Consider the following 52,529-nt stretch of genomic DNA (forward strand, 5'->3'; position numbering starts at 1 on the left):
ACGCCATCCGCCACGCGGACATCCTGATCGTCGGCGGTGGCCTCAGCGGCGCGATGCTGGCGGCGCAGTTGTTGCGCCTGCCCGGTAAACGCTCGTTGCTGGTGATCGAGCCCCGGGCAGAACTTGGACGGGGCGAGGCCTACAGCGCGGTCGAGTTGGGCCATACGCTCAACGGCAACGCGGCGCGCATGAGCGTCGACCCGGACAACGCCGACGACCTGACGCAATGGCTGACCGAGTACATCGCCAGCGGTGGCTGGCCGGAGTCCGATGAGCAGCATGTGCCGGTCAGCGAACTGTTTCCGCCCCGGGGGATTTTCGGGTTGTACGTGCAGCAACGGTTGGCCGAAGCGCAAGCGCTGGGGGCGTTGAATGGCTCGACGGTCGAGCATGTGCGGGCCGAGGTGGTGGACTTGCAGACGCTGGATGATTCGGTGCGGCTGAGCTTGAGTGACGGCCAGCGGTTGCAGGGCGCTTATGCGGTGCTGGCGACCGGGATGTTTCCGGCTGCGCGCACGCCACAGACCGAGTCCAGTGGCTTGAACGCTGCGGCGCTTGATCCCTGGGATGTTGCCGCGATGCGTGAGCTGGATCCGCAATCGACAGTGTTGATCATCGGTTCGGGCCTGACCATGGTCGATGCCGTGGTGTCGCTGGAACAGGCCGGGCATCGCGGGCCGATCGAAGTGTTTTCCCGGCATGGCTTGCTGCCGCACGTGCGTCGACAACCACCGGCGTGGGTGGATTTTCTTGCCGAGGATCACAGCATTCGTACGCCGCGACAGTTGGTGCGAGAACTGCGTCGGCATTGCCGGGATGCCATTGAGCAGGGTGTTGACTGGCAGGCGCCGCTGGATACGGTGCGGGCGCATATCGGTCGGTTGTGGAGTCAGGCGACGGATGGGCAGCGTCGGCAGTTTGTGCGGCATGTGCGGCCGTGGTGGGAAAGTCATCATCACCGGTCGCCGCCGTTGAGTGCGCAGTTGGTGGCGCGATTGCATGGGGAAGGGCGGTTGCGGATTCAGGCGGCTTCGTTCAAAGGGCTGGAGCCGGCTTCGGGTGGTGTGAGTATCCGTATTCGTCGACGTGGCGAAGGGCATACGGTTGTCGTCAGTGGCGCGGCGCTGATCAATTCCAGTGGCATCGAGTACGACTGGCGACGGGTGGCGCGACCGTTGCCACAGCAGCTGTTGGCCCATGGGTTGGTGCGGCCGGGGCCGTTGGCGCTGGGGATTGCGGCGGCGGTTGATGGCGCGGTGCTGGGTGGTGATGGGCAGGTTGCGAGGCGGCTGTTTGCCATGGGGCCGCCGTTGCGGGGGATGTGGTGGGAGAGTACGGCGGTGACTGACGTGGCTAGTCAGGCCAAGGCTTTGGCTTTGCGCTTGGTTGGGGGTTAGGTTGGGGGTATATCCGTTTTTTTTGTGATGGCTGGTATTGGTTTCGCCCTTACGGCGAGTCACTTTGGAAAAGCCCCAAAGTAACCAAAGGGCTCTTGCCCCTTTCGTTCGGTGGCTCGCTAATGCTCGCCATGCCCTCGCTCCGGTCCTGCTCCGTGGGCCCGCCGCCATCGGCCATCCCTGGCCGGGGGCGGCTAACCCGGCATCCATGCCGGGTTGCCCACTGCGCAGAACCTCCACTCAGCCTCTCGAGGGGGCGTGTACCGCAAAAGCCAGATCAAAAGCGGAAGGCGAGCTAACGCTCGGCCTGATGAGTGGTGAAAATCAAAAGCAAACGCGATTCCCTGTAGGAGCCGGCTTGCTGCGGGCGGCTCCTACAGGGGAATGCGTAAGTGTCCGAAATTAGTGAGCCACCACAAGATCAAATGCGAAAGCCAAAGCCAAAGCCAAAGCCAAAGCCAAAGCCAAAACGAGGCGGCTTGCCAACCGACCTGTCTCATTGATCGTACGCATTCCCCTGTAGGAGCCAGCTTGCTGGCGATGGACGCCAACGATAACGCGGGCAATCTGAATGAACGCGTCGCCCACACGATTTTCGCCGGCAAGCCGGCTCCTACAGGGAACCCCATACGCTTTTGATTTTCACCACTCATCAGGCCGAGCGTTAGCTCGCCTTCCGCTTTTGATCTGAGCGCCCCCTCGAGAGGCCGAGCGCAGGTTCTGCGTAGTGGGCAACCCGGCATGGATGCCGGGTTAGCCGCCCCCGGCCAGGGATGGCCGATGGCGGCGGGCCCACGGAGCAGGACCGGAGCGAGGGCATGCCGAGCCATGGCGAGGCACCGAACGAAAGGGGCAAGAGCCCTTGGTTACTTGGGGCTCTTCCAAGTGACTCGCCGTAAGGGCGAAACCAATATCAGCCATCACAAAAAAAACGGATATGCCCCCAAACAAAGAAACCCCGAAAAGATCAAATCCTCTCGGGGTTTCCTATTCAAAGCCGCACAAACCAGCCAATCAATAACGCTGATACTTGGACCCAAACTCAGGACGGTTTTCAGCGACATACAACGTACTCGCTTGGCTGTCTTTACGATCAACACCAACCGTATTCACATTCAACGTAGCCGGCTGACTGACCTTCGCCGCCGCCACCACTGGCAACGTAGCATGCGGGGCAGCGATGGCCGATGTAGCGCCAAGAACCGAAAGGACGAAACCAAGACCAATAATGCTTTTCATGATGTTGCTCCAGAACTGTGGGAAGAAGATGGGCCCACAGTAGTCCTGGAGCAACACGATGAAAAAACACCCTGACGCATAGTCTTTATCGAGAACGTTGATCCACGCCGTCAGCGTGGTGTGCGGTCTGCCAGCCAGCGCTGCTTGAGCTGTTCCAGGCGCCCGTCCTGGCGCATCGTGTTCAGCGCCTGTTGCCAGCGCGCAATCTGACGCGGGTCGGTCAACGGCGAAAAAGCGATATACGTGGCTTCCTTCATCAGCGGTATCTGGTAGTGCAACTGCTCGGGTGGCACTCCTTCTTCACGGGCCATGGTGGCGACGGAAAGGGTATCGGCCACCACGAACTCCGCGCGACCCAGGCGGGCCAGACGCATCATTTGTTCGGGGGTTTCCACGCCGTACAGATTGTTCACATCCTGCTTCTGCAAGTAGCTGTAGACCAGCCATTTTCGCGGAACGGCAATGCGGCCCTGATGACCGGCCTCCAGCAGACTGCGCACCGGCTGCCGGGTGCTTTCAGTGGAATACAGAGCGGTTTCCACCTCCATCAGCGGACCGACCCACTGATACTGGCCATCACGCTCGGCAGTGCGCAACACGGTGAACACCCCCGTGGCGGGCTCGGTGCTGGCCACGTGCAAGGCGCGCAGTAGCGGGACTTGCTGAAAGTGCACCTGGTCGCCAGCCATGTCGGCCAGTGCCTGCACCACGTCCACGCCAAACCCCACCAGCTGATTACCCTGCTGGAAATGCAGGGGCGGGTGGTTGTCAGTCAGCATGTTCAGGTCTGCCGCGACCGCAGTGAACGTCAAAAGAGACAGCAGGCAAACGGCGATGCGCTTCATGAATCGTCCTTGATCGAATGTGGCGCAAAGCTTAGTACGAGCGTGCAGTCACTGTCCCGCGCAATTGAGCGGGCTTTTGCGTCAGACCTGAGGATTTATGGGTATCACTCACCCCTGTGTGAGCGAGACCGTGATCAATACCGCTGATATTTCGAACCGAACTCTGCGCGGTTTTCCGCCACGATCACACCGCCGCGTACAGCGTTGTCCGGGCTGATCAGGGCGACACGTTCACGCAGTTCCTGCAGGCGATCGGCACCGCCTTCAGCGACACGTTCACGCAGCTCTTGCAGGCGATCGGCACCGCCTTCAGCCACACGTTCGCGCAGTTCTTGCAAACGATCGGCGCCACCTTCAGCCACGCGGTTCTGTTGCAGCCGGTCGGAGCCACCTTCCACCAGCAGTTGCTGGATCTGGCCGTGGGACACCGCGCTCACGGTGCTGGCCGACGCCAGATTTGACAGGCCGAGACCACCGACCAGTGCCAGACCGAGTGCCAGGGAAGAAACTTTCGAGAAATTGATCATGGTGATTCTCCGTGCGTTTAGTTTGAGTGGGTCGGTAGCTGCTGCTATCCGGTGATCACAGTTAAACGCCCGGGTGTATCGGTGATGTGTGCTCGAACCCGGCGAAATCGCTGTCTGCGTATCTGCAGCGGGTTCTTATACAGACGGATACAAAACCCTTCGGATGTGAAGGGCGGTCGTGTTCAGCGCCAGGCACGCTTCATGATTCTGCGCCGAGCATTTCCACCGGGTAGGAGAATACATAGCCTTCGCTGCGCACGGTCTTGATGTAGGTCGACTCGCGCGAGTCATCCATCAAGCGTTGGCGCAAACGGCTCACCAGCAAATCGATTGAACGATCGAACAGGTCGGCATCGCGTCCCTGGGTCAGGTTGAGCAACTGGTCGCGGCTGAGTACCCGTTGCGGGTGATCGAGGAATACGCGCAACAAGCGGTACTCGGCACCACTGAGGGCGACCATCGTGTTGTCTTCGTCGAGTAGATGGCGGGCAGTCGTGTCGAGGCGCCAGCGGCCGAAACCCAACAGTCGGCCACTTTCGGTGATCAGCAGGTTGGGCGGCAGCATTCGCGTACGGCGCAATACGGCGTTGATCCGCGCCAGCAACTCGCGGGCCGCGAAGGGTTTGGTCAGGTAGTCGTCGGCGCCCATTTCCAGGCCGAGGATGCGATCGGTTTCGTCGTTGCGTGCGGTGAGCATCAGGATCGGCGTCGCTTTATGTTTACCCGAGCGCAACTCGCGGCACAGCACCAGGCCGTCATCGCCGGGCATCATGATGTCCAGCACGATCAGGTCCACCTGATTGGCTTCCAGAAAGCTGCGCATCTGCCGGCCGTCGGCAACCACCGTGGTGCGCAGGCCGTTCTTCTTCAGGTAATTGCCGACCAGCTCGCGAATCTCCCGGTCGTCGTCGACGATCAGGATGTGGTTTACATGTTCCATTGCTCAACCCTCTTGTTATTCGCACGTTGCGCATTCTAGGCAGCCACGGTGCACCTGCCCACAGGCTTTGTATCACAGTGTATCCGCTGCCCTGTTTGACACCTTACGCCTTAATTCCGCGGGTTCTAAGACACATGGCAGATACCTCGGGTCGATTAAATGGGCTCCATCGAGACAACACGGTTTGCCTCGCAACCATTGCCCATTGCAACCCTGAGGAATTCATCATGAACTGGAACAAACTGATTGCCGCCAGCTTCTTCGCAGTCCTGAACGTTGCCGCATTTTCGGCCCATGCCGATGTTCAAGCCCCGGCGCAAACCACGGCGTACGGCACGCACCTGGATATCAAGAAGGTTGTTTCCATCGTCGACAACGGCGGCGGCACCTGCGGCATTGTCGATGCCCGCCTGACCTACCTCGATTCCAATGGCGCACAGAAAGTCGCCGGGTACAGCAAATTCGCAGACTGCGCGAATCAGGGCGGCTGATCTTTCCACTACGCTCATCGCTGTCGATGTCGAGCAACGCACCGTCTGCTCAGCGCCCCGCGATGGCTGATTCATGTCGTCCAAACACCCGATCAATGACTTGCAGGGATATCACCATGAAGATCAATGTGTTGAGCAGTACTTCCGCCTCGCGTCGTCGCCGTCTCCTTGGCCCCTCGGTCCTCGCGTTCGCGCTGATGCAGTTCGGTGCTCTCGGGGTTGCCAGTGCGCAAGCCGCGACTGCCGAGCCCGTGGTGGCGAGTGCTGCGACCCTCAAGGCGGACACGTTCGGCCCGCTCAAGCATGTCAATGCCGGATTGCTGAGTGTGGCGTACGCCGAAGTCGGCCCCGCCGATGGGCCGGTGGTGATTCTTCTGCACGGCTGGCCGTACGACATTCACAGCTATAGCGAAGTGGCGCCGTTGTTGGCGGCCAAGGGTTACCGGGTGTTGATCCCGTACGCACGGGGCTACGGTGACACGCATTTCCTGTCCGACAAGACTGTTCGCAACGGCCAGCCTGCGGCGTTGGCCAGTGATGTCATCGACTTCATGGATGCACTGAAGATCAAGAAAGCGGTGCTGGGTGGCTACGACTGGGGCGCGCGCTCGGCGGACATCGTTGCCGCACTTTGGCCGGAGCGGGTCGAGGCGCTGGTCGCCGTCAGCGGTTATCTGATCGGCAATCAGGCCGCAGGCAAGAACCCGCTGCCGCCCAAGGCCGAGTTGCAATGGTGGTACCAGTTCTATTTCGCAACCGAGCGCGGCCAGGCCGGCTACGAAAAAAATCGTCACGACTTCGCCAAGTTGATCTGGGAGCTGGCATCGCCAAAATGGCGCTTCGACGACGCAACGTTCGACCGCAGCGCGGCGGCCCTGGACAACCCGGATCACGTCGCTATCACGATTTTCAACTATCGCTGGCGGTTGGGCATGGTGCAGGGCGAACCCCAGTATGAAGCGCTGGAACAGCAACTGACCAAGGCCCCGGTGATTACGGTGCCGACCATCACCATGGAAGGCGATGCCAACGGCGCGCCGCATCCGGCCGCCGAGGATTACGCCAAGCGCTTTACTGGCAAATACGAATACCGCCTCATCAGCGGCGGCATCGGCCACAACTTGCCGCAGGAAGATCCGCAAGCCTTTGCCAAGGCTGTGATCGACGCGGACAACCTGTAAAACGGAACCGGCTTGATGCGCAGCGCAAGGCTTTAGGGCCCCATCGCCAGCAAGCCGGCTCCTACAGGAATTGTGGGTGTCGGTAGATTTTCATACGACACCAAACTGTAGGAGCCGGCTTGCCGGCGATGGCGGCCGGATGAACGATGCACGGTTCGAGGGCCTCATCGCCAGCAAGCTGGCTCCTACAGGAATCGTGGGTGTCGGTAGTTTTTCACACGACACCAAACTGTAGGAGCCGGCTTGCCGGCGATGGCGCCCGGATGAACGATGCACGGTTCGAGGGCCTCATCGCCAGCAAGCTGGCTCCTACAGGAGTTGTGGGTGTCGGTAGTTTTTCACACGACACCCAACTGTAGGAGCCGGCTTGCCGGCGATGGGGCCCGAATGAACGATGCAAGGTTCGAAGGCCTCATCGCCAGCAAGCTGGCTCCTACAGGAATCGTGGGTGTCGGTAGTTTTTCACACGACACCAAACTGTAGGAGCCGGCTTGCCGGCGATGGCGGCCGGATGAACGATGCACGGTTCGAGGGCCTCATCGCCAGCAAGCTGGCTCCTACAGGAATCGTGGGTGTCGGTAGTTTTTCACACGACACCAAACTGTAGGAGCCGGCTTGCCGGCGATGGCGGCCGGATGAACGATGCACGGTTCGAGGGCCTCATCGCCAGCAAGCTGGCTCCTACAGGAGTTGTGGGTGTCGGTAGTTTTTCACACGACACCCAACTGTAGGAGCCGGCTTGCCGGCGATGGGGCCCGAATGAACGATGCAAGGTTCGAAGGCCTCATCGCCAGCAAGCTGGCTCCTACAGGAATCGTGGGTGTCGGTAGTTTTTCACACGACACCAAACTGTAGGAGCCGGCTTGCCGGCGATGGCGGCCGGATGAACGATGCACGGTTCGAGGGCCTCATCGCCAGCAAGCTGGCTCCTACAGGAATGGTGGGTGTCGGTAGTCTTTCACACGACGCGGAACTGTAGGAGCCGGCTTGCCGGCGATGGCGCCCGGATGAGCGATGCACGGCTCGAGGGCCTGATCGCCAGCAAGCTGGCTCCTACAGGGTTTGGTTATGCCACCACGCGATAACACGGCACGTACGCCGCGCCGCCCGGCAGTTTCATCCGGTGCTGGGCCACGAAAGCCTTGAGCAACTGATCCAGCGGCTGCATCACCGCCGCATCGCCACGGATCTGGTACGGCCCGTGTTCTTCGATCAGGCGGATACCCTTGTCCTTGACGTTGCCGGCGACGATGCCGGAGAACGCGCGACGCAGGTTGGCGGCCAGTTCGTGGGCCGGCAGGCTGCGGCTCAGTTTCAGGTTGGCCATGTTTTCGTGGGTCGGGTCGAACGGGCGCTGGAAGCCCTCGTCGATCTTCAGCAGCCAGTTGAAATGGAACGCGTCGTTGCGCTCGCGGCGGAACTGTTTCACCGCTTTGAGGCCAGCAGTCATCTGCCGCGCGACTTCAGCCGGGTCGTCGATGATGATCTCGTAATGCTGCTTCGCCGCGTCACCCAGGGTGGCGCCGACGAACGCGTCCAGTTGTTCCAGATACGGCGCCGCGTGTTTCGGCCCGGTGAGGATGACCGGGAAGGGCAGGCCCTTGTTGTCCGGGTGCATCAGGATGCCGAGCAGGTACAGGAACTCTTCAGCCGTGCCCGCGCCGCCGGGGAAAATGATGATGCCATGGCCGACACGCACGAACGCTTCCAGGCGTTTCTCGATGTCCGGCAGAATCACCAGCTCATTGACGATCGGGTTCGGCGCTTCGGCAGCGATGATGCCGGGCTCGGTCAAGCCGAGGTAACGGCCACCGTGAATGCGTTGTTTGGCATGGGCGATGGTCGCGCCTTTCATCGGGCCTTTCATCACGCCGGGGCCGCAACCGGTGCAGATGTCGAGGCTGCGCAGGCCCAGTTCGTGGCCGACTTTCTTGGTGTATTTGTATTCTTCGGTGTTGATCGAGTGGCCACCCCAGCACACTACGATCTTCGGCTCGACGCCGGGGCGCAGGGTGCGGGCGTTGCGCAGCAGATGGAACACGTAGTCGCTGATGCCCTGGGAATTACTCAGGTCGATGCGCTGGCTGTCGAGTTCGTTTTCGGTGTAGACGATGTCGCGCAGGGCGCTGAACAGCATTTCCCGGGTACTGGCGATCATTTCGCCATCGACGAATGCGTCGGCCGGGGCGTTCAACAGTTCAAGGCGTACACCGCGGTCTTGTTGGTGAATGCGGATTTCGAAGTCCTTGTAGGCTTCGAGGATGGTCTTGGCGTTATCGACATGGGCGCCGGTATTCAGAATGGCCAGGGCGCACTGGCGGAAGAGGGTATAGGTGCTGCCGGATCCGGCTTCGCTCAGTTGCTGTACTTCACGTTGAGAGAGGGTTTCCAGGCTGCCTTTGGGGCTGACCGAAGCGTTGATTACTTGTCGTTGGGACATTCAATGATCCTTAAAACGATGTCACCCGCCGAGGACGCATGACATCCGAATAGTATGTATCCACGAAAGAAGATGGCACGAACTGCGCAGTATCGCCATGTTCCCCTTTGACGATGAAAAGATGAAAAGGAGCCCCAGCATAGCTAAATCCCTCGCAGAGGCGATAATGCCCCGCAGTCTTTTTGCTCACGCCGCCTGAGGAATCCCGTCGCGATGTTTGAAATCCAGCCGCAGAACCCAGAAATCTATCGAAGCCAGACGCGCCGCAGCACGATCATCATCGCCCTGGTTTTCCTCGCCCTGGCGATGGTTTTGTCCACCGCGGCGGTGGCGATGTTCGGCGAACCGGGGGGCGACAATCTACGCTTCAACGTGGGCGGCGTGTTTGTCGCGGTGCTGTTGATGGCGGCGCTGATGCGCGGCAAATTCTGGACTCAGGAGTGGATGGCGCCGGCGGTCTACGGCTGGCAGCTCAAACGCAGCCTGATGAGCATCACCAACGTCATGCACCAGGTGACGGCGGCGGTGGACGCGGGTGATCCGAGTGCCATGAAGCTGCTGCGTTTTTATCACCTGGGGCTGAGCCAGATGCACCAACTGGACGGTAACTCCAGTGATCACAGCCAATTGATACGTGAAATGGACCTGCACAAGGCACGAATGGAAGCGCTGGGCATCGAAACCGAACAGACGCAATTGAACCCGGCGTGGCTTGAGGCCGTGAAACAGACGCCACGCTAACCGGTACAGGATCAAGGCACATAGATAATAAAAAGGCGAACGGGATCAGTCGCCATTCATCAGGATTCAGGGAGCGTCATGGGTAACCCGTCTGTCAAAGACCGAATTGAACAATTGCGCCACAGCGTGCCTTTGGTCACCGAACAGGCCGGTGCCAGGATCAAGGTACGCTCCGCGGTGGTACTGCTTGTTGCAGTGTGCCTGTCCATGATTGTCATCGTGATCTGGGAAGCGTGGAGTTCGCGCCAGTATCATCTGCATGACAAGGAAGTGGCGATGTCCAACCTTGCGCAGACCCTGGCCTCGCAAGCGCAGGCGACGATCAAGCAGGCCGATACGCTGCTGTTTACGTTGGTGGAACGCCTCGAAAGCGACGGCTTCGACCCGGCCGGGCTGCCACATCTGGAGCGCTTGCTCAGCGCCCAGCGCAGTGAGTTGAGTCAGTTGCATGGCCTGTTCGTCTATGACGAAACGGGGCGCTGGATTGCCAATTCCAACGGAGCCGCCCTGACCGATGCCAACAATGCCGATCGTGAATATTTCATCTTCCATCGCAATCATCCCGACCGTGGGCCTCATATCGGCCCGTCGATCAAAAGCCGCTCCAGCGGCGAATGGATCATGACGGTGTCGCGCCGGATCAATCATGCCGATGGGAGTTTTGCCGGTGTGGCGCTGGCGACGATTTATCTCAATCATTTCCTGTTCCTGTACGACAGCATCGACATGGGCCGCAACGGCGTAATCAACCTGATCGCCGACGATGCCACCATCATCGTTCGCCGGCCGTTCAACGAAGCGGATATCGGCACCAGCCTCGCCAACAGCCCGCTGTTCAAGCAGTTGTTGCCCTCGGGGAGTTCAGGGACGGCAACATTCAAATCCATGGTGGATGGCGTTGTGCGGGTGGTGGGGTTTCGCCGGGTCGAGGGGTATCCGCTGGTTGTTTTCGCCGCGCTCGACAAGGAGGAAGTCCTGGCCGGCTGGCGTGAGGAATCCATGCTCAGTGCTGGCATCGTTACGCTTTTGCTGGGTTTTGTCGGTGTACTGGGTTTTCGCCTGATCAATCTGATGAAGCAGCAGAACCGCATTCAGAACCAACTGCTGGACGCTCAGGACAAACTGCTCGAGGTCAATCGTGGCCTGGAATTGCTGGCCCTGGAAGACGCGCTGACGGGGCTGTCCAACCGGCGTCAGTTCGACCTGTTCATCCACTCGGAAATGGGCCGCGCCCGGCGCAGCCTGAACGGCCTCGCGCTGCTGATGATCGATGTCGATCACTTCAAACTGTTCAACGACCACTACGGTCATGTGGCCGGCGACGAATGTTTGCGCAACATCAGCGCGATCATCACCGACAACATCAAGCGGCCCGGGGATCTGGCGGCGCGCTACGGCGGTGAAGAGTTTGCGGCGGTGCTGCCGGGGACTGACTATGTGGGGGCGTTTCTGGTGGCGGAAAAAATCCGTCGTGCGGTGTTGCAGGCCGGTATTCCCCACCGTGAAGGTGCAGAGGGCATGGTGACGGTCAGTATCGGCGTCGCCGCTTACGATCCTGCATCACAGGCCCAGCCGAACGACCTCGTCGGCGCTGCGGACAAGGCGCTTTACGTGGCCAAGGCCAGCGGCAGGAACATGAGCGTCATTGCCAACTGAACTCAAACAAACCCACCGCTGCCCTGAACCAGTTGGGTCGCCAGGTACGATTGCTTGAGTTTTTCCAGCCACCAACCCAGGGCGCGACCGTCATGGTCGCCACGCCAGCCGGCATACAGAATGTTCGGCTCGCGCGGGTCGGCCATCTGTTTTTCGACCAGCGTGCCGTTTTTCAGTAACGAGCCGACCCGATGTTTGGGCAGCCACCCCACGCCCAGGCCGTCGCACTGGGCGAGGATTTTGGCGCGCATGGTCGGCACGGCGAGCACGGGTTGTCCGCCGGAGACGCCATAAGTGCTGCCTTCGGTGACTCTGGAGGAGTCGGCCACGACAATCGCCCGGTGTTGCGTCACCGTTGCCCGAGAGATCGGTTCCTTGGCCTTGGCCAGCGGGTGCTTCGGTGAGACCGCAAACACCCATTCCATTTCCCCCAACTGCATCCAGCGCAAGGAAGGGATGGCCGGCGGTTCGTTGGTGGCGCCGATGATCAGGTCCGCCCGGCCTTCGCGCAGGGCTTCCCAGACACCTTTGAGCACTTCCTGGGTGATGCGCAACGGTACGCCGGATTCCAGCGCATCAAACTCGTGAATCACCGGGATCAGGGTTTCGAACTCCAGCAGTTCGTCGGTGACGATCCACAGCCGACTCTCCCAACCATTGGCCACTTGCTGCACCCGTTGGGTCAGGCGCGAGACGTCCTGCATCAGCCGCGCCGCCTCGTTCACCAGCAATTCCCCGGCCGGGGTGAGCTGCAAGCGGTAGCGGCGGCGATCGAAGAGCAAGGCGTCGAAACGCTCTTCCAGTTGCCGCGCCGCATACGACACGGTCGATGGCGCCTTGCCCAGGTGCACCGCCGCGCGCGACAGGCTACCGGTTTCCCGAATGGCCTCCAGCAACGCCAGGTCTTCAATCGACAACATGTTCTGAATCCTCGAACGAACGGCCTGGAAATGAATGTCTGGAGCAACGAAAACAAAATCGCGGCCACCTGAAATGTATAGGCCAATCCAACCCCTGTAGGAGCGAGGCTTGCCCGCGAAGAGGCCCTTGAACGCTACGTTGAATTTGAGGCCGCCATCGCCGGCAAGCCGGCTCCTACAAAATCGCGGGCTGTCTGAAATTTATCGACCAACCCACCCCCTGTAGGAGCGAGGCTTGCCCGCGAAGAGGCCCTCGAACGCTGCGTTGAATTTGAAGCCGCCATCGCCAGCAAGCCGGCTCCTACAAAATCGCGGGCTGTCTGAAATTTATCGGCCAATCCCAACCCCTGTAGGAGCTGGCTTGCCAGCGATGGGACCCTTGAACGCTACGTTGGATTTGAGGCCGCCATCGCCAGCAAGCCGGCTCCTACAAAATCGCGGGCTGTCTGAAATTTATCGGCCAATCCACCCCCTGTAGGAGCGAGGCTTGCCCGCGAAGAGGCCCTTGAACGCTACGTTGGATTTGAGGCCGCCATCGCCGGCAAGCCGGCTCCTACAAAATCGCGGACTGTCTGAAATTTATCGGCCAACCCAACCCCTGTAGGAGCTGGCTTGCCAGCGATGAGGCCCTCGAACACTACGTTGAATTTGAGGCCGCCATCGCCGGCAAGCCGGCTCCTACAGGGATCGTGTGGTATTTGAAAGGGTGGACGTCCGGCGTGACTTGCGCTGCCTGAACACTCGAACGTAGACCAACACGTTGATCACCAGCACCACGCCGCCGAGTCCCAGCTGGATACTCGGGGTCAACCCAGCCGGGTAAATCACCGGCCACACATAATGTTCGATGAAACCACCGCCATAGCCGGTCTGCCCGGCCGCGCTGCGCATGAGGTTTTCCCACTGTGTCAGCGGGCAGGTCAGGTGGAACACTTCGACCGCAATCCCCCACGTTGCAGCCGGCAGGTGCCACCAGGCCAGGTGGTGCCATTTGAGCACCAGCAGCCCGCCGAACAGCACGAACAGAATGAACAACAGGTGAAACAGCACCAGCCCATCGGCGGCGATCCGGTAAAGCATGGCGACTCCCTGACGCGTGATGCGAATCACTCCATGGTACTCGGGCGGGGCGTCGGCGCTCTATCTATTGTTTGCTGCCCAACCCAGCGAGCACGGCCTTCAGACGCAGCACCATGGCCTCACTGCTGCGTTGCATCGGCGCGCGCAGTTCGTCGTCGATCAAGCCTTCAAGGGCCAGTGCGGTTTTCACCGGGGCAGGATTGGGTTCAATGAACAGGCTTTGAATCAGCGGCAGCAACCGGAAAAAAGTCGCCCGTCCTTCCGCCAACCGCTGGTCGCGGATCTGTTGATACAGCGTCACGAACAACTCCGGATGCACATGCGCCGAGGCGGCAATCGCCCCTTTGGCACCGAGGCACAGGGCGCTGAAAATCTGGTTGTCTTCGCCGCACAACACGTCGACCTTGCCGCTGGTCAGCAGCGCCAGGGTGTTGCCCTGATTGCCGCCGCAATCCTTGATTGCGACGATTCGTTCGTGGGCGACAATGTTGAGCAACGTTGCCTGTTCGAAGGCGATGCCGGTGCGATACGGGATGTCGTACAGAATGATCGGCACAGTGGACGCATCGGCAACCGTTTTGAAAAACGCTTCAAGGCCTGCCTGGGACGGGCGAATGTAGTACGGCGGCGGCACCAGCAACCCGGCCAGTGGCCGCTTGAGGATTTCGCTCTGCAATTGCAGCAGTTCGGTCAGGTTGTTGCCGGCCAGCCCCATGACCACCTGATCCGCAGGCACCCATTCAAGCACGGCATCCAGCACCGCCAGTTGTTCATGTTTGCTCAGTGCCGCCGCTTCAGCGGTAGTGCCGCAGACCACCAGGCCATCGACGCCTTTGTCCAGCAAATGGCTGACGAGCCGGCGCAACCCGACGAAATCGATCGCACCGTGTTGAAACGGCGTAACGAGCGGAACCCAGATACCTTGAAACGATGACATGCACTTACTCCTGAAAGTTGACCGATTTCGTCACCGTCAGAAGCGTAGAAGGAAGTAAGCAGGGGGAGGGTGCCCGTCGCGCTCAATGTCCTGTCAGCTCATCTGACGGGACAGCGCGCCCCGGTCACATGAGCGACTGTTTCTTCGATTTGAGGGCGTGCGCAACGCAACCTTGCGCCTTGGCAATCAAGCCAATGGCGTCAATGTTGAGGTTGAAGGTTGCGGACATGTTTGCTTACACCCTGAATGAGGCGCTCAGTTTTAAGAGTCGGCGGGAATTTTGTCAATCACCAAAATCGGCACAAGTGCGCAAGATTGTTCAAGCCATCGGGCGCGACTGCTGGCACAGTCAGGCGTCTTTTCCTGTTTGTAGAGCGTTATGACTCACTCACTCATGCCGCGCAGCGCCTTTCTTCGCGGCGCCGCGGCGATCATGCCATTGTCCCTGGCGACCGCGCCGTGGGGATTGCTGGCCGGCTCCATGGCCATCGAAGCCAACCTCACGCCGCTGCAAGGCCAGGGGTTGTCGAGCATCGTGTTTGCCGGGGCGGCACAATTGGTGGCCATCGGCATGCTCAAGGGCGGTGCCGGAATCTTTTCAATTCTGCTGACCACGTTATTGCTGACGTCGCAGCATTTGCTCTACGGCATGAGCATGCGCTCGGTAATTTCCCCACTGCCGGGTCGCTGGCGTGCGGGGCTGGGCTTTTTGCTCACCGACGAGCTGTTCGCCCTGACCAGCCAGCATGACAAACAGCAATTCAACCGCTGGTATGCCCTGGGCGTCGGCCTGACGTTTTACATCGCCTGGAACCTCTTCACGCTGGCCGGCATCGTGCTGGGCAGCAGCATTCCCGGCCTGGAACATCTGGGCCTGGACTTCTCCATCGCCGCGACCTTCATTGCCCTGATCACCCCGGTGGTGCGCAACGTACCGACCGTGGTCTGCGTGGCGGTTTCGCTGTTTTGCTCGGTGTTGTTCAGTTACTGGCAATGGGGCTCGGCGCTGGTGCTGTCGGGGTTAGCGGGCATGACGGTGGGCTTCATCTGCAACAAATTCTACGGTGGACGCACATGATGGTCTGGGCGGTGATTGTCGGTATGGGGATTCTGGTGTTCCTCAACCGTTATGTATTTCTCGAGCCACGGCTGCCGCTGCGCCTGAGCAGCAACGCCCGGCAATTCCTCGGCTTTGCGGTACCGGGCATGTTGACCGCCATCTGCGGCCCGATTGTGTTCATGCCGGATAAACAGCTGAACCTGCAATGGGACAACCCGTACCTGATCAGTTCGCTGGTGGCGGTGGGGCTGGTGCTGTACACCCGCAACACCTTGCTCAGCATGTTGTTGAGCATGGGCTTTTTCTTTTTGCTGCGCTGGTGGCTCTGAGCCGGGAGCGCAAAACTGTTCTACGCTTAAAGTTGATGACTGATCCCTTAGGGAGAGAGGTGAGCATGGCAACTGAACAAAAGCGTCCGGATCCGGAAGATGAAGACATGGATGAACCGACGGAAGAAGAGATCGAGCGGCAGAAACGTTCGACGCCTGACTGGAAGCATCCCGACGACGGGAAGGAACTGTCAGAACCTGATCGAAAGTTTTAGCAGGCGCTCTGACCGATCTGCGCATACAACAAAGCCCCGCCAATGCGCGGGGCTTTTTTTTGCCGGTCAATCAGATCGACACGTTCCAGCGAATCTGGGTAATGCCCAATTGCTGTGCTTTGATCCGTGCCGCTTCGAGGGTGGCGTGTTCGGCGATCTTGCGGCCGGATTCAGGGTAAGCATGCGCAGACGCCGAATGAATCGCTTCGACATCGGAAAAATGCACAGCCATCTTGAAAAAGTGCTGTCGCACACCGTCGAATAAGTAATGCACGGCATAGGGAATGAGTTCACTCATCTATCTCTCGTGGAGCCAGCCAGGTCAGTGGCTTAGTCGTCGAATAAAAATTCAGAGAGATCTGCGGTGAAAGTGTGATGCAGAAATAGGACTGCTGAAAAAGGAGGAGGCTCAGTGAGCCTCTACCGTTCAGAGTACGGCGACGACGGGTTCGTTCAGTTCTTTTGCCAAACGTAGGCCTGCGCGTCGTTTCAAGCGTCGTCGAGCTGCAATTCGTCGGGATGTGAGGCCCGATAGCCCAGGGTCTTGTCGATCCATGCGTTCACTTCGTTGACCATGACCGGCGGCTTGCCGGGATAGTGTATGAGCGTTGAACGCAAGGTGCCGTCAATCCCCGGAACCGATCGCAGGTTACGGGTCTTTATGTATTGCTCTATGAAACAGTCCAGCCGATAGTGCTCTGTCGTCGAAAGATAAACGCACTCCAGACCAACGACTTGATTGATTGCAAAATCGTCGCGCATTTAATTCTCTGCAAGGCTTGTTGTAGTTGGGATTTCCTTAGTTGTTGACTCTTTGGTCAACTGGGCGATGCCAATGGAAATGCGGCGCGCATGCTATCCGTAGTTATTCTAAATGTATGTATGACGATCAAATTGTCGGACAAGCGGTTGATGCAGCAAAGCGTCCTCTATCAGTAAGTGTTACTTGGGTGAAACAGTCTGTGTAACGTTTAAGTTATTGGTCTGCATAACTAACAGTTATTGGCTGCCGTCAGGCTGTTGGTATTGATAAGTTCATGCACTCTCGTCAATCAGCGACGCGTCTTGATTCCTCACGTTGCCTACAGCCTTGCCAACCTTGTACCACTCGAAAACTTCGCTGCCTTCGCCTTGAAACAAGGCCATCTGTTCGGCGCGTTCCGGGGGCGTGGCGGGATCGAGCCATTCCCGTGCCAGTTCCGGCGACAACACCACCGGCCGCCGGTCGTGAATGTCGAGCATGCCACCGGCGCTGTCCGCGGTAATGATCACGAAACCGTTGTCGTCTCTCGGTTCCTCGCCATCTGTGGGAAACCGGCCAATCGCGGCACAGAAAATCGGATCGCGGTCCTGCCGCCGGATGAGCCATGGCTGTCTCGTTGAGTCCGGCGTATCGACCCATTCGAACCAGTTGTCGATCGGCACAATCGCGCGGTGCGGCCAGATTGCGCGGAAGAACGGGCCGTGGGCGACTTTCTCCACCCGTGCATTGATCGGCGCCGCACGATCCTTCGCCCAATGCGGCCGCCATCCCCAGCGCACCTTGTCGGCCTGGAGCCCATTGCTTTGCCGATGAAACAACGCGAGTTGATTCGTCGGCGCGGCGTTGTACCTGGCCAGCGGTTCATCGCCGACATGGTTGATCAGCGCGTCGGGAATACTCAGCACCGCCACGAAGTCATGAATGCCCCGGTATTGCGAGAGTCTTCCGCACATCGAAAGAAACCTCCGACTGGAACCTTCAGCTTAGACGCTTCACCTGTAGGAGCCCGGCTTGCCGGCGATGGCGATCTTACGGACGCCTTCGCCGGCAAGCCTGGCTCCTACGGATCGTCAGGATGTTCGGGATCGGGGATTCACACGAACCCTGTAGGAGCCGGCTTGCCGGCGATGGCGATCTTACGGACGCCTTCGCTGGCAAGCCTGGCTCCTACGGATCTGGGGATGTCCGGGATTGGGAATTCACGCGAACCCTGTAGGAGCCGGCTTGCTGGCGATGGCGATTTCACGGGCGCCTTCGCCAGCAAGCCTGGCTCCTACGGATTGGGAGATGTTCGGGATTGGGGATTCACGCGAACCCTGTAGGAGCCGGCTTGCCGGCGATTGCGATCTTACGGACGCCATCGCCAGCAAGCCGGCTCCTACGGATCACCAGGATGTTCGGGATCGGGGATTCACGCGAACCCTGTAGGAGCCGGCTTGCCGGCGATGGCGATCTTACGGACGCCTTCGCCAGCAAGCCGGGCTCCTACGGATCGGGGAACGCTGGGCGATTCAAATGACGTGCGCCCGTTGCAGTTCGGTCAACGACAGGGCCTTCAATTGCGCCAGCTGCGGGTCACGCCGATCACGCGGATGGGGCAGTTGCACCGCCAGTTCCTGGCGAATGCTGCTGGGGCGATTGTCCATGACCAGGACGCGGTCGCTGAGGTACAGCGCTTCATCGACATCGTGGGTCACCAGCAGCAGGGCGATGGCGTGGCGCTCGGCCAGTTGCAGCAACAGATCTTGCAGTTTCATCCGGGTGAAGGCGTCCACCGCGCTGAACGGTTCGTCGAGCAACAGCACATCGGGCCGTGAGTGGAGGCCGCGAGCAATGGCGACCCGCTGCGCCATGCCGCCGGAAAGCGCCTTGGGTAACGCTTGAGCGAACCCGCTGAGGCCGACTTCATCGATCAGTTGTGCGACCCAGGCCTTGTCATATCGGTTGTCGGCGCTGAAGCCGATGTTCTGCTCGACCGTCAGCCAGGGCATCAATCGAGGCTCCTGAAACACGAACGCGACCTCACCGGCGCTACGATTCAGTTCACCCTGAAAGTCCTTTTCCAGACCGGCAACGATCCGCAACAACGTGCTTTTTCCGCACCCGCTGGGGCCCAGCAGGCTGACGGTTTCCCGGGGCTGCAATTGCAGGTGGATATCCCTGAGCACCGTGGTGGTGGCGAAAGTTTTACGCTCGACGCGAATGTCCAGCAGGTAATCGGTCATGGCTCAATCCTCTGTGCTTTGGCCGTTGAACGTGTCGCGCCACGCCAGGAAGCGTTTCTCCAGGCCGGCGAGAATGCCATCGCTGAGTTTGCCCAGCAGCGCCAGCACGATGATTGCCGCGAGCACGATGTCCGGGCGGGACGTCTCGCGCCCGTCACTGAGCAGATAACCCAACCCTTTGGTCGCGGCGATCAGCTCGGCGGCCACCAGAAACATCCACGCCAGGCTCATGCCGCTGCGCAACCCGGTAAACAGGCCGGGCAGGGCGGCGGGCAGCAAAATCCGCCGGACCAGCCGTGTGCGACCGAAGCCATACATCTGCCCGACTTCCACCAGTTTGCGGTCGATGTCGCGAATCGCCGCGACGCCGTTGAGGTACACCGGGAAGAACGCGCCGATGGCAATCAGGACGATTTTCGAGGTTTCGTCGATGCCCAGCCACAGCAACAACAGGGGCACCCAGGCCAGGCTCGGAATCGAACGCAGGCCGGCGAAGGTCGGCTCAAGCCAGGCTTCGGCTTCGCGGCTCAAACCGACCCAGGCGGCAAACACCAGTGCCAGACCGGCGCCGATGGCGAAACCGAGCAACACGCGCAACAGGCTGGTGCTGATGTGTTTCCACAGCGCACCTTCGGCGAGGTCTCTCAAGGTCAGGGCGATTTCGCTGGGCGCCGGCATTTGGTAGGACGGCAACCAGCCGATGCGTACGACAAATTCCAGCACCAGGAGGATCAGCACCGGCAACGCCAGACCCTTGAGGCGCAAACGCCAGGCATAGTTCAAGGAAAGAGCGGCACGACGTGGCGTCGGCAGTTCGAGGGGCAGGTCTTTGCTTTTGCTGGTCATGAGATTCTCCGGTCACGACGAATCCGCGACTGGCGCGGATTCGTTGTGCCCCGTTGGCGGTTATTTACTGACGGGCCACGGTTTCCTTGAAGCCGGTGTCGATCAACTGATCGATGACCTGATCGACATTCACCCCACGACGCACCAGTTCTTCGGACACCAGAATCGGCGCGGCGGCCTTGGAGGCGATCACATCCCTGGCGGTCAGTTGCGGGCTGCTCAGGTCAGTGCGGGACAGTTGCAGCTTGGCCACTTCCAGCGGCAGACCGGATTCGGTAGCGAGCAGTTTCGCCAGTTCATCAGGGTTTTTTACCGCCCAGTCGCGGGCCTTTTCGTACGCCTTCAGTACGGTTTCGATGGTCTGCGGGTGCTCTTTCGCATAAGTGTCAGTAACGCTGACTACGCCATAACTGTTGAAGTTGGTGTTGCGATACAACAGGCGCGAACCGGCCTGGACCTGGCTCGCGGCCATGTGCGGATCGAGGCCGGCCCAGGCGTCGACGTCGCCTTTTTCCAGGGCCGTGCGGCCATCCGGGTGCTGCAAGTGCACCAGTTCCACATCGTCCTTGCTCAGGCCGGCCTGTTGCAGGCTGCGCAGGGTGAACAGGTACGGGTCGGTGCCTTTGGTGGCGGCGATCTTCTTGCCTTTCAGGTCGGCGACGGTCTGGTAGGGCGAATCCTTGCGCACCACCAATGCGGTCCATTCGGCGCGGCTGTAGACGTAAACCGATTTGATCGGGCTGCCATTGGCGCGGCTGAGCACGGCGGCGAGGCTGGCGGAGGAGGCGAAATCAACGCCGCCGCTGTTGAGGTACTCCAGCGAGCGGTTGCTGCCCTGACTCAGCACCCAACTGACTTTGGTCTGCGGCAGGGCTTTTTCCAGAAATCCAAAGTGTTTAAGCACAAGGCTCACTGGCGAGTAGTAGGCGTAATCCAGATGCACTTCGGCCGGCGGTGTTTCAGCGGCCTGCGCGGCGGGTTGCAGGCTCAAGGCCAGGGCGCAGGCGCTGAGCAGATACCTGACTTTGGGAAAGCGGAAGGTGGACTTCATGGGATCGGCTCCGGACAAGGCGTTGGGTTTCTTATGTCGAAAAATTCATTTTTTATAAATGCTTCCTGCGTAAAAGGAATATTGCAGGCTCTGTGCCATGTCTTGGATATCAGGCCTTTTCAAGGCGTTGAGGCGAGGAATGAAGCAGAAGGGTGTTGCAGGGAAAACAGTCTGTCGGCTCACTGTTGCCGGGTGAACAGTGTTGACTGACAGTCATGAGCTTATGCGTAAATCGAATTTAAAAAGCGTCCTGTAAGAGCGTTATGGTCTATGCCATTCACTCTCAAGGAGCCCCCGATGAACCTGTCCAGATTCGTCCGCAGTTTGCTGACCAGTGCGTTGTTTGCTGCGCCAATGGCCTACGCCTCTGAGCCCGTTGTCCTGCATGTCGGTGATCAGAATTACTACAACGTGCGCGCTTCGGTGGAGGCTTCGGGAGTGCTGGAAGGGGCGCCTTACACCGTTGACTGGAAGCATTTTCAGGCCGCTGCACCGCTGGCCGAAGCGTTGAACACCGGGGCGCTGGACGTGGGCTTTCTGGGCGATTCAGGCTTCCTGTTCCTCGCTGCAAAGCAGGCGCCGGTGAAGCTGATCGGCGTCTCGCGGCAGAACCCGGACACCATCGCCTTGCTGGTGCCCAAGGATTCGCCGGTCAAAAGCATCGCCGACCTCAAGGGCAAGAAAGTCGCCTATTGGCCCGGCGCCTGGAGCCAGCAATTGACCCTGCGCGCCTTGCAACAAGCTGACCTGCCGGAGGACTACGTCGACTTCATCAAGCTGATGCCGGTCGATGCCGCCGCCGCGCTGCCTCAGGGCAGCATTGATGCCTTCCCGGTCTGGGAACCCTACATTTCCCAACAGATTCTGTTCTCCGGCGCGCGACCGATTCTCACCGCCAAGAACCTCATGCCAGGCCTTAGCGCCATCGCCGCTTCGACGCCGTCAATCGACAGCAAGCGCGAAGCCATCGCCGACTTCCTGGTTCGCCTGAAAAAGGCACGAGCCTGGGTCGACAATCACACCGACGAATATGCCGATCTGTGGGCGAAGAAGGCCAATCTTGATCAGAACGTCTCGCGTCACTGGTTACGCCAGGCTCACATGACCGTGGGCCCGGTGGATGCACAGGCTGCGAAGGACCTGCAAAGCACGGCGGATTTTCTGTTCAAGGTCAAAGCACTGCCGACGGCCCTGGCGACCGCGCCGATTATCGACAACTCGTTCGAGCAGGCGTTTACCCAGTAATCGACAATGCCGGGCAGCACCGGAACCAAACACTGTGTACCCTGATCCAAACCGCGCCCGCACAACTGTGCGGGCTTAACGGTCCGGCTCAAGGCACAACATGAAACAGCTGTTCAAGATTCTCAGCGCACTCGCCATTGCCGTCGGGCTGGTGGGTTGCATCGCTGCTCCCATCGAAATGACACCGCAAACCGAACAGCGTCTGCACGCGCAAGCACCGATCCGGTTTCTGCTGACGTTCGACGACGGTCCCAGCGCGTCGAGTTTCTGGAACCCGACGATGACAATCCTCGACAGCCTCGCCACCAACCCGGTGCAGCCGAACCTCAAAGCGGTGTTCTTCGTGCAGACCGGCGCGCCACGGGCGGGCGACAGCGACATCGGCCGTGAGGTCATGCGCCGCGAGCATGCGGACGGGCAGATTCTCGGTTTCCACACGGCCACCCACTGGCACACCAATCACCGTTCTCTGAGCCCGGAAGAACTGGAACAGTCATTGACCAAAGGCAGTGCCGACATCGCCGCCATCACCGGTGCGCCGCCGACCCTGGTGCGGCCGCCGTTCTGGAACTACGACAAACGGGTTTTCGCCGCTTATAAAAAGCACGGCATGCACGTGTTGCTGACCGACCTGAGCGCCAACGACGGCAAGATCTGGGGTTTCAACGCCAGCCCCCGACGCCGGTCCAGCATGTTGCGGCAGATGTCAGAGGTGCGTGAGCGCATCGCAATGGGTGAGTTGCCGACGGTGGATGGGGTGATCCCGGTGGTGGTGACCTTCCACGACCTCAATCGCTACACCGCCCGACATGCCCGCGAATACCTGCAAATCCTTCTCGACAGTGCGCAGGCGACTGGCGTGAAAACGGCGCAGAAGCCGTTTTACGATGATCAGGCCGAACTGCAACGGGCGGCCATGGCGCGCACCGTTCGCGACAGTGCGCAACCGGTGAAATTGCCGGGGGTCTGGAACTGGATCTGGGGAGCGGATGCGCAGTGATCAAAACGCAAGACTCACGGGCCCTTCGCCGGCAAGCCGGCTCCTGCAGATGATCGCTGTCGTTCACATGTGCACGATTCAGTTCATAAACAACGGCAAATAACCAAGCTCTACCAGTTTGGTATCAATATCCCCAACCTGTCCGAAGTGGTCGAGGTTTTGCTCATTCATGACTTCAGGACAGCTGACGATAATGGTCCCCCTGTCGGGCACGGGAACCAGTTTGTGTGCCTGAGGGAAGTCTTCCTGTTTCAACGGTTGCGGGCAAAAGCCAATCCATCCAATTGTCTGTCGGTCCTTGAAAACACGACCTTTTCTGAAATAGTTGGCCGGTACCACGGTGACCCAGTCAATTTCTGGCCAGATATTCACGGCCAGATTGATAATTTTTGTGAATGTCTCTTCCGGGTGCGCAAGCTTCATCAACAAAGCACCAGCGTCCTCGAAGGACATGGCTGACACTGAATCGAGGTTGTGCGCGCTGTAATGAAAGGCGACTCCGCCCTCAAGCGGATCCTGGATGGCATTCCAGACCGAAAATTCGGTCAGGTCGGGAAGGTCAGGATCATGAGCGCGCTTAACTTTGTCGATCAGCGCTTGAGTGTTGTTACTGACGTTAGTTGAAAGCGAGTCTTTCAGGCTTTTCCCTTGCAAATACCAGTTGGCCAGAAGCGGACTGATTGCACCCACCTGACGCAAAAACTCGGCAGCTTTTTCGACCTGCGTTTCAAGCGTAAGTGAGGTAATGGCCTGCTTGTTGAACCTGAAGGTAAAAATGAAGCTTTTGAAATTTGTCCTGCTGACACCTTGAATGCTTTTCTCTTAACCGGCACCTAAAGTTTTCCGAATTGAGACACAAATAACATTTGTCCCAAGTATTCGCCCGAGCAGGCTTGGTAGGCCCATCTATTCTCAAAGGGTCAATCCGATCAACCGCCACCCGAGACACCCTTTATGGTTTCAGTTCCAGAACTTTGCCGCATTGTGGAGTCCGGTTTTCAACCGCTTTCCTGCGCCTGCACGGTGAATCCTGACGGGTCGCTACGGATCAAGGTTTTCGAGCGCTCCACCGGCAGGATTGATCTGCTGATCACCGGCGTGTCACCCGCGCAACTGAGCAGCGCTCGTGCTATTTCAAACCTGATTGGCGAATTTCACACCGAAATGCGCGCCGGTCGCCGCGCGTTTGCCGGCTGAGGAATAACCGCAAAAACTGTAGGAGTCCGGCTTGCCGGCGATGGCAATCTCACGGGCGCCATCGCCGGCAAGCCGGGCTCCTACAGGTTTTGCGTAACCCCTCAATCCCGAACACATCCACGATCTGTAGGAGCCGGCTTGCTGGCGAAGGCGATCTCACGGACGCCATCGCCGGCAAGCCGGGCTCCTACAGGTTTTGCATAAACCCTCAATCCCGAACACCCCACAATCTGTAGGAGCCGGCTTGCTGGCGATGGCGATTTCACGGACGCCATCGCCGGCAAGCCGGGCTCCTACAGGTTATGCGTGAATCCTCAATCCCGAACACCCCACAATCTGTAGGAGCCGGCTTGCCGGCGATGGCAATCTCACGGACGCCATCGCCAGCAAGCCGGGCTCCTACAGGTTATGCGTAAACCCTCAATCCCGAACACCTCCATGATCTGTAGGAGCTGGCTTGCCGGCGATGGCGATCTCGCGGGCGCCATCGCCAGCAAGCCGGGCTCCTACAAAGCGTTCAGCTGTTGCGGCGATAATTCATCGATTATCCGCAAACAATGATTCAACCCCGGCGACACGTCGCCCACGCGTCGGCTGAGGATGATCGGCGAGGTCGCGTTGTCTTCCAGCAGCGGCGTGAAGCCGATGTCGTCGCGGTGCAGCAATTGCACCGAGGCTGGCACCAGGGTGACGCCGATTCCTGCGCCCACCAGGCCGATGGCGGTTTGCAGTTCGTTGGTCCACTGCGCCACGTGAATGCTGACGCCATAGGACTCGAACAACCCGATCACATGGTCGGCGTAGCTGGGGCGCGGGTTGCCGGGGTACAGCACGAAAGGTTCCTTTGCCAGTTCGCGCAGGCTGATCGGCCCGGCCAGTAGCGGATGACCGGCGGGCAGGGCGGCGACCAGCCGGTCTTCGGTCAACACCGTCTGGATAATGGCCGCGTCGTCGATGCGAATGCGGCCGAAACCGATATCGATCCGACCGGCCTTGAGCGCCTGCACCTGTTGCAGCGTGGTCATTTCCGAGAGCCCCAGTTCCAGCTCCAGAGGCTCGCCGCTGCGCAAACGGCGAATCAGTTCCGGCAGCACGCCATAGAGTGTCGACGGCGCAAAACCAATCCCCAACCAGGTTTTTTCTCCCAGGCCGATGCGTCGCGTGTTGTCGCAGACCTTGCCCAGTTGCTCCAGCAGGGCAGTGCTGTGCTCATGGAAAAACCGCCCGGCGTCGGTCAGCTTCAGCGGCCGTCCACGATCCAGCAGCAACACCCCGAGTTCATCCTCCAGTTGCTGAATCTGTCGGCTCAGTGGCGGCTGGGCGATGTGCAGCAGTTCGGCCGCGCGGGTGAAGTTGAGGGTTTGAGCCAACACCTGAAAATACCGCAGGTGACGCAGTTCCATGAGGCCTCCGCAAAGCAGTTTGCATACCTTAAAGGTATCAAGTCAGACCAATTCTATATTGGCTTCCCGAAAAAAGCCGTACCAGAATCGGTTCCAGAACTTTAAGAACCTGACGGGTATCGACATGCTTGCAACTGCCATTGAATCGATCGAGACGATCATCGTCGATCTGCCGACCATCCGCCCGCACAAGCTGGCGATGCACACCATGCAGAACCAGACGCTGGTGATCATTCGCGTGCGCTGCGCCGATGGCATTGAAGGCATTGGCGAATCCACCACCATCGGTGGCCTGGCGTATGGCAATGAAAGCCCGGACAGCATCAAGACCAACATCGACCGGCACTTCGCGCCGCTGCTGCTGGGTCAGGACAGCGCCAACGTCAACGCTGCGATGTTGCGCCTGGAGCGCAGCATCCGTGGCAACACCTTCGCCAAGTCAGGTATCGAAACCGCGTTGCTCGATGCCCAGGGCAAACGCCTTGGCCTGCCGGTCAGCGAACTGCTGGGCGGCCGCGTTCGGGATGCGCTGCCAGTGGCCTGGACCCTGGCCAGCGGCGACACCGACAAGGACATCGCCGAAGCGGAAAAAATGCTCGACCTGCGCCGCCATCGCATCTTCAAACTGAAAATCGGTGCCGGCGAAGTCAATCGCGATCTGGCCCACGTCATCGCGATCAAGAAAGCCCTCGGCGATCGTGCCAGCGTGCGGGTCGACGTCAATCAGGCCTGGGATGAAGCCGTCGCGTTGCGCGCCTGCCGGATTCTCGGCAGCAACGGCATCGACCTGATCGAGCAGCCGATTTCGCGCAATAACCGCTCTGGCATGGCGCGCCTGAACGCCATCAGCCCGGCGCCAATCATGGCCGACGAATCCATCGAGTGCGTGGAAGATGCGTTCAACCTGGCCCGTGAAGGCGCGGCTTCAGTGTTCGCCCTGAAGATTGCCAAGAACGGCGGCCCACGCGCCGTGCTGCGGACCGCCGCGATTGCCGAAGCGGCGGGCATCGGCCTGTACGGCGGCACCATGCTTGAAGGTGGTCTGGGCACCATGGCTTCGGCCCATGCCTTCATCACGCTGAACAAACTGGCGTGGGACACCGAGCTGTTCGGCCCGCTGCTGTTGACCGAAGACATTCTCAGCGAGCCGCTGGTCTATCGCGATTTCGAGCTGCACGTGCCGAAAACCCCAGGGCTGGGCCTGAACCTCGATGAAGAACGCCTGGCGTTTTTCCGTCGCGACAAGACATCCACTGCCATTCATCAAGCCTGAGGAGAGCATTATGCTGTTCCACGTAAAGATGACCGTGAATTTGCCGGTCGACATGAACCCCGAACGCGCCGCGCAGCTCAAGGCTGACGAAAAAGCCCTGGCCCATCGTCTGCAGGATCAAGGCAAGTGGCGTCACCTGTGGCGCATTGCCGGGCTCTATGCCAATTACAGCGTGTTCGATGTCGACAGCGTTCAAGAGCTGCACGACTTGCTCATGCAATTGCCGCTGTACCCGTACATGGCGATCGAAGTCACCGCGATGTGCCGGCATCCTTCTTCCATCCGCGAGGATGACCGCTGAACCTGGCCTGTTCAGTTCGCCACGCTAATAATTACAAGATGAGGAACCCATAAAATGAACGTAAAAATTTCCCACACTGCCAAAGCCCAGAAGTTTCTCGAAGAGGCCAGCGGCCTGCACAACGATGCCGGCAATCCGCGCACCAAAGCGCTGATCTACCGCATCCTGCGTGATTCGGTGAACATCATCGAAGACCTCGCCGTGACCCCGGAAGAGTTCTGGAAAGCCGTCAACTACCTCAACGTGCTGGGTGCGCGCCAGGAGGCTGGGCTGGTGGTGGCCGGGTTGGGCCTGGAACACTACCTCGACCTGCTGATGGACGCCGAAGACGAACAGGCCGGCAAGGCTGGCGGCACGCCGCGCACCATCGAAGGCCCGCTGTACGTGGCCGGTGCCCCATTGTCCCAAGGTGAAGCGCGTCTCGATGATGGCGTCGATCCGGGTGTGACGCTGTTCATGCAGGGCCGTGTGTTCAACACCGCCGGCGAACCGTTGGCCGGTGCGATTGTGGATGTCTGGCACGCCAATACCGGCGGCACTTATTCGTACTTCGATACCACGCAATCTGAATTCAACCTGCGTCGCCGCATCGTCACCGACGCCGAAGGTCGCTACCGCTTCCGCAGCATCGTGCCGTCGGGTTACGGCTGCCCGCCGGACGGTCCGACTCAGCAACTGCTCGATCAACTGGGCCGTCACGGCCAGCGTCCGGCGCACGTGCACTTCTTCATCTCGGCGCCGGATCATCGTCACCTGACCACCCAGATCAACCTCGACGGCGATCAATACCTGCACGACGATTTCGCCTACGCCACCCGTGACGAGCTGATCGCGAAAATCACCTTCAGCGATGATCAACAACGCGCAGCGGCGCATGGCGTCAGCGGTCGTTTTGCCGAGATCGAATTCGATTTCACCTTGCAATCGTTCGCCCAGCCGCAAGAGCAGCAGCGTCACGAGCGGGTTCGCGCTCTGGAGGACTGATTCCAGCTTGGTGATGACTGACACACCGCTTTCGCGAGCAGGCTCGCTCCCACATTCGACCGTGTTTCTTCAGTGGGACTACGGTCAAAATGTGGGAGCGGGCTTGCTCGCGAAAGGGCCAGAATATTCCACATGTCGATCAACTGACACACCGCCGCAAGCACTGCCTTAGAATGCCCCGTCGCACCCCATAAAAACAACGAGAGTGACCCGATGATGCAAGCGCAACTGTTGAGTCAGCGCAGCTCCGTATTCGACCATGCCGACCCGTACGCGGTGTCGGGCTATGTCAATCAGCATGTCGGTAATCATTGCATCCTGATGCCGCGCGCCGGGCAACCCCTGGCCAGTCTCAATCATCGCAAGTTTGCCAGCCTCGACCTGTGCCGCATCAGCTATGGCGGCAGCGTGCGGGTCACCTCGGGCGCACTGGAAAGCATCTATCACCTGCAAGTGTTGCTGCGTGGCAACTGCCTGTGGCGCGGGCACGGTCAGGAACATTACTTCGCGCCTGGCGAGTTGCTGCTGATCAATCCCGACGATCCGGTGGACCTGACGTACTCTGACGATTGCGAAAAATTCATCCTCAAAGTTCCCACGACGTTGCTTGAGTCCGTGTGCGACGAGCAGCGCTGGCGCTATCCGGGGCAGGGCGTGCGGTTTCTGGAGAACCGTTACCAGCTCAATGAACTGGAAGGGTTTGTCGGGCTGCTGGCGATGATTTGCCAGGAGGCCGAGGCCACCGAGCAGATTCCCAAAGTGCAGGAGCATTACGCACAGATCATCGTCAGCAAGATGCTCAGCCTGATGCAGACCAACGTCAGCCGAATCAACCTCGGCTCACAGACGGCCACGTTCGAGGTGATTGCCGACTACATCGCACGCCACCTCAAGCAGGACATCGACAGTGAAGAACTGGCGCGTCAGGCGCGGATGAGCCTGCGTTCACTGTATGGCTTGTTCGAACGCAACGCCGGCACTACGCCGAAAAACTACATCCGGCAGAAACGTCTGGAGCGTATCAATGCTTGTTTGAGCGACCCGACCTGTAATGTGCGTAACGTGACGGAAGTGGCGATGGATTATGGGTTTTTGCATTTGGGGCGATTCTCCGACAACTACCGCAAACAGTTCGGCGAGTTACCGTCGGACACCCTCAAACGCCGCGAGTGATCGCAGGTACACCACGAACTGTAGGAGCCGGCTTGCTGGCGATTCAAACGACGCAGTCTATCTGACACGCCGCATCGCCTGAATCGCCAGCAAGCCGGCTCCTACAGAATGGTGGTGTGTCTGGCACACCGCGTTGCGTCGATCGCCGGCAAGCCGGCTCCTACATCGGTCTTTGCACTAAACGGATAAAGGTCTGCACCCAGCGGATAGTCCACCCCATTGCCCCGTCCTAGCATGAGCCTTGCCTGAACAATAACAATGGAGGCGGCGGCCATGACCCTGCGACCCGAATATCTTCAATCCTTGCTCGAAGACGATCCAGAACAAGGCCTCTACCGCTGCAAGCGCGAGATGTTCACCGACCCACGGCTGTTCGACCTTGAGATGGAACACATCTTTGAAGGCAACTGGCTGTACCTGGCGCACGAAAGCCAGATCCCCAACAAAAACGATTTCTACACCACCACCATGGGGCGCCAGTCGATCTTCATCGCGCGCAACAAGGACGGTGAGCTGAACGCCTTTATCAACGCCTGCAGTCACCGTGGCGCGATGCTTTGCCGACACAAGTCCGGCAACAAAAGCTCGTACACCTGCCCGTTCCATGGCTGGACCTTCAACAACTCCGGCAAACTGCTGAAGGTCAAAGACCCGGCAGCGGCCGGCTACCCGGCGAGCTTCAACTGCGAAGGCTCCCACGACCTGACCAAAGTCGCCCGTTTCGAATCCTATCGCGGCTTCCTGTTCGGCAGCCTCAAGGCTGACGTGGTGCCGCTGGTTGAGCATTTGGGCGAGTCGGCGAAGATCATCGACATGATCGTCGACCAGTCCGCCGACGGCCTGGAAGTGCTGCGCGGTTCGTCCAGCTACATCTACGAAGGCAACTGGAAACTCACCGCCGAAAACGGCGCCGACGGTTACCACGTCAGCTCGGTGCACTGGAACTATGCCGCCACCCAGAACCAGCGCAAACAGCGCGAGGCCGGCGACACCAACCCGACCATGAGCGCTGGCAGCTGGGCCAAGCAGGGCGGTGGTTTCTACTCGTTCGACAAAGGCCACATGCTGCTCTGGACCCGTTGGGCCAACCCTGAGGACCGTCCGCTGTACGAACGTCGCGATGAGCTGGCCAAGGACTTCGGCAAGGCCCGCGCCGACTGGATGATCGAAAACTCGCGCAACCTGTGCCTGTACCCGAACGTGTACCTGATGGACCAGTTCAGCTCGCAGATCCGCATCGCCCGGCCGATTTCGGTCAACCGTACGGAAATCACCATTTACTGCATCGCCCCCAAAGGCGAAAGCGATCACGCCCGTTCGAGCCGGATTCGTCAGTACGAGGATTTCTTCAACGTCAGCGGCATGGCCACCCCGGACGATCTGGAAGAGTTTCGCTCCTGCCAGACCGGTTACCAGGGCAGCGTGACCGCCTGGAACGACATGTCCCGTGGCGCCGAGCACTGGGTCGAAGGCGCCGATGAGGCGGCGAAGGAAATTGACCTGCATCCGTTGCTCAGCGGTGTGCGCACCGAGGACGAAGGCCTGTTCGTGTTGCAGCACAAGTATTGGCAGCAAACCATGCTCAAGGCTCTGGCTGCCGAGCAATCGAAGCTGATTGCCGTGGAGACCGTGTAATGACCATCACCTATGAATCCGTGCGCGACTTCCTCTACCGCGAAGCGCGCTACCTTGATGACCGGCAATGGGACGAATGGCTGGAGTTGTACGCCACGGATGCGACGTTCTGGATGCCGTCCTGGGACGACAACGACGAACTGACTGAAGACCCGCAACGGGAAATTTCGCTGATCTGGTACGGCAACCGCACGGGTCTGGAAGACCGCATCTTCCGTATCAAGACCGAGCGTTCCAGCGCCACCGTGCCGGACACCCGCACCTCGCACAACATCAGCAACATCGAGCTTCTGGAACAGGCGGACGGCCTGTGCAAGGTGCGCTTCAACTGGCACACCTTGAGCTTTCGCTACAAGACCGTCGACAGCTATTTCGGCAGCAGTTTCTACACCCTCGATATGCGCGGCGAAAACCCGCTGATCAAGGCCAAGAAAGTGATCCTGAAGAACGACTACGTTCGCCAGGTCATCGATGTTTACCACCTGTGAGGCGGCCGTCATGACTCATTCCATCGCATTTAATTTCGAAGACGGCGTCACCCGTTTTATCGACGCCAACGCCGGCGAAACCGTGGCCGACGCCGCGTACCGTCAAGGCATCAACATTCCGCTGGATTGCCGCGACGGCGCCTGTGGCACGTGCAAGTGTTTCGCCGAAGCCGGCAGTTACGACCTGGGCGAGGAATACATCGAGGACGCGCTTACGGCGGAGGAAGCCGAACAGGGTTTTGTCCTGACCTGCCAGATGCGCGCCCAGAGCGATTGCGTGGTGCGGGTGCCGGCCTCCTCGGAAGTCTGCCGCACCCAGCAGGCCAGTTTTGAAGCGACCATCAGCGCCGTGCGCCAGTTGTCCGACAGCACCATCGCGCTGTCGATCAAGGGCGATGCGCTGAGCAAACTGGCGTTCCTGCCGGGGCAGTACGTGAACCTCGGGGTTCCCGGCAGCGAGCAGACCCGCGCTTATTCGTTCAGCTCGTTGCAGCGCGACGGCGAGGTCAGTTTCCTGATTCGCAATGTGCCTGGCGGTTTGATGAGCAGCTTCCTCACCGGCATGGCCAAGGCCGGCGACAGCATGAGCCTGGCCGGGCCGCTGGGCAGTTTTTATCTGCGCGACATCCGTCGGCCGTTGTTGCTGCTGGCCGGTGGTACGGGGCTTGCGCCATTCACCGCGATGCTGGAAAAAATCGCCGAGCAGGGCAGTGAACATCCGCTGCATCTGATCTACGGCGTGACCAACGATTTCGACCTGGTGGAAATGGATCGGCTGGAAGCCTTCGCCGCGCGAATCCCGAATTTCAGCTTCAGCGCCTGCGTGGCCAGCCCCGACAGCCTGCACCCGCTCAAGGGCTACGTGACCCAGCACATCGAGCCCAAACACCTGAACGAGGGCGACGTCGATGTCTACCTGTGCGGCCCGCCGCCGATGGTCGAGGCGGTCAGCCAGTACATTCGCGAGCAAGGCATTGCGCCGGTGAATTTCTACTACGAAAAATTCGCTGCCAGCGCGGCATAAGTCGCGACACAAAACCAATGTGGGAGCGAGCCTGCTCGCGATGGTCTCCAGGACGCCGCGTCTATTCAGAAAGCACGCGTAATCGTCAACGATCATCGCCGGCAAGCCGGTCTCGCTCCCACAGGGTAGATTCGCATCCGTCGTCACGAGGTACACATGAACAGATTTCACGAAAAAGTCGCGTTGATCACCGGTGCCGCCCAAGGCATCGGTCGGCGTGTTGCCGAGCGCATGGCGGCGGAAGGGGCGCGCTTGATTCTGGTCGACCGCTCCGAGCTGGTGTTTGAAGTGCAGCAGCAATTGGGGAAGGACAGCCAGGTGCTCGCGCTGACCGCCGATCTTGAGCAATACGGCGAATGCAACCGTGTGATGCAAACCGCCGTCGAGCGCTTCGGTCGTCTCGACATCCTCATCAACAATGTCGGCGGGACGATCTGGGCCAAACCGTTCGAACACTACGAAGCCGAGCAGATCGAGGCCGAAGTCCGCCGCTCGCTGTTCCCGACGTTATGGTGCTGCCATGCCGCGCTGCCGTTCATGCTGGAGCAGGGCAGCGGCGCCATCGTCAACGTCTCGTCCATCGCCACGCGCAGCATCAACCGTGTGCCGTACGGTGCGGCGAAGGGAGGGGTGAATGCGCTGACCGCGTGCCTGGCGTTCGAAACCGCCGGTCGTGGCGTGCGGGTCAATGCCACGGCGCCCGGTGGCACTGAAGCGCCGCCGCGAGTGATTCCGCGCAACAGCGCCGAACAGAGCGCCGAAGAAAAAGTGTGGTACCAGCAGATCGTCGACCAGACGCTCGACAGCAGTTTGATGAAGCGCTATGGCACGCTGGATGAGCAGGCAGGCGCTATTCTGTTTCTGGCCAGCGACGAAGCGTCCTATATCACCGGCATGATCATGCCGGTGGGTGGTGGCGACCAGGGCTGACAGCGTTCGCCAACAACCCCATCAAACGGAGTCAACGTGATGAGTGAAAAACCCACGATCGTGCTGGTCCATGGTTTTTGGGGCGGTGCCGCCCACTGGAACAAGGTTATCGCCGAACTGCTGAAAAAGGGCTACACCCGTATCCGCGCGGTCGAGATGCCGCTCACGTCGTTGGCCGATGATGCCGAGCGCACGCGCAAAATGGTCGCGCAAGTGGCGGGGCCGGTGCTGTTGGTGGGGCATTCCTATGGCGGTGCGGTCATCACTGAGGCCGGCGATCAAGCGAATGTCGTGGGTCTGGTGTACATCGCCGCGTTCGCGCCGGATGCAGGTGAAAGTCCCGGCGCCATCACTCAACGGCATCCGCCCGCTGCCGCCGCGAACCTGGCGCCCGACAGTGATGGTTATTTGTGGGTCAGACCGGAGCTTTACCACGAAAGCTTCTGCCAGGACCTGCCCGCAGCCGAAGGATTGGTCATGGGCATCACCCAAAAAGCCCCCTTGGCCGGCACGTTTGGCGACACGATCACTACGGTGGCGTGGAAGAACAAACCGTCGTGGTATCAGGTGTCGACCGACGACCGGATGATCGCGCCGCAAAACCAGCAGTGGATGGCGGGGCGGTTGAACGCCAAAGAGATCCTGACGTTGCACGCCAGTCACGCCTCCCTTGCCTCGATGCCGGTCGAAGTGGCGGCGTTTATCGACAAGGCGGCAACGGCAGTGGCCAAGGCCTGACCTGCCTTACAGGCGACGCTGAAACGCTCTGACGATTCGCAGCGTGGCGTCGCTGGTGTTCAGGTTCTGCACGGCGTCCAGCGGATACCACAGGCAGTCGAAAATTTCGTTTTGCGGCCGGGCCTCAGACGAGTTGAGTACCGATGCCTCGTAAACGTGGTGTCGGGTGCCGCCCGTTTCCAGTTGCATCAGGTACAGCATGTCGTCGACCCCAAGCCCGGTCTCTTCCTGAAGTTCGCGCATGGCGGCGCCTGCCGCGGTTTCTCCGGGCTCGACCTTTCCGCCGGGCAACGTCCAGCGACACCTTGGCTTGCGCACCAGGAGAACGTGCCGGTCCTGCTCACAAATGACGGTTGCGCGTACTTTCATGTGTTACCTGAGTGCTTGCTGTCATAAAACAGTAATAAAAATGCAATATTCAGGCCGCCCAAGGCTGCACGGGCCTCTTGGCTGGTTAGAGGTCTCACAGGGGCTGAAAGTGCAACCGAATGGCGGAATACTGTCGCGACGTCTGGTCGGCACCTCGGCAAAGGGCGGGTGTAAGGTAGGCAGGTCAATCCTGGACATCAGTACCGAAAATGGAGGTGACTTATGAGCGTTCCGATGCTGAATAAGATGCACATGAACGGTTATGACGTACTTAGCGTGAGCAATGGCCCATGGCGGGTGTGCACCCAAGGTGACCAACTGGGCGCTTTTGCCAGCCGGGAAGAGGCACTGGCCTTTGCCGCGGCACTTCCCGGTTACAAATCCCGGGCCAAAAGGCCGGCAAGCAACCAGACGACGGTTAAGTAAAACGCTTCGAGCCCCGGTTTTTTCCGGGGCTTTTCATTTCGGCTCAGTAACCGCCGCCACCGCCGCCGGTGCTATGGGAAGACTCCCTGGCTTTTGTTTGCAGGCGGCTCCATTCCGCACAGGTGATGAAGCTGGTGTGGTCGACCTTGCCCCGGTTATCGAAACTGACGTTGTACGCTTGTTGATGGCCGGCTTTCGTCAGCTTGTAGTCATAGCAAGTGCCAGGCACAGCCGTGCGTTCGGTGATGGTGTGAGGCGGCCCGCCGATTTGCTCGACCTGATCCTTGCTCATTCCGGTCTCGACTTTGGCGACCAACGGGAGGTCGCCATAGAGGCGTGATTCAGTGCTGCAGCCCGCCAGCGCTGCCAGTACGACAACCAGCGCGAATAAAGGCTTGTTCATGGCCGCGCTCCTGTTCAGTGAGCTTTGTTGCGACTGATGGCCTTGGCTTTCACTTCTTCGGCATAGCCTGCCAATCGCTGTTCGTCGCCCTGAAACAGGTCGCACAGCCTCAGCACCGCCTGCGCATCGACATCATTGCCAGACAGCTTTAACTGGTCTGCCAGGCGCAAAAGCTCGACCGCCGACCATCTCAGGTCCGATGCAACGCTTTGCAGGTCACGTCGAAGTTCGTTTTCAGATTCGTTGAGCCACATGACGATCTCCAGAAAACCTCTGCTACGAAATTTTAGTCCCATTTCCCTGGACAGGGCGTTTTGTTCGTCCGAACTGCCAATGCTGCCTTTGGTCGGGAAGATGCACGCGAGCGAAAAGATTTGCTGTCGTATTGAAGTGGCGAATTTCCGCCGGGGCGAGGCAATTTCAAATGACGACGACCGATGACTTCAGGGTTCACGCGCATGAGCTGATGGTCGATCTGGACGCGGCGACCACGGAGATGATGAAGCTGATTTCCGCTCATCAACTCAGCGGCCCGGAATGGGAGCGGGTCACTCAATGGCAGCACGAAGCGTATGAACGATGGATGACTTTCCTGAACGAACGGCCCGCTGCGCATCCCGGCCAGAGCACCGAAAAACGCTGAGAAAGGCTCAATGAATGGATGTCTGCAAGACGACGCGCTACATTTCCTTTTTTTTGAATAGGGGGGCGTCATGCGGACGTTGATTGCGGGAGTCGTGGTGGCGTTACTGGCGGGGTGCTCCTTGCCTGCGTCGCTGGTGCCGGGTGAGCCGAATGTCAGTAAATACAGTGAGAAGGCGCCGAAGGAGTATGCCGCCTGCGTATTGCCGGCGTGGCAGAAAGAGATTTCCAATACGACTCAAACGCCGATTTCCAATGGCTACCGGATCAAGGCGCCGAGCATCATCACGGCCGACGAAATTCTGGATATCGTGAAATCGAAAGACGGCAGCCGGGTTTCGCTGTATCAAGGGCCGCCATGGGCCAAGTCAGGCGCACTGCGTCAGGCGGTTCGTGACTGTTTGTAAGACTTGGCCGCGAGTTATAGCGGCGTTTGATAGATCGCCATCGCCGGCAAGCCGGCTCCTACAGGGGATTACGGTGCCCTTGTAGGAGCCGGCTTGCCGGCGATGGCGTCAAATGTTGGTAACCGCAATAGTCTGCTCGTCAGCGGCCGGGGCAGCGCTTTTCTTGTCCCGGCGATCACTCATCCAGTTATCAACCTGAGCACTGAACTCCGAGGGCGCCTTTCGCCCGACTTTCCTGGCGAGATCCAGGATGGTCTGCTGGGCGAGGGCATCTTCCATGCGTTTCTGCGCCGTCATCATGACCGCATGGACCGAGCAATGGCCTGACACCGCCCAATCCGGGGCGGAACCTTCGAACAGGGCGCAACGCCCGCGAATTTCCCGGCAATCGAAAATCAGCTTTTGGCCGTCGATGGCATTGACGATATCGAGCACGCTGATTTCGTCGGAGGGCCGGGCCAGCTTGAATCCGCCGCGCACGCCTTCAGTGGCGACCACCAGTTTTGCCTTGGCCAGTTTGGTGAAAATTTTCGCCAGATAGTCCAGTGGCACGCCTTGCAGTTCTGCGAGGTCACGCACGCTCGCCTCACGGGTGTCGCCGCAATTGCCCACCAGGAAAATCAGGCAATGAATGCCGTACTCAACGCCAGCGCTGTAAAGAGACATTTGGATCTCCGACTAATCTTGTCGCAAATGTTAGCAGCTGAAGGTTAGGCAGGCAACGAATCCCGTCGGCGCATCTCTCTGTGTATTACCCATTGTGCATGGGTAAAGCCTCTCTCGGTCGAGCCATCGAACCTTTCGATGGCAACCATCAGAAAAAACCGATTGCGTTAACTAACTAGGATCAATACAGTCGTAGTTGTTCGGTCGGCACTGGCAAGCGCACGACCTCTACGAATTCATTGATCGGCCTTCTCACGGAGTTAAAGATGAAACAGCACATTCTGGTAATCGGCGCAGGTTTCGGTGGCATGTGGACGGCTTTGAGCGCCACACGCCTGTTCGACATTCATGGTCACAACGACGTAGAAGTCACCGTCCTGGCCCCACAGGCCGAGCTGCGCGTGCGTCCGCGTTTCTATGAGCCGAACGCGCACCAACTGGCCGCGCCGATTGGCGAGTTGTTCGATGCGGTGGGCGTGAAGTTCATCAAGGGCGCCGCAGAAACCATCGACGTCGGGCAAAAACGCGTGGGTTATGTCGACGCCTCGGGTGCGAAACAGGTGTGCAGCTACGACAAACTCGTTCTGGCCACCGGCAGCCGTCTGGCGATTCCGGCGACCGCCGGCGTGGCTGAGCACGCGTTCGATGTCGACCAGATCGAACAAGCCGTGCACCTGGAAAACCATCTGAAATCCCTGGCCAGCCTGCCGGAAAGCAAAGCCCGCAACACCGTGGTGGTGGCCGGCGGCGGCTTCACCGGGATTGAAACGGCGACCGAGATGACCGCACGTCTGCGTGCCATTTTGGGCGATCAGGCCGACGTCGAGGTGATCATTGTCGATCGTGGCGAGAAAATTGGCGGGTCGATGGGGGCTGAAATCGCCAAGTCGATCGAAGAGGCCAGTATTGAAACCGGCGTGAAATGGCACTTGAAGGCTTCGGTACTTTCCGTCGATGCCAACGGCGTCACTCTGAGCGACGGCCAGCGTATCGAGGCCAAAACCGTGGTCTGGACCACCGGCGTGCGCGCCAGTTCGCTGACCGAGCAGATCCCTGCCGAACGCGATCACCTGGGCCGCCTGCACGTGGACAGCCACCTGAAAGTCATCGGTCAGGACGATATCTTTGCCACCGGCGATGTGGCTTACGCAGCCTCGGACGACATCGGCAACTACGCCTTGATGACCTGCCAACACGCCATCGTATTGGGGCGTCACGCTGGCAATAACGTTGCCGCGCAGATCCTTGGCGTGGACCCGACGCCGTACAGCCAACCCAAATACGTCACCTGCCTGGACCTGGGTGCCTGGGGCGCGGTGTACACCGAGGGCTGGGACCGTCAGGTCAAACTGGTGAAACAGGAAGGCAAGAACCTGAAAACGCAGATCAACACCGTGTGGATCTACCCGCCGGCAGCTGATCGTGCAACCGCATGGGCCGCAGCAGATCCGCTGATCCCGATCGCTTGAGTCGCTGAGCGGAAATCACCCGAATCCCTGTAGGAGCGAGCCTGTTCGCGATGGAGTGTCAGCCACATTGGGTTGACTGACACACCATCGCGAGCAGGCTCGCTCCTACAGGTTCTTGCGTTCGTGAAATAACGTGTGTATTTTTTCATGAAATTTAAATAATAAAATTTCATGAGGCTCGCATGTTTCAGCAATCCACCGGTCATGTCGCCAGTTACTACGCTCACACTTGCGCAGATCGCTTGGTGGAACGTGCGGCGTTGGAGGGCGAGCACGACACCGAAGTGTTGATCATCGGCGCGGGCTTCAGTGGCTTGCACACGGCATTGCGACTGGCCCTGGCGGGCAAGCGCGTGACGCTGCTGGAAGCCAGTCGAGTGGCTTGGGCGGCGTCGGGGCGTAATGGCGGCCAGGCCATTCTCGGTTGGTCGTGCGATATGCCGCCGCTGGAGGCCGCGCTGGGTTATGAGCGCGCACGGCGCTTGTGGGACGGCATGCGCTGGGCTGCGCAGGAACTGCGCGCGCTGCCCGACCGGCATGAATTCGATTGTGATTATCGGCCCGGCCACCTCTGGACATCGGTGATGCCGCGACGGGTGAGCCTGCTGACCGAGTGGCAACACGAGGCGAGCCACAAATGGGGCCACGATGGATTGCAATTCATTCCCCGTGAGCAGTTGCCGCAATGGGTCGCCAGCGAGCGCTACCAGGCGGGCCTGTTTGATCCTGAAGGCGGACACCTGAACCCGTTGAAACTGGCACTTGGCCTGGCGGCGGCCATTGAGCGCGCCGGTGGTCGTATTCATGAACAAAGCAAGGCGCTGAATTACCGCGAGGAGGGTGGCCGGTACGTGGTCACCACTGAGCGCGGACGCATCCGGGCCGATGTGCTGGTGCTGGCGTGCAACGCCTATCTGGACCGGCTCGATCCGCAGCTATCAAGTTGTGTGTTGCCGGTCGGCACCTATCAGGTGGCCACCGCGCCGCTCTCGCAAGCACAGGCGACCGCGCTCCTGCCAAGCAATGTCTGCGTCACTGACAATCAGTTCGTTCTCGATTATTTCCGTCGTACACCGGATAACCGCTTGCTGTTCGGCGGCGGTTGCACCTACCTGGGCGGCATGCCGAAGGACATCGCTGCCGCGACCCGGCCGTTCCTGCAACGGGTATTTCCTCAGCTCCAGGGCGTCGAACTGGAATTCGCCTGGGGCGGCCATATCGACCTCACGCTCAAACGCACACCTGACATTGGCCGACGCGGCGATCTCTATTGGCTGCAGGGTTATTCGGGCCACGGTGTGCTGCCGACCCTGGCCGGCGCCCGCGCCGTGTCCGACGCGATACTTGGTCAGGCGGATGAGCTGGGCTTGTATCAGGGCCTGGTCAACGGCAGCTTCCCCGGCGGCAAATACATGGCTGCGCCCCTGGAGGCCATCGGCAAGGCCTGGTATCGGTTGCGCGACAGCCTTTGAAACGCACATTTTCTGGAAGCTTTCAGATGGACATGCAAGAAGAGATTTCGGCGCTGGCGATCCTGATTCAGGACCTGCGCAAACACAAGAAATACACGCTCAAGGAACTGGCGGACAAGATCGGTCGCTCCGTCGGTTTTCTTTCGCAAGTCGAGCGTGGATTGTCACGTCCGACCGTGGCGGACTTGACCGCGATCAGCGAAACCCTCGGCGTGCCGACCACCTATTTCTACAGCCTGCCCAAACCCATGGCCTTGCCGTGGGTGACCCGTCCGGACGAGCGCCGCACGCTGTATTACGCCGACGGCATCACCGACATTCTGGTCTCGCCGAAAATGCGCGCCTCGTTCTCGATGCTCGAAAGCCGTCTTGAACCCGGCGCCAGCAGTGGTGACCGGCACATGGATGACAGCTCGGAGCAGGGCGGTTACGTGCTCGAAGGGCAACTGACACTTTGGCTGGATGACAATCAACCGGTCACTCTGGGGGCCGGGGACAGCTTTCAACTCGCCAGCCATACCCATTGCCGCTACGGCAATCTCACCGATCAGCTCACCCGGGTGCTCTGGGTTTACACCTGATAAAAACAACAAGGAACAACATGATGGATGCTGTCTGCTCTGATCTGGTTGCTGAAGTGCGCGCATTTCGGCAGCGCTTTCCGGATGTGCGCTACGTCGACCTGATTTCCCTGGACATCCCGGGGCATTTCTACGGCAAGCGCTATCCGATCGAGATGCTCGAAAAGGTCGCCGCCGGCAGCGCGCTCAAGCTGCCGCAGAATTGTGTATTGCTCGGCACTCAAGGCGGGCTGTTCAAAATCGGCGACTACTGTTTCAACGACGGCGACCCGGATGCGCCCCGTCGATTGGTGCCGGGCACGCTGAAAATCGTCGACTGGGAAAAACAGCCACTGGGGCAGATGTTGATCACCTCCAGCGGCACTGAAAAACCGATCGTCTTCGAGCCACGGGAAGTGCTGGCGCAAGTGCTGGAACGCCTCGCTGGCAAAGGGATTTTCCCGGTGGTGGCTTTCGAACTGGAGTTCTACCTGTTCGATCGCCAGTTGCGTGACGGCTTGCCGCAGTTTGCGCGCGATCCGCTGACCGACGATGCGGACGATCAGCCGAACATGCACATCGAGCGGCTGTCGCGGTTTGCGCCGGTGCTCGATGAAATGGTCGAGACGGCGCGGGCGCAAGGTATCGACACCACGGTGATTACTGCCGAGCTGGGCCCGGGTCAGTTCGAGATCAACTTCGGTCACCTGGATGACGGTCTGCGGGCTGCCGACTGGGCGGCGCTGTTTTGCCGCAGCACCCGTGGCGTGGCGCTCAAGCACAACTACCGCGCCAGTTTCATGGCCAAGCCTTACTTGCAACATCCCGGCAGCGGCATGCATGTTCATGTGAGCCTGTACGACGAGGCGGGCAATAACCTTTTAGCGGCCAATGACCAACAGCCGCTGCGCCATGCCGTGGCCGGTTGCCTTGAACTGTTGCCGCATTGCATGCCGATCTTCGCGCCGAACCACAATGCGCTGCGTCGCTTGAGCGGCACCGTGAATGTCGCGACGCGTGCCAGTTGGGGCTTCGAAGATCGGGACGCCTGCCTGCGGGTTCCTGAGTCGGACGCGAGGAATCTACGCATCGAACATCGCCTCGCCGGTGCCGATGCCAACCCGTATCTGGTGTTGGCGGCGATTCTGGTCGGGTTGGAACAAGGACTTGAAACCGGTCGTCAACCGATAGCACCGTTGAATGAAGATCGCAGCAGTGGCATCAACTTCCCGCTGGAGATGCTGGAGGCCGTTCAATCCATGCAACACAACGCGCAGTTGCGTGAGGGATTGGGTGCGGAGTTTGTAAATGTCTACTGCGAAAACAAGCGTCAGGACCATTTGGCATTTATGCAGGACATCAATGCGCGTGAATATCGCTGGTACTTGTAGTTGACTGCTTTTCGTCACTCGACCTTAAAAAAAGTGTGGATATTTAAGGACTTGGAAAGATTAGTAACCAGGTGGTGAGTCAAAATATCTTGTTACACGGTGAAATATTCCGTAATATCCGCACCGCGTTCACCACCACGGTTTATGCATTTTTAAATCCCAGGCGTCCATCAGCTGCCTGGGATTTTTTTTGCCTGAAATAAGCTGTGCTTCAAAAATTATTCGTTCAGTTAGAACGATTATTTCTTTCGGTTATTTAAATAGACCTCTTCTGCATATCCATAACCGTGAAATCCGCGTTGTGGATCGGGTTGTGTCTGCAATCAAATCCGAATGGTGGTCATGGCAGAAATAGACGTTCTATCCACCTCGTTAAAGCTGCCCCAGCATCAAATTCCGCTGTTCGATGGTCATCTTGTTGCCCCCGGTCCAATCCTTAGAATCGGCGCCATCAGCTTCGTCCAACTATTCAAACCTTTGGGGAACAACACCATGATGAACGCCATGCAGATGCAAATGCCGATGAACGCCAACATGCCGATGATGCCGATGATGGGCATGCCGATGATGATGGCAACCATGACGTGCGAAATGATGGACGACGGCATGATGTGCAAAATGATGCCGGCCGCTGGCATGGACATGGCGATGTTCAAGAACAGCGCAGAAATGATGCAGATGATGATGAACTGCGGCATGCCGATGATGATGCACTGCGGCAACATGAGCATGATGTGCATGTCCCAGGCGGCCATGGCCATGCCGATGATGAACATGATGATGCCAATGCCGATGATGGGCATGCCGATGCCGTCGATGAAGTGCGTGATGGAATGCACCATGATGGCTGACGGCATGATGTGCAAAATCATGCCGATGGCGGGCATGAACATGGACATGATGAAAAACTGCTGCACCCTGATGATGAAAATGATGAACGATTGCAGCATGCCGATGATGATGAGCTGCAATGGCATGCCGATGATGTGCTGCACCTGCTGATCCCGAGCGACAGCCATTAAAAAGCCCGGCCAATGCAGATTGGCCGGGCTTTTTTATGCCCTGTTTTTGTAGGCGCCAGGCTTGCTGGCGAAGGCGTATTTGAGATCGCCATCGCCGGCAAGCCGGCTCCTACAATGTCTGCGTCGTTCGATGAGTTGGAGTTGACCACCTACCCTGTAGGAGCCAGGCTTGCCGGCGAAGGCGTACTTGAGATCGCCATCGCCAGCAAGCCGGCTCCTACAGTTTGATGTCGTCCAAAAAAAAACGGTAACCACGACCCTGTAGGAGCCAGGCTTGCCGGCGAAGGCGTATTTGAGATCGCTATCGCCAGCAAGCCGGCTCCTACAGTTTGATGTCGTCCGAAAAAATAGCGGTAACCACGACCCTGTAGGAGCCAGGCTTGCCGGCGAAGGCGTATTCGAGATCGCCATCGCCGGCAAGCCGGCTCCTACAATGTTTGCGTCGTTCGATGAGTTGGAGTTGACCACCTAACCTGTAGGAGCCGGCTTGCCGGCGATGGCGTCAGCAAAGCCGCCATCACCCGCAAGTCGGTTTTGTCAGTCGAGGCGTTCCGGGTAAGTCACCACCAGATACGCCACCGCTTCACTGTCCGCCGGGTTGCGATAGCGGTGGGGCTGGTCGGCGTAAAACAGGATCGAATCGCCGGTGGAAAGCAGGTAGCGTTCGTCGTTGACGCTGATTTCCAGTACGCCCTGCGAAACCACCAGGTTCTCCTGGACGCCGGGGCCATGGCCCTCGGAGACGTCCTCTCCCAATGGGCTCAGGCGCAGTTCGTAAAACTCCGATTGGCGCGCCACGTCAAACGGGAACAGCGCTCGGCTGACAAAGGCGCCGCTGGCGCTGACCAGGCGTTTGCTCTGGCTCGCCGATAACACGGCCACCCCTTCAAAGGCCCGATGCTCAAGAAATGCGGCCACCGAAACCTTCAAGCCTTTGGCGATCTTGCACAGCACTTTGATCGACGGAACGCTGCGTCCGGATTCGATCTGCGCGAGCATCGCCCGGCTCACACCGCATTGTCGCGCAAGGGCGTCGAGGGACAGGTGACGCTTGCCCCGCAGGCGTTGCAGGTTTTGCGCGACCCGCTCGCAGATCGGGTCTTCTTCCAATGATTCGAGGTTGTTCAGGTCCAGCACGGGTTCGTCAGCGCTCGCCAGAAAGCGCGAGGGGTTTTGTGTATTCACGCCTGACGAGTCTCGGTCGAACGCGAAGCCTGAACCCACTGAAAGGCCTGCAGGCCAGCATTGCGTGCGTACATTTCCCACATGGCCCGTGCCCGTTGCTGCGCTTGTTTGCGTTTGCGGTAGCTGGCGAAGTCGATGATGTTGGCGGTCGGATTCATAGGGCTCTTCACTGTCGTGGTGAATGACGGGATGGTCTGAGACTACGCGGATATTTTTATAACGATAAATACTGTTTATGTATTTATTAATTCCTTTTGGTTCTTTTGAAAGCCAACTGCCAGGAGGACTCTAGATGCCCCCTGACCCTGTAGGAGCCGGCTTGCTGGCGATCGGATCGACGCGGTATATCAAGCCAGACGCCATCGCCGGCAAGCCAGCTCCTACAGGATTCTGTGTTTATCAAATGACCTTGTAGGAGCCGGCTTGCCGGCGATGGCGGCGCATCGGACACACCGCGTCGTTTCAATCGCCAGCAAGCCGGCTCCTACAGGTCCAGCGTTTAATGCCCCACCAATTCCTCCAGCAATTGTTCCTTGTACCCCTGCAAAACCGTTGAAGCCCGGTCCCGTGGGTGGGGCAGGTCGACCTTGATTTCGTGCTTGATCCGGCCCGGGTGGGCGTCCATCACGATGACCCGGTCGCCCAGGTACAGCGCTTCTTCGATGTCGTGGGTGACCATGATCACCGTGCAGCGCTGTTGCACCCAGATGCGTTGCAACTCGTGTTGCAGGCGCACCCGGGTCAAGGCGTCGAGGGCGCCGAGGGGTTCGTCGAGCAGCAGCACTTTCGGTTGGTTGATCAGTGCGCGGGCGATGGCCGCGCGCTGCGCCATGCCGCCGGACAACTGGTGTGGGTAGGCGTTTTCAAAACCTTCGAGGTTGACCAGCGCAATGTGCTCGGCCACCAAACGGTCCTTTTCTGCCTTGGACAACGGATGGTTTTTCAACGCCAGGGCAATGTTCTGGTTCAGGGTCATCCACGGAAACAGCCGATGGTCCTGAAACACGATCCCGCGTTCCAGGCTGGTGCCGACCACCCGTTTGCCATCCAGCAGAATGTCGCCTTCATAGTCGTCCTCCAGCCCGACGATCAGCCGCAGCAGCGTCGACTTGCCGCAACCGCTGGCCCCGACGATGCTGACGAACTCACCGGGACGCACGTCGAGATTGATCTGCTGCAGCACCGGCAAAGGCTGGCCTTCGATCCGGTAGGCCTTGCTGAGGCCGCGAATCTGCAGCGCACCGGTGTGTAATGAGGTGCTGTGTGGCACAGCGTGTTGGGCAATTGCGTTCATGGTTATCGGCCTTTCAGCGAATGTTGCGCCAGCGCAGCAGATGGCGGCTAAGAAGAGTGAACAGCAGGGTCATCAGGTAACCGCAGAGGCCAATGCACAGCACGCTGAGGACGATGACTTCCATGCGTGAGCCGGCTTCGGCGTTCATCATCAGGTTGCCCAGGCCGGCGCCCGAAGACAGGAACAGTTCGCTGCCCACCGCGGTGACCCAGGCAAACGCCAGCGCATGCAGCACGCCGGTGGCAATGCTCGGCAGCGCCGCCGGCAGCAGCACATGACGAAAGCGTTGCCGGCGGCTCAGCACCAGCACCTGGCCGACCTCGCGATAGCGCTTCTCGACATGGCTGAAACCCTGATACGTGTTGAGGACCATCGGATAGAACGCCGCGAGACTGACGATCAACACTTTGGAAAACTCGCCATTGCCGAACCACATGGCGATCAACGGAATCCAGCCGAGCATCGGCACCTGGCGGATCGAATGAAACAGCGGCCCGACCAGCCGATTGGCCACCGCCGAAAGCGCCATCAGCACCCCCAGCAGCACGCCGAAGGCAATGCCCAGTGCCAGGCCGGTGCTGGTGCGGGCCAGACTGGCCAGCAGGTTCACCAGCAACTCGCCGTTGGCCAACAGTTCAAGCAACGCCGCGCCGATCGCGGACAACGGCACAAAGGCATACGCGCCGGCGGCACCCTGGCGCGACAGGTATTCCCAGCCGCCGATCAACAACAGCGGCAGCAGCAGGCCACGGGATTTGGCAAGCAATCGAATCATCATCGGCTCCTAGCGGGTCTGCCAGCGGAACAGTCGCTGTTCCAGTTGGCGGAAGGTGAAGTCCAGGGCGAAACCGATAACGCCGGTCACCACAATCCCGACCATCACCACATCAATGCGCAACATCTGCCGGCTCATTTCGATCATCTGCCCCAGACCGCTATCGGCGGCCAGCAACTCGGTGGCCACCAACACCACCCAGGCGCGGGTCAGGCTGATGCGAAAACCGGTGATGATCGGCGGCGCGGCAGCGGGCAGGGCGATCGCGCGGACAAACGTCGGCCAGCGCAGGCGATACACATCGGCGACTTCGAAGTAGCTGCGCGGAATGGCCTTGACCCCTTCGCTCGCGGCCAGCGCCACCGGGAAGAACGCGGTCTTGGCGACGATGATGATCTTGAAGGTTTCATCGATGCCGAACAGCAACACAAACATCGGGATCAGCGCGATGCTGGGGATCTGGCGCAGGGTGTGGAACAGCGGCGAGCAGTAGATCTCGACGTTCTTCGACAACGCCATCAGCACCCCGAACGCCAGGCCCAGCAGCGAGCCTATGCCGAAACCCAGCCCCAGTCGTGACAGGCTGTTGAGCAAGTGGTCGAGCAGCTCACCGCTGGCCGACAATTCCTCGAAGGTCTGCCACACCTGAGCGGGCGGGACGAGCAGGTTGCGCGGGAAAATCCCGGCCTCGGCCACCACCGCCCAGAGCAACAGCAGGGCGGCAGGGGAGATGAGCCAGGTCAGGGAAAACAACAGACGTCGGGTACGCATGGCGGGTCTTATTTCGGCGAAGTACCGCAGGGGTATCGCAAGAGGTGTGCCATCGCACAGAGAGTGGTTGATCGCACTGACGCCTTCGCGGGCAAGCCTCGCTCCTACAGGGACAATGCGTAACCTGTAGGAGCGAGGCTTGCCCGCGAAGACGTCAGCCTATGCACCGCACATTGATGCCATGCCAGCACCCATTGCTGCTCCAGCAACACCCCATCAGCACACGCCTCAGAACTCGTAACTGACGCTGGTGTAATAAAACGCACCCTGCGCCCCTTCAGGGCTGGTGATCGAGTATTTCGGTACGCCGTACAACTGCGCGCCATCCGCCTTGTCCGGGTGTGTGTCGAACAGGTTGATTGCGCCCACCGACAGCTTCAGCGCCTTGTTGAAGGTGTACGACACATCCAGGTCCGTAACCCATTGCGGGCTGTAGGTCTGGTCCAGGGTCGGGTTGGTGGCGTTGAGGCTTTTCCATTCACCGTAACGACGCTGAGCCACGGTCACCCCCCACTCATCAAACAGCCAGTTGGCGCTCAGCACCAGTTTGGTTTCCGGTGTGCCGTCCTCGATCAGGCCCTGGGTGGTACGGCCGACAATCTGCGAGCCCTTGATATTGCCGACATCGCGCAACGCGGTGATTTTCGTGTTGTTCTGGCTGATGCCGCTGCTCAGGTTCAGGCGGCCCCATTGCTGCAGGTCCAGCTGATAGTTACCCATCAGCTCGATCCCGTCGGTGCGGGTGTCGGCAACGTTGGTGTAGAAGGCCGCGCTCTGGATATTCGCGTAGGGCGTGCCGGCGAAAATCGGCGACACCACCGCCGCCGGTAACTGATCGGAGAGGGTGATGCGGTTGTCGATGTCGATCCGGTAGGCGTCCAGCGTCACCGACGCGTTGGCCAACGGGCGCCAGACCAGGCCCAGGGAATAACTGGTGGACTCTTCCGGTTTCAGCGACTTGCCGCCCAGCAGCGCCGCTTCCGGGCTGTCGGCGCGCAATGTACGTTGCTGCACTTCGACGAAGTTGCCGCTGCCGGGCGGCTGCTCGACCACCTGCACGCTGAACGAAGACAAGCCGCTCTGCACCAGCGACGGCGCGCGATAACCCGTGCTGGCCGTGGCCCGTGCGGCGATCTGCGGGGTGAAGTCATAACGCAGCGACAGTTTGCCGTTGGTGGTGTCGCCGAAGTCCGAATAGTGCTCGGTGCGCACCGCGACGCCGGCCTGGAATTTCTCGGTGATCTGCCCTTCGACGTCGATGTAGGCACCCAGCACGTTGCGGTCCAGTGACGCCGCATCGACCTGGGTGATGCCCGAGTAGTAACCCGGGATGCGCCGGCCGGTGACCGGGTCGACGGTGTTGAACAACGGGCCGTTCTGCCAGCCAGCCGCTTCGCCGGCGCTCAGCTCGTAATTCTCCTGACGCCAGGCCAGGCCGGCCGAGAGCGTCAGCGGCTTGAACAGCAGGTCGGTGGGGAAATCCCGCACCCAGTCCAGCGTGACGTTGGTCTGATCGGCCTCCCGTTCGCCGGTGAAGATTTTCTCCGGGCTGGTGGCGCCCCAGCTGGGGTTGATCGCGTTACGGTCGGTGGACTTCAGGGTGTTGTTGCCATGGTTCACGGCGAAGTCGAATTTGCCCAGAAGGTCGTCTTCGTATCGCAGGCCGCCGGTCAGCGCATAGTCTTCCAGCGAGTAGCGCGTGATCGGCAGGCGCCCGTCCGGGAAGCGCTGCAACGCGGTGCTGCTGTAGTTGTTGCGCAGGGTGGTGGGCGGGTCGAAGAAGCCTTCGGCGTCGGTGTTTTTGTGCGAGTAGGTGGCGAAACCGTAGGCCGTCAGACCGTCGCCGATGCCGACTTCGCTGTTGGCGGCGAAGTTGTACTGGTCCGAGACATTGCCCGAGCCCCAGCGCCAGGTGCGGTAGCGGTTGTTCTGCTCGCGCGGCGTGTTGATGCTGGTGGAGCCGGGGTAGAAGATCCGGTTGTCAGGGTTGGTGTCGCTGGCCGGGTCCTGGCTGCCGGCGTCGAAACTCAGGGTCAGGAAGCCGTCGTTGGGCAGGGCGAAACCTTTCCAGCCGCTGAGCTTGCGCTGGATGCCGTCACCCTTGTCGTAGCCGCCGAAGCGGTAACCGAGGTTGCCGCCGTCGTCCTTTTCCTTGAGCACGATGTTGATCACCCCGGCGATGGCGTCGGAGCCATATTGAGCGGCGGCGCCGTCGCGCAGGATTTCGACGCGCTGGATCGAGCTCAAGGGAATCAGGCTCAGGTCGACCGCGGCGGCGCCACGGCCATTGACCAGGCTTTGCCGCGTGACGTTGGCGCTGGTGTGGCGGCGCTTGCCGTTAACCAGCACCAGCACCTGATCGGAGGCCAGGCCACGCAACGAGGCGCCCTGAGCGATAGAACCGGCGAACGCGCCCTGGGGCGATTGCGGATAGCTGAACGAGGGCGACAGGGCCGTGAGCGCGCCGGACAGGTCGCTGGCACCGGTCTGCTGCAATTGCTCGCCGGTCAAGACGTCTACCGGTGCGGCGCTTTCCAGTGCGGTGACATCACTGCGCCGGGTGCCGAGCACCACGACAGTGTCCAGGTGATCGCCGCTGGCGGTGGGTTGGGTTTCGGCAGCCGAAACAGGCACGGCAAGGCTGCCAATGACCAGCGCAATAGCGCCGGCCAACGGAGTGCGATGGAGCATAAAAGAGTCCTTCCAAAAGTGCGCGGACCTTGTAGGAGCCGGCTTGCTGGCGATGGCGTCCTAACCGGCGATGCGCGCCTTCAGGGCCCCATCGCTGGCAAGCCAGCTCCTACAGGTTGAGCGGTGTTACATAAATTGCGGACGACACGACCCTTGTAGGAGCCGGCTTGCCGGCGATAGCGTCCTAACCGGCGATGCAAGGCTCACGGGCCCCATCGCCAGCAAGCCGGCTCCTACAGGAGAGGTGTGTGAGCCGGGATCAGAAGCGGCTGGTCACGCTCAGGCCGACGGTGCGTGGGTCGCCGTAGGTGATGACGTACTGACCGAGGGTGCCGTTGGGCCGGCCATGGACCTGGTAGCGACGGTCGGTGAGGTTGTTGACGAAACCGGTGACGCTGAGTTTTTCATCCGGGCTGAACCAGGTCAGGCGGGTGTTGGCCAGGGTGTAATGGGGTTGGGTGAGCGTCTTGTCGGCGCTGCTCTGGCGATCGGCGAGGAAGTATTCCTTGTCGCGAAAACTCACGTCACCGCCGGCCACCAGCTTGCCGCCGATTTCCAGCGGGAAGGTGTAATCGGCACCGAGCGACACCACGTTGCGTGGCGAACGCACGAAGCTGTTGCCGCTGTAGTCACCGGTGACGGCGCCTGTGGTCGGGTTGGTGTTTTTGAAATCGGTGTACTCGGTGTCGAGGAACGACACCGCCGCCCGCAAGTGCAGGTAGTCCGTCGGCTGGCCTTCGAGCTCCAGCTCGGCGCCCTTGACCGTACCCTTGGCGCCGTTGGTCAGCGCGGTGGTCAACACCCCGTTGTTGACCGTCAGCAGGTTCACCTGAATGTCCGAATAGTCGTAGTAGAAGATGTTGGCGTTGGCCGTCAGGCGATGGTCGAACCACTCGGACTTGAGGCCGATTTCGTAGGCGTCGAGTTGTTCCGGGTCAACCGTGGTCAGCTGCGCAAGGCTGGTCGACAGCCCGGTGTTGAAGCCGCCGGAACGGAAGCCATGGGCATAACGGAAGAACACGCGCACGTTGTCGTTGATCCGGTATTCCGGCGTTAGGTCGTACGTCCAGGCTTCCCAGGTCTTGTCTTCCTGACGATTGCCGTTGGTGCCAGCGCCGCCCAGCGGCACCAACGGGCCGTTGGCGGTGGTGCGGGTCAGTTGGGTCAGGTTGAGGTCGATGTCTTTCTTTTCCTGGGTCCAGCGCAGGCCACCGGTGACGCTGAAATCGTCGGTGAAGTCGTAGGTCAGGTTGCCGAACAACGCATAGCTGTCGGTGGTGTGGTCGAAGTTGAGGTCACGAAAATCGGTGGCGCCGCCGGTCTGGTTCGAGCCGGTGCCGTTCGGTGTCGGGCCGGGCGTGATGATGCGCTGGGCCGAGCTGTCGAGGTCTTCGTGGAAGTAATGCGCACCGGCAAGCCAGCGCAGGGTTTCCTGCTGCGGCGAGGCCAGGCGGATTTCTTGCGAGTACTGGGTGTATTTGTTGTCGGAAATCGCTGCGCCGTTCACCTCAAAAGGCGTGTAGTCGGCATCGCTGGTGGACTGGCCACGGATGTAGTCATAAGCGCTGATCGACGTCAGGGTGTAATCACCCAAATTCCAGTTCAGGGTCAGCGACGTGCCGTCGTGATCAAGCTTGGAATCCTCGTTGACGTTCAGCGCGGTGTCGCGCCCGTTGGGTCGTTGATAACCGACGTTGTAGTAACGCCCGACGGCCAGCGAGCCGTTGCTGCCATCGCCTTTGAATTCGCGGCTGTGGATCTTCAGCAGGGCATCCAGGTCCGGGTTCAGTTGCGCGAGGAATTGCAGGCGTACGGCTTTCTTGTTGACGTCGCCGTAGGTGTTGTCGTCGACGAGGTTCTTCTGGAAACCGTCGCGCTCTTCGGAATACAGCGCCACCCGTGCGGCGAGTTTTTCATCCACCAGCGCGCCGCCGAGGGCACCGCTGACGATGCGTTCGTTCTTGCTGCCGAAGCCAATGGTGCCGAAACCGTCAGTGTCGAAAGTCGGCTTTTTGGAAATGATGTTCACCGCGCCGGCGGTAGTGTTCTTGCCGTACAGCGTGCCTTGCGGACCGCGCAGAATCTCCACGCGTTCCAGGTCGAACAGCGGCCCGCCACCGGCAATCGGCGCGTTCAGGTACACGTCATCGGCGTAGATCCCCACCGGGAACACCGTGGCCGCGCCCGTATCACCGGTGCCGAGGCCGCGAATGTACCAACGCGGCCGGCCATCGCCGTCGGGGTTCTTCGCCGCTACGTTGGGAACGAAAGTGGTGATGTCGCCGATATTGCGCACGCCATCGGCTATCAGGCTGGTTCCCTGTACCGCCGACACGGCCACCGGAACCTCTTGCAGGGTTTCTTCCCGGTGTTGAGCAGTGACGGTGACCGTCTTGAGTGAAGGCTCCGTGGTGGTCTTGTCGCTGTCTGCGTCCTTGGATTGCGCCGCCAGCAGCCCCTCGCTGACAGTCCCCCCGGACAGCAGCAAGGTTAACCAGATACTCTTGGTGATTGGATTAAGTTTATGCATGTGAATCTCCCCCGTTAAAGTTTCGCTAATAGGGGTAGAGCAGAGATCGTGCCAGATTGTTTTTTAGGGGTTTTAGTTTTGTTAAATGATTGAAATATAACGATTAAATAGTTTCTTTAAGTTGCCGTTAAAGACGATTTTTAATAAGTGAGTTAGTTGGATCCAGTCTGACGCTAAGTGCC

At 59.7% G+C, this 52,529-nt stretch carries 56 protein-coding genes (1 of these 56 running past the window's edge); 29 read left to right on the plus strand and 27 right to left on the minus strand.

Annotation, left to right across the window (positions count from 1 at the left end; genetic code table 11):
* Positions 1 to 1,397, plus strand: partial view of an FAD/NAD(P)-binding protein gene (locus KGA97_RS02995; RefSeq protein ID WP_223480193.1) — the 3' portion only. 31 nt of this gene lie to the left of the window's left edge; the window shows 1,397 of its 1,428 coding nt (coding positions 32-1,428); the start codon falls outside the window, past its left edge; it ends in the stop codon at positions 1,395 to 1,397.
* 1,014 nt (positions 1,398 to 2,411) lie between these two features.
* Here the strand turns inward: KGA97_RS02995 and KGA97_RS03000 are convergent.
* The 4 genes from KGA97_RS03000 to KGA97_RS03015 form a co-directional block, all read right to left on the minus strand.
* On the minus strand, positions 2,412 to 2,636 hold the full coding sequence (locus KGA97_RS03000; protein ID WP_032832783.1) for a hypothetical protein: 225 nt from the start codon (positions 2,634 to 2,636) through the stop codon (positions 2,412 to 2,414).
* Positions 2,637 to 2,746: 110 nt separating this feature from the next.
* Positions 2,747 to 3,481: a substrate-binding periplasmic protein gene (locus KGA97_RS03005; RefSeq protein WP_008043213.1), complete on the minus strand. Its 735-nt coding sequence runs from the start codon at positions 3,479 to 3,481 to the stop codon at positions 2,747 to 2,749.
* A 134-nt stretch (positions 3,482 to 3,615) separates the two neighbouring features.
* Positions 3,616 to 4,008, minus strand: coding sequence for a hypothetical protein (locus KGA97_RS03010; RefSeq protein ID WP_008043215.1), 393 nt, complete (start codon positions 4,006 to 4,008; stop codon positions 3,616 to 3,618).
* A 199-nt stretch (positions 4,009 to 4,207) separates the two neighbouring features.
* Entirely contained in the window at positions 4,208 to 4,948 is a 741-nt protein-coding gene (locus KGA97_RS03015; protein ID WP_008033593.1) for a response regulator, read from the minus strand.
* A gap of 227 nt (positions 4,949 to 5,175) precedes the next feature.
* On the opposite strand from KGA97_RS03015, the gene KGA97_RS03020 reads away from it, so the two are divergent.
* Both KGA97_RS03020 and KGA97_RS03025 read left to right on the plus strand, forming a co-directional pair.
* Positions 5,176 to 5,439 (plus strand): DUF2790 domain-containing protein, encoded by a 264-nt coding sequence (locus tag KGA97_RS03020; RefSeq protein ID WP_223436512.1) that lies wholly within the window; start codon positions 5,176 to 5,178, stop codon positions 5,437 to 5,439.
* 116 nt (positions 5,440 to 5,555) lie between these two features.
* The gene (locus KGA97_RS03025) at positions 5,556 to 6,620 is read left to right on the plus strand and encodes an alpha/beta fold hydrolase (protein ID WP_223480194.1); all 1,065 of its coding nucleotides are present in this window, start codon (positions 5,556 to 5,558) and stop codon (positions 6,618 to 6,620) included.
* A 1,066-nt stretch (positions 6,621 to 7,686) separates the two neighbouring features.
* Here KGA97_RS03025 and ppnN read toward each other — a convergent pair.
* Positions 7,687 to 9,060 carry a nucleotide 5'-monophosphate nucleosidase PpnN gene (gene ppnN, locus KGA97_RS03030; protein WP_008034560.1) on the minus strand — a complete coding sequence of 458 codons (1,374 nt, stop codon included), beginning with the start codon at positions 9,058 to 9,060 and terminating at the stop codon, positions 7,687 to 7,689.
* Between the two features lie 213 nt (positions 9,061 to 9,273).
* On the opposite strand from ppnN, the gene KGA97_RS03035 reads away from it, so the two are divergent.
* Positions 9,274 to 9,801: a DUF3087 domain-containing protein gene (locus KGA97_RS03035; protein WP_192229224.1), complete on the plus strand. Its 528-nt coding sequence runs from the start codon at positions 9,274 to 9,276 to the stop codon at positions 9,799 to 9,801.
* Between the two features lie 78 nt (positions 9,802 to 9,879).
* Positions 9,880 to 11,457 carry a sensor domain-containing diguanylate cyclase gene (locus tag KGA97_RS03040; protein WP_207286253.1) on the plus strand — a complete coding sequence of 526 codons (1,578 nt, stop codon included), beginning with the start codon at positions 9,880 to 9,882 and terminating at the stop codon, positions 11,455 to 11,457.
* Between the two features lie 2 nt (positions 11,458 to 11,459).
* On the opposite strand, the gene KGA97_RS03045 is transcribed toward KGA97_RS03040, so the two are convergent.
* The 3 genes from KGA97_RS03045 to dapA form a co-directional block, all read right to left on the minus strand.
* The gene (locus tag KGA97_RS03045) at positions 11,460 to 12,377 is read right to left on the minus strand and encodes a LysR family transcriptional regulator (RefSeq protein WP_008043223.1); all 918 of its coding nucleotides are present in this window, start codon (positions 12,375 to 12,377) and stop codon (positions 11,460 to 11,462) included.
* Positions 12,378 to 13,055: 678 nt separating this feature from the next.
* Positions 13,056 to 13,457 carry a DUF2784 domain-containing protein gene (locus KGA97_RS03050; protein ID WP_223480195.1) on the minus strand — a complete coding sequence of 134 codons (402 nt, stop codon included), beginning with the start codon at positions 13,455 to 13,457 and terminating at the stop codon, positions 13,056 to 13,058.
* A gap of 64 nt (positions 13,458 to 13,521) precedes the next feature.
* On the minus strand, positions 13,522 to 14,394 hold the full coding sequence (dapA, locus tag KGA97_RS03055) for a 4-hydroxy-tetrahydrodipicolinate synthase (RefSeq protein ID WP_223480196.1): 873 nt from the start codon (positions 14,392 to 14,394) through the stop codon (positions 13,522 to 13,524).
* A gap of 379 nt (positions 14,395 to 14,773) precedes the next feature.
* Here dapA and KGA97_RS03060 point away from each other — a divergent pair, with 379 nt between their 5' ends.
* The 3 genes from KGA97_RS03060 to KGA97_RS03070 all read left to right on the plus strand — a co-directional run bounded on the left by KGA97_RS03060 (position 14,774) and on the right by KGA97_RS03070 (position 15,998).
* Positions 14,774 to 15,472: an AzlC family ABC transporter permease gene (locus KGA97_RS03060; RefSeq protein WP_223480197.1), complete on the plus strand. Its 699-nt coding sequence runs from the start codon at positions 14,774 to 14,776 to the stop codon at positions 15,470 to 15,472.
* A complete protein-coding gene (locus KGA97_RS03065; RefSeq protein ID WP_167362959.1) occupies positions 15,472 to 15,783 on the plus strand; it encodes an AzlD domain-containing protein in 312 nt (103 codons plus the stop codon). Before KGA97_RS03060 ends, KGA97_RS03065 begins: the two co-directional genes overlap by 1 nt.
* Positions 15,784 to 15,848: 65 nt before the next feature.
* Complete coding sequence (locus tag KGA97_RS03070; RefSeq protein WP_008043229.1) at positions 15,849 to 15,998, plus strand: hypothetical protein; 150 nt, start codon at positions 15,849 to 15,851, stop codon at positions 15,996 to 15,998.
* A gap of 70 nt (positions 15,999 to 16,068) precedes the next feature.
* Here KGA97_RS03070 and KGA97_RS03075 read toward each other — a convergent pair whose 3' ends face one another.
* The 6 genes from KGA97_RS03075 to KGA97_RS03100 form a co-directional block, all read right to left on the minus strand.
* Positions 16,069 to 16,296 carry a DUF6555 family protein gene (locus KGA97_RS03075; RefSeq protein ID WP_008043230.1) on the minus strand — a complete coding sequence of 76 codons (228 nt, stop codon included), beginning with the start codon at positions 16,294 to 16,296 and terminating at the stop codon, positions 16,069 to 16,071.
* 191 nt (positions 16,297 to 16,487) lie between these two features.
* Positions 16,488 to 16,760, minus strand: a complete 273-nt coding sequence (locus KGA97_RS03080) for a hypothetical protein (RefSeq protein WP_192229228.1) — start codon at positions 16,758 to 16,760, stop codon at positions 16,488 to 16,490.
* A 273-nt stretch (positions 16,761 to 17,033) separates the two neighbouring features.
* A complete protein-coding gene (locus KGA97_RS03085) occupies positions 17,034 to 17,714 on the minus strand; it encodes an SOS response-associated peptidase (RefSeq protein WP_223436496.1) in 681 nt (226 codons plus the stop codon).
* A gap of 558 nt (positions 17,715 to 18,272) precedes the next feature.
* On the minus strand, positions 18,273 to 18,986 hold the full coding sequence (locus tag KGA97_RS03090; RefSeq protein ID WP_223480198.1) for an ABC transporter ATP-binding protein: 714 nt from the start codon (positions 18,984 to 18,986) through the stop codon (positions 18,273 to 18,275).
* A gap of 3 nt (positions 18,987 to 18,989) precedes the next feature.
* A complete protein-coding gene (locus tag KGA97_RS03095) occupies positions 18,990 to 19,832 on the minus strand; it encodes an ABC transporter permease (RefSeq protein WP_223480199.1) in 843 nt (280 codons plus the stop codon).
* 64 nt (positions 19,833 to 19,896) lie between these two features.
* A complete protein-coding gene (locus KGA97_RS03100; RefSeq protein ID WP_223415794.1) occupies positions 19,897 to 20,883 on the minus strand; it encodes an aliphatic sulfonate ABC transporter substrate-binding protein in 987 nt (328 codons plus the stop codon).
* Positions 20,884 to 21,237: 354 nt separating this feature from the next.
* Between KGA97_RS03100 and KGA97_RS03105 the strand changes: the two genes are divergently transcribed.
* Positions 21,238 to 22,128 carry an ABC transporter substrate-binding protein gene (locus tag KGA97_RS03105; RefSeq protein WP_411738801.1) on the plus strand — a complete coding sequence of 297 codons (891 nt, stop codon included), beginning with the start codon at positions 21,238 to 21,240 and terminating at the stop codon, positions 22,126 to 22,128.
* A gap of 100 nt (positions 22,129 to 22,228) precedes the next feature.
* Complete coding sequence (locus tag KGA97_RS03110; protein ID WP_223480201.1) at positions 22,229 to 23,128, plus strand: polysaccharide deacetylase family protein; 900 nt, start codon at positions 22,229 to 22,231, stop codon at positions 23,126 to 23,128.
* Positions 23,129 to 23,206: 78 nt separating this feature from the next.
* Here KGA97_RS03110 and KGA97_RS03115 read toward each other — a convergent pair whose 3' ends face one another.
* Positions 23,207 to 23,941, minus strand: coding sequence for an Imm52 family immunity protein (locus tag KGA97_RS03115; protein ID WP_411740669.1), 735 nt, complete (start codon positions 23,939 to 23,941; stop codon positions 23,207 to 23,209).
* Positions 23,942 to 24,082: 141 nt separating this feature from the next.
* Between KGA97_RS03115 and KGA97_RS03120 the strand changes: the two genes are divergently transcribed.
* On the plus strand, positions 24,083 to 24,325 hold the full coding sequence (locus KGA97_RS03120) for a DUF1652 domain-containing protein (protein WP_008043245.1): 243 nt from the start codon (positions 24,083 to 24,085) through the stop codon (positions 24,323 to 24,325).
* Positions 24,326 to 24,831: 506 nt separating this feature from the next.
* Here KGA97_RS03120 and KGA97_RS03125 read toward each other — a convergent pair.
* Positions 24,832 to 25,728 carry a LysR family transcriptional regulator gene (locus tag KGA97_RS03125; RefSeq protein ID WP_223480203.1) on the minus strand — a complete coding sequence of 299 codons (897 nt, stop codon included), beginning with the start codon at positions 25,726 to 25,728 and terminating at the stop codon, positions 24,832 to 24,834.
* A gap of 124 nt (positions 25,729 to 25,852) precedes the next feature.
* On the opposite strand from KGA97_RS03125, the gene KGA97_RS03130 reads away from it, so the two are divergent.
* From KGA97_RS03130 to KGA97_RS03170, 9 genes are all read left to right on the plus strand, one after another.
* A complete protein-coding gene (locus tag KGA97_RS03130) occupies positions 25,853 to 27,001 on the plus strand; it encodes a muconate cycloisomerase family protein (protein WP_207286246.1) in 1,149 nt (382 codons plus the stop codon).
* Between the two features lie 10 nt (positions 27,002 to 27,011).
* Positions 27,012 to 27,302, plus strand: a complete 291-nt coding sequence (catC, locus tag KGA97_RS03135; protein ID WP_223480204.1) for a muconolactone Delta-isomerase — start codon at positions 27,012 to 27,014, stop codon at positions 27,300 to 27,302.
* 54 nt (positions 27,303 to 27,356) lie between these two features.
* The gene (gene catA / locus KGA97_RS03140) at positions 27,357 to 28,286 is read left to right on the plus strand and encodes a catechol 1,2-dioxygenase (RefSeq protein WP_223480205.1); all 930 of its coding nucleotides are present in this window, start codon (positions 27,357 to 27,359) and stop codon (positions 28,284 to 28,286) included.
* Between the two features lie 213 nt (positions 28,287 to 28,499).
* Positions 28,500 to 29,459, plus strand: a complete 960-nt coding sequence (locus KGA97_RS03145; RefSeq protein WP_008044866.1) for an AraC family transcriptional regulator — start codon at positions 28,500 to 28,502, stop codon at positions 29,457 to 29,459.
* Between the two features lie 273 nt (positions 29,460 to 29,732).
* On the plus strand, positions 29,733 to 31,094 hold the full coding sequence (gene benA / locus KGA97_RS03150; RefSeq protein WP_223480206.1) for a benzoate 1,2-dioxygenase large subunit: 1,362 nt from the start codon (positions 29,733 to 29,735) through the stop codon (positions 31,092 to 31,094).
* Complete coding sequence (gene benB / locus KGA97_RS03155; protein ID WP_223480207.1) at positions 31,094 to 31,582, plus strand: benzoate 1,2-dioxygenase small subunit; 489 nt, start codon at positions 31,094 to 31,096, stop codon at positions 31,580 to 31,582. The genes benA and benB overlap by 1 nt, the downstream gene beginning before the upstream one ends.
* Positions 31,583 to 31,592: 10 nt before the next feature.
* Entirely contained in the window at positions 31,593 to 32,606 is a 1,014-nt protein-coding gene (benC, locus tag KGA97_RS03160; RefSeq protein WP_223480208.1) for a benzoate 1,2-dioxygenase electron transfer component BenC, read from the plus strand.
* Positions 32,607 to 32,762: 156 nt separating this feature from the next.
* Complete coding sequence (locus KGA97_RS03165; RefSeq protein ID WP_008029096.1) at positions 32,763 to 33,536, plus strand: 1,6-dihydroxycyclohexa-2,4-diene-1-carboxylate dehydrogenase; 774 nt, start codon at positions 32,763 to 32,765, stop codon at positions 33,534 to 33,536.
* 39 nt (positions 33,537 to 33,575) lie between these two features.
* Positions 33,576 to 34,274 carry an alpha/beta hydrolase gene (locus KGA97_RS03170; RefSeq protein WP_223480209.1) on the plus strand — a complete coding sequence of 233 codons (699 nt, stop codon included), beginning with the start codon at positions 33,576 to 33,578 and terminating at the stop codon, positions 34,272 to 34,274.
* A 6-nt stretch (positions 34,275 to 34,280) separates the two neighbouring features.
* Here the strand turns inward: KGA97_RS03170 and KGA97_RS03175 are convergent, their stop codons facing one another.
* Positions 34,281 to 34,643: an NUDIX hydrolase gene (locus KGA97_RS03175; protein WP_008029100.1), complete on the minus strand. Its 363-nt coding sequence runs from the start codon at positions 34,641 to 34,643 to the stop codon at positions 34,281 to 34,283.
* 222 nt (positions 34,644 to 34,865) lie between these two features.
* Between KGA97_RS03175 and KGA97_RS03180 the strand changes: the two genes are divergently transcribed.
* Positions 34,866 to 35,069: a hypothetical protein gene (locus KGA97_RS03180; RefSeq protein ID WP_008029102.1), complete on the plus strand. Its 204-nt coding sequence runs from the start codon at positions 34,866 to 34,868 to the stop codon at positions 35,067 to 35,069.
* 43 nt (positions 35,070 to 35,112) lie between these two features.
* Here the strand turns inward: KGA97_RS03180 and osmE are convergent, their stop codons facing one another.
* Together osmE and KGA97_RS03190 are read right to left on the minus strand one after the other, a co-directional pair.
* A complete protein-coding gene (gene osmE, locus KGA97_RS03185) occupies positions 35,113 to 35,472 on the minus strand; it encodes an osmotically-inducible lipoprotein OsmE (RefSeq protein ID WP_008044854.1) in 360 nt (119 codons plus the stop codon).
* A 14-nt stretch (positions 35,473 to 35,486) separates the two neighbouring features.
* Positions 35,487 to 35,726 (minus strand): hypothetical protein, encoded by a 240-nt coding sequence (locus KGA97_RS03190; RefSeq protein WP_008029106.1) that lies wholly within the window; start codon positions 35,724 to 35,726, stop codon positions 35,487 to 35,489.
* A gap of 170 nt (positions 35,727 to 35,896) precedes the next feature.
* On the opposite strand from KGA97_RS03190, the gene KGA97_RS03195 reads away from it, so the two are divergent.
* Both KGA97_RS03195 and KGA97_RS03200 read left to right on the plus strand, forming a co-directional pair.
* Positions 35,897 to 36,115 carry a hypothetical protein gene (locus tag KGA97_RS03195; protein ID WP_008044853.1) on the plus strand — a complete coding sequence of 73 codons (219 nt, stop codon included), beginning with the start codon at positions 35,897 to 35,899 and terminating at the stop codon, positions 36,113 to 36,115.
* Positions 36,116 to 36,185: 70 nt separating this feature from the next.
* Positions 36,186 to 36,521, plus strand: coding sequence for a hypothetical protein (locus KGA97_RS03200; protein ID WP_008044852.1), 336 nt, complete (start codon positions 36,186 to 36,188; stop codon positions 36,519 to 36,521).
* A gap of 108 nt (positions 36,522 to 36,629) precedes the next feature.
* Here KGA97_RS03200 and KGA97_RS03205 read toward each other — a convergent pair whose 3' ends face one another.
* Positions 36,630 to 37,187: an RrF2 family transcriptional regulator gene (locus tag KGA97_RS03205; protein ID WP_223413789.1), complete on the minus strand. Its 558-nt coding sequence runs from the start codon at positions 37,185 to 37,187 to the stop codon at positions 36,630 to 36,632.
* A 266-nt stretch (positions 37,188 to 37,453) separates the two neighbouring features.
* Between KGA97_RS03205 and KGA97_RS03210 the strand changes: the two genes are divergently transcribed.
* The 6 genes from KGA97_RS03210 to KGA97_RS03235 all read left to right on the plus strand — a co-directional run bounded on the left by KGA97_RS03210 (position 37,454) and on the right by KGA97_RS03235 (position 43,329).
* Positions 37,454 to 38,656 carry an NAD(P)/FAD-dependent oxidoreductase gene (locus tag KGA97_RS03210; protein WP_223480210.1) on the plus strand — a complete coding sequence of 401 codons (1,203 nt, stop codon included), beginning with the start codon at positions 37,454 to 37,456 and terminating at the stop codon, positions 38,654 to 38,656.
* A 182-nt stretch (positions 38,657 to 38,838) separates the two neighbouring features.
* Positions 38,839 to 40,128 (plus strand): NAD(P)/FAD-dependent oxidoreductase, encoded by a 1,290-nt coding sequence (locus KGA97_RS03215; RefSeq protein ID WP_223480211.1) that lies wholly within the window; start codon positions 38,839 to 38,841, stop codon positions 40,126 to 40,128.
* 26 nt (positions 40,129 to 40,154) lie between these two features.
* Positions 40,155 to 40,709 (plus strand): helix-turn-helix domain-containing protein, encoded by a 555-nt coding sequence (locus tag KGA97_RS03220; RefSeq protein ID WP_008029115.1) that lies wholly within the window; start codon positions 40,155 to 40,157, stop codon positions 40,707 to 40,709.
* Positions 40,710 to 40,732: 23 nt separating this feature from the next.
* Entirely contained in the window at positions 40,733 to 42,079 is a 1,347-nt protein-coding gene (locus KGA97_RS03225; RefSeq protein ID WP_032828749.1) for a glutamine synthetase family protein, read from the plus strand.
* A gap of 492 nt (positions 42,080 to 42,571) precedes the next feature.
* The gene (locus KGA97_RS03230; protein WP_081500240.1) at positions 42,572 to 43,081 is read left to right on the plus strand and encodes a hypothetical protein; all 510 of its coding nucleotides are present in this window, start codon (positions 42,572 to 42,574) and stop codon (positions 43,079 to 43,081) included.
* A gap of 32 nt (positions 43,082 to 43,113) precedes the next feature.
* Positions 43,114 to 43,329: a hypothetical protein gene (locus tag KGA97_RS03235; RefSeq protein WP_223480212.1), complete on the plus strand. Its 216-nt coding sequence runs from the start codon at positions 43,114 to 43,116 to the stop codon at positions 43,327 to 43,329.
* Positions 43,330 to 43,638: 309 nt separating this feature from the next.
* Here the strand turns inward: KGA97_RS03235 and KGA97_RS03240 are convergent, their stop codons facing one another.
* The 7 genes from KGA97_RS03240 to KGA97_RS03270 form a co-directional block, all read right to left on the minus strand.
* Positions 43,639 to 44,229, minus strand: a complete 591-nt coding sequence (locus KGA97_RS03240) for a helix-turn-helix domain-containing protein (protein ID WP_162130711.1) — start codon at positions 44,227 to 44,229, stop codon at positions 43,639 to 43,641.
* Between the two features lie 53 nt (positions 44,230 to 44,282).
* Complete coding sequence (locus tag KGA97_RS03245) at positions 44,283 to 44,444, minus strand: hypothetical protein (protein ID WP_177318177.1); 162 nt, start codon at positions 44,442 to 44,444, stop codon at positions 44,283 to 44,285.
* Between the two features lie 341 nt (positions 44,445 to 44,785).
* Positions 44,786 to 45,580, minus strand: coding sequence for an ABC transporter ATP-binding protein (locus tag KGA97_RS03250; protein ID WP_008039792.1), 795 nt, complete (start codon positions 45,578 to 45,580; stop codon positions 44,786 to 44,788).
* A 13-nt stretch (positions 45,581 to 45,593) separates the two neighbouring features.
* Complete coding sequence (locus KGA97_RS03255) at positions 45,594 to 46,355, minus strand: ABC transporter permease (protein WP_223480213.1); 762 nt, start codon at positions 46,353 to 46,355, stop codon at positions 45,594 to 45,596.
* Positions 46,356 to 46,364: 9 nt separating this feature from the next.
* Positions 46,365 to 47,126 carry an ABC transporter permease gene (locus tag KGA97_RS03260; protein WP_008029130.1) on the minus strand — a complete coding sequence of 254 codons (762 nt, stop codon included), beginning with the start codon at positions 47,124 to 47,126 and terminating at the stop codon, positions 46,365 to 46,367.
* 228 nt (positions 47,127 to 47,354) lie between these two features.
* Positions 47,355 to 49,817: a TonB-dependent receptor plug domain-containing protein gene (locus KGA97_RS03265; protein WP_223480214.1), complete on the minus strand. Its 2,463-nt coding sequence runs from the start codon at positions 49,815 to 49,817 to the stop codon at positions 47,355 to 47,357.
* Between the two features lie 259 nt (positions 49,818 to 50,076).
* A complete protein-coding gene (locus KGA97_RS03270) occupies positions 50,077 to 52,347 on the minus strand; it encodes a TonB-dependent receptor (protein ID WP_008042562.1) in 2,271 nt (756 codons plus the stop codon).
* Between the last annotated feature and the right edge of the window lie 182 nt (positions 52,348 to 52,529).

It is taken from the genome of Pseudomonas sp. BF-B-15 (assembly GCF_019946675.1).
Lineage (GTDB): Bacteria > Pseudomonadota > Gammaproteobacteria > Pseudomonadales > Pseudomonadaceae > Aquipseudomonas > Aquipseudomonas migulae.

What these genes read in the sequence shown, in the direction of transcription:
- KGA97_RS03000 (WP_032832783.1), bottom strand. Translation starts at nt 2,636, where the DNA reads ATGAAAAGCATTATTGGTCTTGGTTTCGTCCTTTCGGTTCTTGGCGCT.
- KGA97_RS03005 (WP_008043213.1), bottom strand. Translation starts at nt 3,481, where the DNA reads ATGAAGCGCATCGCCGTTTGCCTGCTGTCTCTTTTGACGTTCACTGCG.
- KGA97_RS03010 (WP_008043215.1), bottom strand. Translation starts at nt 4,008, where the DNA reads ATGATCAATTTCTCGAAAGTTTCTTCCCTGGCACTCGGTCTGGCACTG.
- KGA97_RS03015 (WP_008033593.1), bottom strand. Translation starts at nt 4,948, where the DNA reads ATGGAACATGTAAACCACATCCTGATCGTCGACGACGACCGGGAGATT.
- KGA97_RS03020 (WP_223436512.1), top strand. Translation starts at nt 5,176, where the DNA reads ATGAACTGGAACAAACTGATTGCCGCCAGCTTCTTCGCAGTCCTGAAC.
- KGA97_RS03025 (WP_223480194.1), top strand. Translation starts at nt 5,556, where the DNA reads ATGAAGATCAATGTGTTGAGCAGTACTTCCGCCTCGCGTCGTCGCCGT.
- ppnN (WP_008034560.1), bottom strand. Translation starts at nt 9,060, where the DNA reads ATGTCCCAACGACAAGTAATCAACGCTTCGGTCAGCCCCAAAGGCAGC.
- KGA97_RS03035 (WP_192229224.1), top strand. Translation starts at nt 9,274, where the DNA reads ATGTTTGAAATCCAGCCGCAGAACCCAGAAATCTATCGAAGCCAGACG.
- KGA97_RS03040 (WP_207286253.1), top strand. Translation starts at nt 9,880, where the DNA reads ATGGGTAACCCGTCTGTCAAAGACCGAATTGAACAATTGCGCCACAGC.
- KGA97_RS03045 (WP_008043223.1), bottom strand. Translation starts at nt 12,377, where the DNA reads ATGTTGTCGATTGAAGACCTGGCGTTGCTGGAGGCCATTCGGGAAACC.
- KGA97_RS03050 (WP_223480195.1), bottom strand. Translation starts at nt 13,457, where the DNA reads ATGCTTTACCGGATCGCCGCCGATGGGCTGGTGCTGTTTCACCTGTTG.
- dapA (WP_223480196.1), bottom strand. Translation starts at nt 14,394, where the DNA reads ATGTCATCGTTTCAAGGTATCTGGGTTCCGCTCGTTACGCCGTTTCAA.
- KGA97_RS03060 (WP_223480197.1), top strand. Translation starts at nt 14,774, where the DNA reads ATGACTCACTCACTCATGCCGCGCAGCGCCTTTCTTCGCGGCGCCGCG.
- KGA97_RS03065 (WP_167362959.1), top strand. Translation starts at nt 15,472, where the DNA reads ATGGTCTGGGCGGTGATTGTCGGTATGGGGATTCTGGTGTTCCTCAAC.
- KGA97_RS03070 (WP_008043229.1), top strand. Translation starts at nt 15,849, where the DNA reads ATGGCAACTGAACAAAAGCGTCCGGATCCGGAAGATGAAGACATGGAT.
- KGA97_RS03075 (WP_008043230.1), bottom strand. Translation starts at nt 16,296, where the DNA reads ATGAGTGAACTCATTCCCTATGCCGTGCATTACTTATTCGACGGTGTG.
- KGA97_RS03080 (WP_192229228.1), bottom strand. Translation starts at nt 16,760, where the DNA reads ATGCGCGACGATTTTGCAATCAATCAAGTCGTTGGTCTGGAGTGCGTT.
- KGA97_RS03085 (WP_223436496.1), bottom strand. Translation starts at nt 17,714, where the DNA reads ATGTGCGGAAGACTCTCGCAATACCGGGGCATTCATGACTTCGTGGCG.
- KGA97_RS03090 (WP_223480198.1), bottom strand. Translation starts at nt 18,986, where the DNA reads ATGACCGATTACCTGCTGGACATTCGCGTCGAGCGTAAAACTTTCGCC.
- KGA97_RS03095 (WP_223480199.1), bottom strand. Translation starts at nt 19,832, where the DNA reads ATGACCAGCAAAAGCAAAGACCTGCCCCTCGAACTGCCGACGCCACGT.
- KGA97_RS03100 (WP_223415794.1), bottom strand. Translation starts at nt 20,883, where the DNA reads ATGAAGTCCACCTTCCGCTTTCCCAAAGTCAGGTATCTGCTCAGCGCC.
- KGA97_RS03105 (WP_411738801.1), top strand. Translation starts at nt 21,238, where the DNA reads ATGGCCTACGCCTCTGAGCCCGTTGTCCTGCATGTCGGTGATCAGAAT.
- KGA97_RS03110 (WP_223480201.1), top strand. Translation starts at nt 22,229, where the DNA reads ATGAAACAGCTGTTCAAGATTCTCAGCGCACTCGCCATTGCCGTCGGG.
- KGA97_RS03120 (WP_008043245.1), top strand. Translation starts at nt 24,083, where the DNA reads ATGGTTTCAGTTCCAGAACTTTGCCGCATTGTGGAGTCCGGTTTTCAA.
- KGA97_RS03125 (WP_223480203.1), bottom strand. Translation starts at nt 25,728, where the DNA reads ATGGAACTGCGTCACCTGCGGTATTTTCAGGTGTTGGCTCAAACCCTC.
- KGA97_RS03130 (WP_207286246.1), top strand. Translation starts at nt 25,853, where the DNA reads ATGCTTGCAACTGCCATTGAATCGATCGAGACGATCATCGTCGATCTG.
- catC (WP_223480204.1), top strand. Translation starts at nt 27,012, where the DNA reads ATGCTGTTCCACGTAAAGATGACCGTGAATTTGCCGGTCGACATGAAC.
- catA (WP_223480205.1), top strand. Translation starts at nt 27,357, where the DNA reads ATGAACGTAAAAATTTCCCACACTGCCAAAGCCCAGAAGTTTCTCGAA.
- KGA97_RS03145 (WP_008044866.1), top strand. Translation starts at nt 28,500, where the DNA reads ATGATGCAAGCGCAACTGTTGAGTCAGCGCAGCTCCGTATTCGACCAT.
- benA (WP_223480206.1), top strand. Translation starts at nt 29,733, where the DNA reads ATGACCCTGCGACCCGAATATCTTCAATCCTTGCTCGAAGACGATCCA.
- benB (WP_223480207.1), top strand. Translation starts at nt 31,094, where the DNA reads ATGACCATCACCTATGAATCCGTGCGCGACTTCCTCTACCGCGAAGCG.
- benC (WP_223480208.1), top strand. Translation starts at nt 31,593, where the DNA reads ATGACTCATTCCATCGCATTTAATTTCGAAGACGGCGTCACCCGTTTT.
- KGA97_RS03165 (WP_008029096.1), top strand. Translation starts at nt 32,763, where the DNA reads ATGAACAGATTTCACGAAAAAGTCGCGTTGATCACCGGTGCCGCCCAA.
- KGA97_RS03170 (WP_223480209.1), top strand. Translation starts at nt 33,576, where the DNA reads ATGAGTGAAAAACCCACGATCGTGCTGGTCCATGGTTTTTGGGGCGGT.
- KGA97_RS03175 (WP_008029100.1), bottom strand. Translation starts at nt 34,643, where the DNA reads ATGAAAGTACGCGCAACCGTCATTTGTGAGCAGGACCGGCACGTTCTC.
- KGA97_RS03180 (WP_008029102.1), top strand. Translation starts at nt 34,866, where the DNA reads ATGAGCGTTCCGATGCTGAATAAGATGCACATGAACGGTTATGACGTA.
- osmE (WP_008044854.1), bottom strand. Translation starts at nt 35,472, where the DNA reads ATGAACAAGCCTTTATTCGCGCTGGTTGTCGTACTGGCAGCGCTGGCG.
- KGA97_RS03190 (WP_008029106.1), bottom strand. Translation starts at nt 35,726, where the DNA reads ATGTGGCTCAACGAATCTGAAAACGAACTTCGACGTGACCTGCAAAGC.
- KGA97_RS03195 (WP_008044853.1), top strand. Translation starts at nt 35,897, where the DNA reads ATGACGACGACCGATGACTTCAGGGTTCACGCGCATGAGCTGATGGTC.
- KGA97_RS03200 (WP_008044852.1), top strand. Translation starts at nt 36,186, where the DNA reads ATGCGGACGTTGATTGCGGGAGTCGTGGTGGCGTTACTGGCGGGGTGC.
- KGA97_RS03205 (WP_223413789.1), bottom strand. Translation starts at nt 37,187, where the DNA reads ATGTCTCTTTACAGCGCTGGCGTTGAGTACGGCATTCATTGCCTGATT.
- KGA97_RS03210 (WP_223480210.1), top strand. Translation starts at nt 37,454, where the DNA reads ATGAAACAGCACATTCTGGTAATCGGCGCAGGTTTCGGTGGCATGTGG.
- KGA97_RS03215 (WP_223480211.1), top strand. Translation starts at nt 38,839, where the DNA reads ATGTTTCAGCAATCCACCGGTCATGTCGCCAGTTACTACGCTCACACT.
- KGA97_RS03220 (WP_008029115.1), top strand. Translation starts at nt 40,155, where the DNA reads ATGGACATGCAAGAAGAGATTTCGGCGCTGGCGATCCTGATTCAGGAC.
- KGA97_RS03225 (WP_032828749.1), top strand. Translation starts at nt 40,733, where the DNA reads ATGGATGCTGTCTGCTCTGATCTGGTTGCTGAAGTGCGCGCATTTCGG.
- KGA97_RS03230 (WP_081500240.1), top strand. Translation starts at nt 42,572, where the DNA reads ATGATGAACGCCATGCAGATGCAAATGCCGATGAACGCCAACATGCCG.
- KGA97_RS03235 (WP_223480212.1), top strand. Translation starts at nt 43,114, where the DNA reads ATGCAGATTGGCCGGGCTTTTTTATGCCCTGTTTTTGTAGGCGCCAGG.
- KGA97_RS03245 (WP_177318177.1), bottom strand. Translation starts at nt 44,444, where the DNA reads ATGAATCCGACCGCCAACATCATCGACTTCGCCAGCTACCGCAAACGC.
- KGA97_RS03250 (WP_008039792.1), bottom strand. Translation starts at nt 45,580, where the DNA reads ATGAACGCAATTGCCCAACACGCTGTGCCACACAGCACCTCATTACAC.
- KGA97_RS03255 (WP_223480213.1), bottom strand. Translation starts at nt 46,355, where the DNA reads ATGATTCGATTGCTTGCCAAATCCCGTGGCCTGCTGCTGCCGCTGTTG.
- KGA97_RS03260 (WP_008029130.1), bottom strand. Translation starts at nt 47,126, where the DNA reads ATGCGTACCCGACGTCTGTTGTTTTCCCTGACCTGGCTCATCTCCCCT.
- KGA97_RS03265 (WP_223480214.1), bottom strand. Translation starts at nt 49,817, where the DNA reads ATGCTCCATCGCACTCCGTTGGCCGGCGCTATTGCGCTGGTCATTGGC.
- KGA97_RS03270 (WP_008042562.1), bottom strand. Translation starts at nt 52,347, where the DNA reads ATGCATAAACTTAATCCAATCACCAAGAGTATCTGGTTAACCTTGCTG.